This is a genomic window from Pseudoalteromonas sp. SCSIO 43210 (assembly GCF_054133285.1).
On record NZ_CP087225.1, the window covers coordinates 2,768,232 to 2,825,902 of the forward strand.

Consider the following 57,671-nt stretch of genomic DNA (forward strand, 5'->3'; position numbering starts at 1 on the left):
ACGCGAGAGTGAGAAGGTTTAGCGTCATCACCACCAAGGCGAATATTACCGTAAGGAGAAACAATAAGTGCTAAACAAAAGAGTACAAAGAAGTTAGCAGCCCACATAAATAGGGCATCAAAATTATTAATAATATCGGTCTTGATACTATCAAGCGCTGTTTTTGCAGTTTGTGGGTCGGTAACAAGTATGGCGATTAAAAAGATGACAATCAGGCCCGCACTAGTTCCAAAAACAGGGTTGTGTATATCAAAACCCCACTTTTGTACGTTGTCCTGACCTACGGTGTAATCCGTGTTGTCAATACTATATTTGTCATGATTTTCCTTCATGCAATACCTCTTTAGTTGTCCTAACAAGCCAAAATAAATTCGGCGTCATATCGAATTACATTAGTCTTTAAATATTAAGTAAAAAGTAATACCGTAATTATTTGAAGACTAACTAATTTGAATAGTGATCATACAGCTAGTAGTGTATGAGTTAAATATTAAATGTAAATGAATTTGTATTTAAAACGCTGTTTATATGGCCAAATTCATGATTCTTTCATTTAAAAGCCCTAAATTTAAAAATTCAGTGAACGTTAAAATTTAGTTTGCTATTAAAAGTATTAATTTACTTGGTTAAGTAAAAAAAGATCATTTTTAAGTATCTTAATTAATGCTTAAATATTAGGGCTTGTTAGTCTTTTAGGATTGAAATTTGTTTAATTTAGGCGCAATTTAATCGCTCCTAGATTTATAGCTTAGCGGTTCGGTAACAGCTTATGCGTTATTTCTCATGCTTGCATGCACGTAAAAATAATCAAAAGCCGGCTAGCAAGGAGCAAATTTTTCTTCAAGGCTATTATAAATTTATAAGCTGATAAGCATCTTTAATCAAGTTGTAATATGAATATGATTTAACACAACATTAGGGTATGTTGAATTTTGGCGATTGAATTTTGGCGATTGAATTTTGGCGATTGAATTTTGGCGATTGAATTTTGGCGATTGAATTTTGGCGATTGAATTTTGGCGATTGAATTTGCAGTAGTGTGTTTGGTTTTTAGGCAAGGCAGAGGCTATGTAGTGTGGTCATTCCCCATAAATAGGCGATAACGCTGCATAAATACCAAACATACACTGCCCTTTGGGTTCTTTCTAGGGACGATTAACTCTTTGTTACTCGGTTTTTACTTAGCCCACTAGGTTACAAACCTCGTGCCGCGATTTAATCGCCCCTAGATTGAACAAATTTCAATCCAAAAAGCTCAGCATGCCCTAAGCTATATTTTATAAATAGATAGGCAAAGGATTATTACTATTATGCGTGAAAGCGTTACAAACGATACCAATCAAAACGAACTTGTTAAACGCTTTTGCAGCGTTAGAGACGAAAGCCTAGCTATTATCGAACCACTCACTGTAGAAGATTGTCAATTACAAGCTATGGCAGATGCTAGTCCTACTAAATGGCATTTAGCGCATACCACGTGGTTTTTTGAAACGTTTTTACTTAGTGTTCATTGTAAACAGTACGCAGTGTTTAACCCTCACTATAAAATGCTTTTTAATTCTTACTACAATGGGATTGGAGAGCAATTTAAACGGGCAAACAGAGGAAGCTTATCTAGGCCAGGTTTAGAGGAGGTGCTAGCTTACAGAGAACATGTAGATAGCCGCGTGATTGAATTACTTAAGACTGACGTTAACCCGCACATTAAAGATATTATTCAACTTGGGTTACACCACGAGCAACAGCATCAAGAGCTAATGCTTATGGATATTAAATATAACTTTTCAGTAAATCCATTGTTTCCTCAATATAAAACATCGCTTTTAAATAGCCAAAAAAAATCAGCTGATATTAAACCCCTTAATTTTATCAATTTTGAACAAGCCATTATTAATATTGGCACAAATGCCGACGATGAATTTGCATATGATAACGAGTGCCCCAAACACCAAGTACTAATTCATCCATTCAGTTTTGCTAATAGATTGGTCACTAATGGTGAATATTTAGACTTAATAAATGCCGGTGGATATAGCAATCCACAATATTGGTTAAGCGACGGTTGGGCGCATATTCAAAACACTCGTTTAACGCATCCATTATATTGGCATTGCATAAATAACGAATGGTTTGAGTTTACACACTACGGATTGCAGCCTTTAAATTTAAGTGCACCCATCAGCCATGTTAGTTATTTTGAGGCCAGCGCCTATGCTAATTTTGTAAAGGCTCGCTTGCCTACAGAGTTCGAATGGGAATATGCAGCTAAAAATACATCTTTAACAGACACTAATAATAACTACTTAACACCACAACAAGCAAAAGATGATACCGAAATAAACCAGTTAACGGATTCATGTTGGCAATGGACAAACAGTGCATATTTACCATACCCCGGTTTTAAACCTATTGAAGGAGTAGCAGGGGAATACAATGGTAAATTTATGAATAACCAAATGGTGTTACGTGGTGGGTGTGTGTTTACCCCTCAAAACCATTTACGACAAACATACCGAAATTTTTATTACCCACATCAAGCGTGGATGTGCAGCGGGATAAGACTAGCTAAGGATATAGTATGAGCCAAGTAACAGCGATTAAAAAAAGTAACATAACCGACACTGAATTTTTAAACGACGTGATAAGCGGATTAACTCAACAACAAAAAACGCTGCCGTGTAAGTATTTTTACGATGATAAAGGTGCTGCATTATTCGAGCAAATAACATCCTTACAAGAGTATTATGTTACACGTATTGAGCTGTCTATTTTAGAGCAATACTCGCAGTCGATTGCTCAAATGCTACCTGAAAACCTCTCTATTATTGAGCCTGGGTGTGGTTCGGGTAAAAAGGTTGCGTATTTATTAGCGCATATGGCAAACGTAAAAACCTTCGTACCGTTTGAAATTTCTGAGGAGATGCTCAGTTATTCACTTGCACATTTGTCGCCATTATTTCCAGATTTGGCAATTTCGCCATTACTAGGAGACTTTACACATAATCAAATGGTTAAACAGCTAACCAAAGACACCGCTTTAGATAGTCAAACCAATTTGGTGTACTTTCCGGGCTCGACTATTGGCAATTTTTCTCCAGTTAAAGCCATCGAGATTATGAATAATTTCCATCGCTTATGCGGTGTAAACGGTTATGTATTAATTGGGGTTGATTTAGTTAAAGAGCGCCAAGTGTTACTTGATGCATATAACGATAAAGCGGGAGTTACCGCCGCATTTAATAAAAATTTACTACAACGTATTAATAACGAGCTAAACGGCACATTTAATATAGATAACTTTAGCCACGAGTCACGCTTTAACGAGCAACATAGCCGTATTGAAATGCATTTAGTAAGTAATTGCACTCAAAGCGTGATTATAAATGATCAGCAAATAGACTTTATAGAAGGTGAAAGTATCCATACAGAAAACTCTCACAAGTACACGCTCGAGTCGTTTAAGCAGCTAGCAGCGCAAGCTAATTTAAAGTTAGATCAAACATGGCAAGACGATAGTAACTATTTTGCATTGTGCTTGTTAAGACCGCTATAAACGTTTACTTAATATGTTTAGGGCGTGTTGATCTTTGATAGTTGAATTTGCAGCAATATGTTTGGTTTTTAGGCAAGGCAGAGCCTATGAAGTGTGGTTATTCCACATAAATAGGCGATAACGCAGCATAAATGCCAAACATGTGCTGCCCTTCGGGTTCTGCCTAGGGGCGATAAACTCTTTGTTGCTCGATTTTTACTTAGCCCACTAGGTTACAAACCTCGCGCCGCGATTTAATCGCCCCTAGATTGAACAAATTTCAATTCGCAAAGGTCAACACGCCCTAGTAAATGACAACTTTAGCATTGTTAAACTCATAATTTAGCAATGCGCCATTATTTGATTGCTGTATAAGCTTAACTTTATTTAAACCATGTAGTCTAAATAGCAGAGGGGCAATAACAGTTATTGCTGAGCCCGTTGCACTGTCCTCATTTACTCCAAACTGGGGTGCAAAGTATCTAAAATGCGCTATGGCATTTTTCTTGTCTTTATTTTTTATACTAAGGGCAATTACTGCATTTTTGTGGAGTTTACTCAAAGCTTTAAAATCAACGTGTAAGCTTTTAAAATCGTCTTTTTCAACGTCTTTACTAAATTCTTTATTAAATAATACAACCGTATAACCGTTTTTATCGCCGGTACTGTAGGCTGCTTTTATTGCTGATGAAAACACACTTTTTAACTCACCTGCAGCTAATTCGCTTTTTTTAGGCTCTATGCTTTTTAGTAATAACTGGGCGCGTTGTTTTTTTACTTTTATAGTAAAACGCTCATGACTCATTGATGTAAGTACTTCTGGGCAATAACCAAAATGCTTTATTAAAAAATTAGCGGCCGCTAAAGTGCCATGTCCACAGCGTTTAATTTCACTTGTTTGGTTAAACCAGCGAATATTACAATGGCGTTTAGTTATCTCATTTTGATTTAAAAATACGGTAGCAGGGTGGTTTGATTGTGATGCAATATATTGCATTGTTTTTGATGTTAACCCATTTTTATAAATAACAATTAAAGCACTAGAGCCTTTTAAGTTATTTGCAGGGCTATAAAAAACAGATTCGGTGGAAGTGAGTTTTATAAAGCGAAGCGCAAGCCATTTGGGCTTACGCTTCGTTAAACAAAGAGTGTTAACCTTTGCTTGCATACGCGTCGTTATGAACGCCCGCAGCACGACCTGATGGATCTGCATTGTTTTGGAACGATGCGTCCCATGCAAGTGCTTCAGGAGTCGAACACGCTACCGATTTACCATGTGGTACACATTTAGCTGATGCATCACCAGGGAAATGCGATTCAAAAATAGTACGGTAGTAGTAAGCTTCTTTTGAATCTGGCGTATTAATAGGGTATTTAAATTTAGCATTTGCAAGCTCTTGATCGCTTACTTGCTCGTTTACAAACTCTTTTAACGTATCAATCCAGCTGTAACCAACACCGTCTGAAAATTGCTCTTTTTGGCGCCATAAAACTTCATCAGGCAAGTAGCCATCAAAGCCTTCACGTAAAATGTGTTTTTCAATTTTGCCATCTTTACACATTTTAGCTTCAGGGTTGATACGCATAGCAACATCAACAAATTCTTTATCAAGGAACGGTACACGTGCTTCTACGCCCCATGCTGCCATTGATTTATTAGCACGTAAACAGTCAAACATATGCAGTTTTGATACTTTACGGTTTAGCTCTTCATGAAACTCTTGTGCGTTAGGGGCTTTATGGAAGTATAAGTAACCACCAAATAGCTCATCAGCACCTTCGCCAGATAACACCATTTTAATGCCCATCGCTTTAATTTGGCGAGCCATTAAGTACATAGGTGTAGAGGCACGAATTGTTGTTACGTCGTAGGTTTCTATGTGGTAAATCACTTCACGTAATGCATCAATACCTTCTTGAATGGTAAAAATGATAGGGTGGTGAATAGTACCAATCATGTCAGCTACTTTTTGGGCCGCGGCTAAATCAGGTGAACCCTCAAGGCCTACTGAAAAAGAATGCAACTTAGGCCACCATGCATCGCTTTCATCGTTATCTTCAATACGTTTGGCAGCAAAACGCTGGGTAATAGCAGAGATAACTGATGAGTCTAAACCACCAGAAAGTAATACACCGTAAGGCACGTCACACATTAACTGGCGTTTAACGGCTGCTTCTAATGCATCTTTAACGTCTTGGGCTTGTGCGCTGTTATCTTTAACTGCATCAAACGTTTCCCAATCACGCTTGTAATAAGGCGTCATTTTACCATCTTTGCTGTACAGGTAATGCCCAGGTGGAAATTCTTCAATATGCTTACAAATTGGAGAAAGTGCTTTTAGCTCAGAAGCAACGTAAAAGTTACCGTGCTCGTCGTGACCCGTGTAAAGCGGGATAATACCAATATGGTCACGGCCAATTAAGTAGGCTTCATTTTCTTCGTCGTATAAACAAAATGCAAAAATGCCATTTAGATCATCTAAAAAGTCAGGCCCTTTTTGTTTATAAAGCGCTAAAATAACTTCACAGTCTGATTGAGTTTGAAAAGTAAAATCAACATCTAGCTCTGCTGCAAGTTCTTTATGATTATAAATCTCGCCGTTAACCGCTAAAATATTTGTTTTTTCAGGATTGTATAAAGGCTGTGCACCGCTTGATACACCAACAATAGCTAAACGCTCATGCACTAAAATAGCTTTTTCAGATGCGTATACACCAGACCAATCTGGACCCCGGTGTCTAAGCAGCTTTGACATTTCAATTGCTTGGGTACGCAATTGAGTGGGATCAGATTTTATATCTAATACCCCAAAAATTGAACACATAGTAACTCCTCATTCCTATTATGTGTGCAGCAAAGCCAATTTGCTGTGCTGCGAAACCTTGTTTTATCAGAAAAAATTACTCAAGTCACATAGCTTTTACAATTAATTAAGAATAATTTATGCACCAAGTTATATTTAACTGCACCAAAGTGGTTAATGTGTGGTGCCTGCTGCTATTTTTACGTCACTACTATTGTTCAAAGCTTGCGCAACCATCACTTTCAGAGCGTTAATAACGGTTTCCTCACTCATGCTTGGTGCGCCATTGTGGTGCACAGCTTGGCTTGGTAAATAAGGAATATGCACAAAGCCACCTTTCATTACAGCGCAGTGATCATTTATGTAATGCATAAGACCATACATAACGTGATTACACACATACGTGCCTGCCGTATTCGAAATGGCAGCTGGTATATTACTGTTGTGCAATGCTTGTAACATGCGCTTTATTGGTAAGTTTGTGAAATAGGCATCAGGGCCATTTTTTTCTATTGGTGTATCGACAGGTTGATTACCTGCATTGTCTTTAATACGTGCATCGTCAACGTTTATTGCTATTCGCTCTATTGATATTTCACTGCGCCCACCGGCTTGGCCTATACACAAAACAACCGCCGGATTGTGCGACTCAATGGCGTTTATAAGCTGACTGATAGACGTATTAAATTCACAGGCAAGTTCTAGTGTGCATATTTTGTGTTTCATGATGATAGTTTCATCAAGCTTTTGCACTGCTTGCCAAGAAGGATTTATAGCTTCGCCACCAAAAGGCGCAAAGCCGGTTATTAGTACACACGCCATTGAAGAAGTTGATTTAGTCATTAAACACCAAGCTATACATTAAAATAATATTAACGGCGAGTAAGGTAACTGCCGTCGGAATTTGAACCTTTATTACATGGTACTTATCTTTTAAGTCTAAAAGAGCGGCAGGAATAATATTAAAATTGGCTGCCATCGGCGTCATTAACGTACCGCAATAGCCGCTATACATACCTAGCGCCACTAAAGGTGCAGGGCTTGCGCCATGTCCTTCAATTAAAAATGGCATCGCAATACCAGCAGTCATCACCGGAAATGCAGCAAACGCGTTACCCATAATCATGGTAAAAAATGCCATACCTACACAATACAAAACAACCAGCATAAAACGGTTATCAGGGGCTATAAATAAAGTAACCAGTTCTTTAATGGAATCGCCTGTTTGCGCCACAATAAATACCCCACCAAGCATGGCTAGCATTTGCGGTAAAATGGCTGCCCAACCAATAGAATCTACTAAACGGCGTGATTCGCTCACGGCTTGAACAGGGCTACCACCGGTTATTTTCCAGCCAACAAGTAATGCAAAAATACATGCAATGGTTAAGGAGGCGAGCGTTAAGTGGCGTTGATCAAGTAAGTAAACATTATTTATAGCAACATTATCAAATAGTACAGTAAAGACTACGGTAACAATTGGGATCATTAAAGCGGGAATAAATAACTTATTACCTAGAGTCTTAGCGCTTTGGTTTTGAACCTGCTCGCTGGGAATAGAGTAACTTCCCATAGAAACTAAATTTAAGCCGGCTAATAAAGCAATGAGTAATACGCTAATGCCCACCATTAAATACGTTATTTGTGCACCAAAAGTTGCAATAGCAAAATCACCAAATAAAAAACTACTGCCAAATAAAAACCAAAATAGGGCGGTTGTAAGCCTTTTGGGATGATTTTTGTCTTGCAGGGTACGTACTACTAAAAACATTACCATGATGCCAATAAGCAGGTATATGTTTTCAATAGTCACGAGTGCAGTGCTTGAGTGCGATACATCGGCGTCAATTACTTTACTCATAGTATTGGCTCCGGTGCATTGTACTTTTGAACCGCTTTTGCAATTTTACTTTCGAGTCGAGCTAGTCTAAATAAATGTATAACTAAAGCGCATAGCGCGGTAGGGATTGCCCATAGACCAATATGCAGTGGTTCAATACCGGTTATACCGTTTTCTTTTAAAAATGCATCCATAAGTAAAACAGCACCAAAGGCTATAAATATGTCTTCACCAAAAAATACTGCAATGTTATCAACTGCCGCCGCATGGGCGCTGATCATGTCTTTTACGGGTTTAGGCAATTCGCCATATTTATTTGTAGCAGCTCCTAATGCCATAGGAGCAAGCAAAGGGCGAACAGTTTGTGCTTGCCCACCGAGTGAGAGTAAACCAAGTGCAGCCGAGCATTCTCTAACAATAAAATAAAGAGCGAGTATACGCGCACTGGTGGCTGTTTTAATTTGTGAAATCCAATCGCGTGCACGTTGTTGTAATCCATAACGTTCAAGCAGTGCAATAACAGGTAAAATTAAAATGAAGCTCGCTAATTGGCGCGAGTTCATAAACTTTTCGCCAAACGTTTGCAGCAAGCTGATAAAATCAAGATTGACTGCCCAGCCGGTCGCAAGTCCTGCAAAGGTAACCACTAGTAAAGGATTAAAGCGCAGTGCAAAACCGATAACTACAACAGGAATGCCAATAAGCGGCCAATAATTTAAATCGAACATAGTTTTCCTATTTATTTTTAGAATGTTTTTATAGGTTATTTTTAAGTGCAAGGCTCAATTGATGCAGGTGTCCGTAAAGTTTCTGCTTCGCCTTTGCTGCTTCTTCAAACGTTACATATTTAAACTCAACAGTATCTAAAGGTCTAAATTGTGCAAATTGATGTAAGTCGGCTTCAATAACAGTGCCTAAAAGCGGATAGCCACCTGTGGTTTGGCCATCATTTAGTAACACAATAGGCTCTCCATTTGGTGGTAGTTGAATACTCCCAGGACTCACCCCTAATGATGGCAAAGAGTGCGAATGTGCCAAATTATTTTTATGCTCAAGCCTTACGCCCATTCGGTTGCTGTTACTACTAACTTTAAATGCGGTAGATACAAAGTTGCTAAGTAAAGGCTGGCCTAATAAATTAGCATGAGGACTTCGATGTAGCCGTATAAGCTTGCGCTGGGCGGGAGCCATTGCGCCTACTTTTATAAACTCTCCATAATAAGGAGTAATAGGTATTTCATCACCAGTGGTGAGAACTCTACCTTCAATACCAGCAAAACACGCGTTTAAATCTGTAGATTTAGAGCCCATAACCTCAGTATTTTGTATACCGCCTTTCACTGCTAAATAAGCTCTTAAGCCTGCTCTACCAGTAGCAAAGCTCAGTACTTGTTTGTTTTTTACTGCATATGTCCAGCCAGGATAAATTGCATGTCCATCGAGGGTTGCTTGCAAATCGGCACCATGCAGTGCAATTACTGTGTCGCAGGTAAATTCAAGCTCGCACAAACCAACGGTTATTTCTAAAACGGCATCATTGTCGTTATTGTTAAGTAATCTATTAGCAATTATTTGTGCAATAGGGTCCAAGCTACCCGCTTTGCTTACACCTAAATGGCGGTAGCCTTCACGGCCAAAATCTTGAATTGTAAGCAATACACCACTTTTAAGTACTTTAATCATGATTTGCTCCTTTATTAACGAGCGGAACAAATTCAAGCGTATCGCCTGGTTGAATTAAACAAGGTTGCTCAGAGGTCGAATCAAACAAAGCAGTGTCTGTATGACCTATTATGTGCCAACCACCAGGGGTATCTGCGGGGTAAATTCCGGTTTGTGCAGCACCTATCGCAACAGAACCTTTAGGAACTTTAATGCGAGGCTCTTCACGCCTTGGCGTATGTAATTGCTCATCTAAGCCATGTAGGTAAGCAAAACCGGGCTGAAAGCCTAAAAATAAAACGTGGTACTTGGTTTTACTATGAATATTAATAACCTCATCGGCACTTAAATTATGATAGCGAGCCACGTAATTAATGTCCTCACCCTTGTAGGTTGTTTCGATTAAGTGATGCTGCCCCTTAAATGTACTCGTTTTAATATCATTCCACAGCGAAGGTAGCACTTGTAACCACTGTTTTAAGTGTTTATCTGATTTTAAATAAAGAGTGAGCGAGTTCATGGCGGGCACCAAATCGCTAAATTCATCAGTGCTTTTACAGTGGCTAGTTAAAGCCCAAATTTTCTTTTGAATAGAGAGTCTATCTGTAGCGTCTAAATGCGATGCATCAAACAGTAAGCTACTGTTTGTTAATGCATAAATATGAGGAGCTGGCTTCATTAAATAAACCTATTTGTACAACATAATTTAAACGTAACACAGTTTTATTAATTTATTTACACCATTGCGACTAAGTGGTTATTTTTATTTGCTCAGCTTAGTTTAAGAGTATTTTTATATTCAATTAATCGTATTTAACTTATTGAGGACTAAAACTTAATACGCTTCGTACTAAATAAGTAATTAGCTTGAAATGAAAATTAAGATAAGGAGGTCTTAATTAGCACGCACTTGTTTATGAGGTACTTTATGAAACACCAGCATTTATTATATTTATCAGGCGCTGCTATTATATTTAGCGCAGGCAGTTTTGCTTTATCTATGGAAAAGGTTGAGCACAGTAATGTCGAAGCAACCATGCATGTAGAAACTATTGTACTTGGATCCGGTTGTTTTTGGGGAGCCGAAAAACGCTACGAAGCGCTTAATGGCGTTATAGATGCTGAGTCGGGTTACGCTGACGGCAAAGGCTTTAAAGCAACGTACAGAAACATTACTGATCAGTCTCGTCGTTTTGACGAGAACAATTATGCTGAAGTTGTACAAGTTATGTATAACAGCAATATAATTTCAGCAGAAGATCTATTAAAAAACTATTTTGAAAGTCACGATCCTACGCAAAAAAATCGCCAAGGGAACGACATCGGTACGCAATATCGTTCAATCGTATTAACGACTACCGATGCGCAGGCTAAAGTTGCAGAGCAAGTTAAGTCGAAATATCAGCAACTTTTAACTGATGCGAGCTACGGCAAAATTGAAACAGTTATTAAACCGCTTCAAGGCTTTGTATCGGCAGAAGAGTATCATCAAAATTATTTAGAAAAGAACCCTAATGGCTATTGCCCAGATCATTCTACCGGTGTTGTTTTTAATAAAACACCCGTAGAAAAAGTAGATAACACTGCTTTATTAGCAGGAAAGCAAATCGTAGTCTTAGATTCACGTGAATACTGCCCATACTGTGAAAAATTCAAAAAAGCAGTCGCAAATGACTACAAAGGGACAATACCAATGTCGTTTCGCCATGCTGACCAACTTGATGATTTAACTATTAAGTCAGCCACGTGGGCAACACCGACCATTTTGTTTTTAGAAAATGGCGTTGAGGTATATGGCCGTCAAGGTTACGCAACGCCTGAAGAGTTTTATAAAGCATTAGGCGCTTTTAAATTAGGTAACAGCGATGCTTACAAAGTTGCATTTGATGCGCGAACAGATAGACCTTACTGTAAAGAGTACAAAGAGTTTAAAAATACACCTGACGGTACTTTTGTAGATAAATTAAGTGGTGAGCCACTATTTGATACAAGCGATAGGTTTAACTCAGGTACTGGTTGGTTGTCGTTTACTCATCCAGTAAAGAACAATGTAACACAGCATGACGACAGTAGTTGGGGTATGACTCGCATTGAGCTTCGCTCAAAAAGTACTGGTATACACTTAGGGCACTTGTTCCCAGGTGAAGGTCCAAGAGGGCGCGATCGCTATTGTATTAACGCAACCGTACTTGATTTTGTACCGCGAGATAAAAGTTAAATTAAAATTATTCCAGACATAATTTAATTTTCAAAAAAATATTAGGGCGTGTTGATCTTTGTGGATTGAAATTTGTTCAATCTAGGGGCGATTAAATCGCGGGGTGAGGTTTGTAACCTAGCGGGCTAAGTAAAAACCGAGCAAAGCTTCCGCGTCCTGCTCACGCCCCTTACCTACATCCATGTAGACAACAAAGAGTTAATCGCCCCTAGAAAGAACCCAAAGGGCAGCGCATGTTTGGTATTTATGCTGCGTTATCGCCTATTTATGGGGAATAACCACACTAAATAGGCTCTGCCTTGCCTAAAAAGCCTGCTGCAAATTCAACCACGAAAGGTCAACACGCCCTAGTAAGCTTTAACTTACTAGGGTTTTAATAGGAGCTGTTGAGCTTTTAGGATTAAATTCGTTCTATCTAGTGGGGGGAATCGCGGCGCAAGGTTTGGTATTTATACTTTGTGAACGGCTATGTATGGCTAATATCAACACATTATAAGTTTTGTTTTGCCTAAAAAAAACATGCCGTTGGAAATTAAACCTTTAGAGATAACAGTTCCTAAAGTATTTAACTTATATTCTATATATATTATGTAGTTGCAAGTAAATAAAAATAGCTCAAGCTAAGTCACCACCTAACTTGAACTATTTTTCACACTGACAATATCTTCACACACAATATAAAGATTCTGCTTGCTAAAATTTCGTAGTCTTGTATTACAAATCATGTGGTATGAACCAAGAATAAAAACAGTTCAAGCTAAGTCACCACCTAACTTGAACTGCTTTTCACACTGACAACATCTTACACACACAATATAAGATTCTTTTCACTGCAACATTTGAGAAACTAAAACCCAAAAAATTGCATTTATTACTTTTTATGAAACAGTTAAATTAAATTGTTTCGAGCTGATAATGTAACTTTAGTATTTAACCTTATTCTCGACAAACGATAAAAACGAAACCAATGAGTGAAAAAAATTAAACTATAGACTTTAGTCTAATGTGCGTTGCTAAGCTTATGTATTTAAATAAAAATTCAAAATTGCAGGGAGTTATACCAATCTGCTTATATATGGGGTCTATTTAACGTTAAGAAAATTACGCTAGAACTAGGCAAAAATTTTTGTATCTAGTTGTTCTCGGCAATTGCTCCCTGCATTGCTCTACCTCCTGCATCCATGCAGTCGTAAATAAAAAATTTTTAACGACGTAATAGTGCAATTTAATTCGTTAAATTGATCAAAGATTTATGCAGGTTGGTATTAGACGAGTTCAGTAATACAACACACAGTAGGTTGTATTACTGAACTCGTCTAATCGGGGGTTATTCTTGGATTTTTCTAAACGTATTTACAACCCACTTCGCAAATAAATCAAGTGGGTGATTAGGTATGTTGGATTCGTGTTGTACTAAGTAGTATTTATCTTTAGTTGTTAAAGGCTGTTCAAATAATTTATAGAGCCACTTCTCATCTAACCAACTTTGACTAATTGGCAGTGGAATAAGCGCAATGCCCATGCCTTGCTGCGCAGCACGTGCTACACCAAACATACTGTCTATTTGGATAATTTGCGAAGGAGAAAAGTCATCAATGCCTGCTTTTTCAGCCCATTGATGCCACGCCCAAGGACGCGCTTTATGTAGAATTAGCGGAACTTGGTTTAGTGCTTTACGATGATCATTTTTCCACTGATTGAGCAGTTTTTCATTACACGCAGGGATATATTCAAGATTAAATAATTCAGTTACTAAGCCTTCAGTAGGTTTACTAGAGGACAATACAATAGACAAATCGCTATGCCGTGTTATTTCTTTGCGTGTTTTAAGCGTATCCATTTGTAAATTAATATTAGGATGCTCTGTCGTCCACTCGCTTAATTTAGGCATAAGTAGTTCGCTTGCAAAAAACTCAGGCAAGGTAATTGTTAAATTAGTGTTTTGTTGCATCTGACTAAACTCGTTAATGGTACCTTCTAACATGGTAATGATAGGAGATACGGCATCAAAAAAGTTTTTACCAGCTGTTGTTAAACTTATTGAACGTGTTTTACGCTGAAAAAGTTCAATACCAAGCTGTTCTTCAAGTTGTTTTATTTGATGGCTTACTGCCGAAGGTGTTAAGTACAGCTCATTAGCTGCATGCTTAAAACTTAGGCTTCTTGCTGCAAAGCAAAAAGATCGAAGGCCACGAATAGGAGTTTGCATGTTTTCCAGTATTAAGTTGTTTATATAGCCTAGTATAGGCAAAAATCGAACCAGTTAGTAATGTTAGTAATTTCAACAAGTTAAAATTACTCATAGAGCAAGTTCACAAAAGTGGTGCATGATAACAACAAAGTAGTGCAAATGCTCTAGCTAACTAATCATCTATTTATGCAACTATTATAGATAAAAATTTACTACAGATGTATGAATTAGCCTAAAAAGAATGCAAAAGGACAAAAAAAATCCCTCTTGCGAGGGATTTTGGGTAACTCAGCGCCATTGGCACTGGGAATGAGGGCGGTACAGGGTAAAGCGTTATTTTTAAGCTAAAGCCTAAAAAACCATTTCTGGAACTTCACCGTCAACAAGTAATTTACCTGCTGTTTTACTAATGATTTCATCAACAGATACGCCCGGAGCACGTTCTAATAGATGAAATGCGCCGTCTTTAACTTCTAATACGGCTAAATCTGTTACTATTTTTTTTACGCAATTAACGCCAGTAAGCGGTAAAGAGCAGGCCTCTAATAGTTTAGAGTCACCATGCTTACTTGCATGGGTCATAGTTACAATAATATTTTTCGCGCCAGCGACTAAATCCATCGCGCCACCCATGCCTTTAATCAGCTTTTTAGGGATCATCCACGATGCGATGTTGCCGTTCTGGTCAACTTCAAATGCACCCAGAACGGTTAAGTCTACATGACCACCCCGTATCATGGCAAAACTATCTGCACTATTAAATATGGCTGCACCTTTGGCTGCTGTCACGGTTTCTTTACCCGCGTTAATCATATCGGCGTCTAGCTCTGCTTTTGTGGGGTACGGGCCCATGCCTAAAAGGCCATTTTCGGACTGTAACATAACTTCAATATCATCTGGTACATAGTTTGCAACGAGTGTCGGAATTCCTATGCCCAAATTTACGTAGTAACCATCTTGAAGTTCTTGTGCAACGCGCATTGCAACTTGTTCACGTGATAATGCCATAATTATGCTCCTGCTTAATCTCGTGTTGTTACACGTTCAATGCGTTTTTCAAAGCTGCCTTTAATAACGCGATTTACAAAAATACCTGGGGTATGAATTTGGCTTGGCTCAAGCTCACCCGGTTCTACAATTTCTTCTACTTCGGCAACGGTAATTTTGCCTGCTGTTGCAGCCATTGGATTAAAGTTCATGGCAGTGTGTCTAAACACTAAATTACCAAAGCGGTCGGCTTTCCACGCTTTAACAATAGCAAATTCACCCGTTATAGATTCTTCTAAAATATACGGGCGACCATTAAACTCTTTTACATCTTTACCCTCAGCCACAGGAGTACCGTAACCGGTGGCGGTGTAAAACGCAGGTATACCCGCGCCACCAGCTCGCATTTTTTCAGCAAGTGTGCCTTGAGGCGTAAGCTCTACATCAATTTCGCCACTTAATAACTGCTGCTCGAATAGGGCGTTTTCGCCAACGTACGAGGCAACTACTTTTTTAATTTGTTTGTCTTGTAATAAAATACCTAAACCAAAGTCATCAACACCACAGTTATTAGATACTACAGTTAAGTTTTTTGTTTGCATCTGCTTAATTTGTTTAATTAAGCCCTCAGGAATACCACATAAACCAAAACCACCGGCAATAATGGTATCGCCGTCTTTTAATCCTTCCATTGCAGCTTCGTAACTAGAAACTACCTTATCAAAACCGGCCATGAGTCTCTCCTCATTGTGTGCTATTTGTTGTTAATTATCTTTAATCATCATTTTATAAGATAGCCATTTAACCTGAACTCTGGTTAAGAGATTTACTAACATATTGAATTAGGGTGATATTTAAATTTATTTTCTTTAGCCAGAGATTTTCAGTGAAAACAAGGCGAATTTACGCGTCAATAGCTGGCCTATTGCAAGTAAATTCAACGCAGTTAGTGCTGAAAATAGCTGCTCGAGATAGATTTATTATCCAGAGCTCAGGTTATTTAGTGTGTAGTGCCACAGATACTTTGCTCACAGGTTGCTTACCAAGTGCTTTGGTTATTTCCCAGCCAGCGTCACTTAACCTTTGTAAATCAATTCCATGCTCAATGCCAAGCCCTTGTAGTAAGTAAACTACATCTTCGGTGGCAACATTTCCTGACGCACCCTTAGCATAAGGACAGCCACCAAGGCCCGCAACTGCCGCGTCAACCGTTGCAATACCTAGGCTTAAAGCTGCGTAAATATTTGTGAGCGCTTGGCCGTATGTATCATGAAAATGCACGGCCAACTTGGTTTTATCAATGTGCGTTAAAAGTAACTCTATTAACTGCGTTACTTTTTTAGCGGTGCCAACACCTATGGTATCGCCAAGGCTTACTTCGTAACATCCTAAATCTAACAGCTTTTGCGATACCTTGAGTACTGCTTGCGGGTCAATTTCACCCTCATAGGGGCAACCTAGCACACAGCTTACATAACCACGAACGCGGATATTATTCGTTTTAGCAAACGCCATGACTTCGCTAAAGCGTTCAATACTTTGCTCTATTGAGCAGTTTATGTTTTTTTGACAAAACGACTCACTCGCAGCGGTAAATATAGCAAACTCTTTAATGCCAACAGCATGCGCTGCTTGTGCACCTTTTAAGTTAGGTGTAAGGGCGCTTAAATTTACATCGGGTAAATTAAGGGCTGATATTACATCCGCTGAGTCTGCCATTTGTGGCACCCATTTTGGGGATACAAACGCGCCAGCTTCAATATCTTTCAAACCTGCAGCACTTAGGGCGTTAATAAGCGCTACTTTATCGGCTGTGCTTACTGTTTTTTCGTTTTGTAGGCCGTCTCGCGCACCTACTTCAACAATACGTACTTTATTTGCAAAGGCACTCATTATGCACCTTCCTCTGTTGTATCTTCGACAATAGCAAGTAAGGCTCCGTGCGTTACTAATTCGCCTTCACCAAAACAGTAGCTTTTTAAAATGCCGTCGTGTGGTGCGTTAAGCGTGTATTCCATTTTCATGGCTTCAATAATTACAACCGCATCGCCTTTGGTAATTGTGCTACCAATGTCAATTAAGTGCTTAACTACCGTGCCATTGAGTGGGGCGGCAAGTGGCAGTGCTTCGCTTTCATGCGAACTAATATAATGTTTATCAACTAGTTCAAGCTTAGTTTGCAGTGCTTTATTCATAACAGTGACAATATTGCCAACAGTATTATTACCTACAGTAGTTACGTGCGCGCTATGTTTTTCACCGTTAATAAATACACTGCAAAGATTATTATTTAATGTGCCTTGTAAACTAAATACATCCTCGTTATGCGTAATATTATAGCCCGCTGTGGTTTTTATAGCGCTTAGCTGTAAATCGGCAAAAGGGACTTTAATTACTTGTGGTGCATTGAGTGTAAAACCATTCAGCTGTTGCCACGGGCTTGCACTGCTTTGCGCATTTTTGGTATTAGTTAACGATTCTAAATACGCAAAAGCACCAATAAGCTGACTTGCTTGTAATAACGATTTGTCAACCGCAACTAACGAATCACCTTGCTCAGCAATAAAGTGTGTACTTGGCGCACCTTGTTTAAACTTAGGGTGGCTTGCTAAATTATGTAAAAAGCCAATGTTAGTGCTAAAACCCGCTAAATGAAATTGCTCAAGAGCGTGTTGTAAACGGCTCAGTGCTTGTTCGCGATTGTCATCGTGCACAATAAGTTTTGCAATCATCGGATCGTAAAACGGGCTGATTTCGTCGCCTTGTGCAATGCCTGTATCAATGCGTACAAATTCGCTGTTAAGCGGTGTGTGTAGTGCTTCAATAGTGCCCGAGCACGGGATAAAGTCGTTAGCTGGATCTTCTGCGTATATACGCGCTTCAAAGCTATGACCCTGCAATTGAATATCGCTTTGTGTCAGTGGCAATGTTTGCCCACCCGCAATATTAATTTGCCAATTGACTAAATCTACGCCCGTTACCATTTCGGTCACAGGGTGTTCTACTTGTAGGCGCGTATTCATTTCCATAAAGAAAAATTCATCGCCACACAGTAAAAATTCAACCGTACCTGCGCCTCTATAATTTATAGCTAGTGCACAACGTACAGCTGCTTCGCCCATTTCTTTGCGTAGTTCGTCAGATAAACCCGGAGCAGGGGCTTCTTCAATTACTTTTTGGTGACGACGTTGCAAAGAACAATCACGATCACCTAAATAAACACAGTTGCCATGGTTATCTGCAAATACTTGCACTTCAACATGGCGAGGCTGGTTAACGTAGCGCTCAAGTAATACTAAATCGTTACCAAAACCGGCAATGGCTTCACGTTGCGCACCTTGTAATGCGCTCATAAAGTCTTGTGCTTTTTCAACCACACGCATGCCTTTACCGCCGCCGCCAAAGGCCGCTTTGATGAGTACAGGGTAGCCAATTTTTTCAGCTTCACTTTGTAAAAAAGCAGGGTCTTGTTTATCACCATAATAACCTGGTACTAATGGCACATTAGCAGCTGCCATTATTTCTTTAGCGCGGGTTTTAGACCCCATTGCTTCAATGCTACTTGCTGGTGGTCCTACAAAAGCAATGTTATTAGCTTCGCAGGCTTTAGCAAATTCGCTGTTCTCAGATAAAAAACCATAGCCTGGGTGAATACAATCAGCGCCGCAGTCTTTGGCAACTTGTAAAATTTTGTCTGCTACTAAATACGAATCTTTACTTGGCGCAGCACCAATATGGTAAGCCTCGTCAGCCATTTTTACATGCTGGGCATGTTTGTCTACATCAGAATAAACCGCGACCGTGGTTAAGCCCATTTGTTTTGCAGTGCGCATTACTCGGCACGCAATTTCTCCACGATTGGCAATCAGTATTTTTTGTAATCGTTGTGTGTTCATAATCAATCCTACAGTTGCCAAGCGGGTGGGCGTTTATCAAAAAAAGCACTTAGCCCTTCTTGACCTTCTTCAGATACGCGAATTTTTGCAATACGCTCTGCGGTAAGCTCAATGAGTTCATCGGTAATTTCTTTATTTGCTACATCGTTAATTAATGCTTTTGCGGCTTTTACTGCAACAGGTCCGTTATCAATCAGTGTTTGCAGCATATTATCGAGTGCACAGTCTAAATTACCGGTTACTTGATGAATTAAACCAAGTTGCTTAGCAGTATGTGCATCAAACACTTCAGCCGTTAAAAAGTACCTGCGAGCAGCGCGCTCACCAATCGCTTTAATTACATACGGGCTAATAACCGCAGGAATAAGACCCAGCTTTACTTCGCTTAAACAAAATTGTGCATCGTCTTTACTAAGGGCTATGTCGCAACAGGCTATTAAACCCAGAGCACCACCAAAAGCAGCACCTTGCACAGCGCAAATTGTAGGATGAAGGGATCTTGCCAAGACCTGCATTAATTTAGCTAATTGCATTGAATCAGCTAGGTTATCGGCGTAGTTGTTATCCGCCATCGACTTCATCCAGGCTAAATCAGCACCGGCTGAAAAGTGTTTACCTTCTGTTTTTAAAACCAAAGCACGAATATCAAGCGTATTTGCATGTTCAATACACTGAATCAGCTCGTGTATTACTTCACTGTTAAATGCGTTTCTTTTTTCTGGGCGGCTTAACACAAGTACAGCCACATTAGATTTTGTTATTTGTAGTGTTACTGACATTTTGCGCTCCGGTTACATTCTAAATACGCCAAATTTCGAATCACGTTTTGGTGCGTTATTCGCAGCCGTTAACGCAAGCCCTAATACATTACGCGTATCGGCAGGGTCTATAATGCCGTCGTCCCACAAGCGTGCGCTTGCGTAATACGGATGACCTTGCTCTTCGTACTGATCAATAATTGGCTTTTTAAAGTCACTAATTTCTTGCTCGCTCATGCTCTGGCCTTTGCGTGCTAAACCATCTTGTTTAACTTGCGCCATTACACCCGCTGCTTGCTCGCCGCCCATGACAGAAATACGGGCATTAGGCCACATCCACATCATGGTTGGTTCAAATGCACGGCCACACATTCCGTAGTTACCTGCGCCGTAAGAGCCGCCAATAAGTACAGTGAATTTAGGCACATCAGCACACGAAACCGCCATCACCATTTTAGCGCCGTGCTTAGCAATACCTTCGGCTTCGTATTTTTTACCCACCATAAAGCCGGTAATATTTTGTAAAAACACTAAAGGAATATTGCGCTGAGCGCACAGTTGAATAAAGTGCGCGCCTTTTTGCGCCGACTCACTAAATAAAATACCGTTATTAGCCACTATGCCAACAGGATTGCCGTAAATACTGGCAAAACCGGTGACCAGCGTTTCACCAAAGTAACGTTTAAATTCATCAAATGATGAGTCGTCCACTGTGCGAGCTATTACTTCGCGTACATCAAACGGCTTTTTAAGGTCGGTGCCTACAATGCCGTAAAGCTCGTTTATATCGTAACGGGGTGGTTTTACATCATCTAGAAGAGGGGCTGTAGGGCGTGTGTAATTAATACGCTCAATACATTGGCGCGCAATAGACAGCGCATGAGCATCGTTTTCAGCGTAGTGATCGGCAACACCCGAAATTTTACAGTGCACATCGGCGCCGCCTAGTTCTTCGGCTGTTACTTCCTCGCCGGTTGCTGCTTTTACAAGGGGCGGACCTGCTAAAAATATAGTGCCTTGATCTTTTACAATAATGCTTTCATCGGCCATTGCAGGTACGTACGCACCACCTGCGGTACATAATCCCATTACCACGGCAATTTGTGGAATGCCTTTACCCGACATACGGGCTTGATTGTAAAAAATACGACCAAAATGCAACTTGTCCGGAAATACATCGTCTTGCTCAGGCAGGTTAGCACCGCCCGAATCCACCAAATAAATACATGGTAAGTGGCAGCGCTCTGCAATGTCTTGTGCGCGTAAGTGTTTTTTAACGGTAAGCGGAAAATATGTACCGCCTTTAACCGTGGCATCGTTTGCAATAATCATGCATTCAACGCCTTTAACACGGCCAATACCGGCTACAACGCCTGCACAAGGTATTGCTTGTTCGTACACACCAAAGGCTGCAAATTGCGAAATTTCTAAAAACGGTGAGCCTTCGTCAATTAATGTATTTATGCGGTCGCGTACAAATAATTTACCACGGCCTTCGTGGCGCTCTTTTAATGCAGCGCCTCCGCCTTGGCTAATTGTTGCTACTTTATCGCGTAAATCATCCACCAGCGCTGACATATTTTTATGGTTTTGCACAAACGTTGGGTCGTGAGGATTAACGCTCGATTTTAAAATAGTCATGGTTTAATCCTTAACGGCTTTCTGTGAAAAGTTCGCGGCCAATAAGCATGCGGCGTATTTCTGATGTACCTGCACCAATTTCGTATAATTTAGCGTCACGAAGTAGGCGACCTGTTGCGTATTCGTTTATGTAGCCATTGCCACCTAAAATTTGAATCGCATCTAGTGCCATTTTAGTTGCAAGCTCTGCTGCGTATAAAATTGCTCCGGCTGCATCTTTACGGGTTGTTTCGCCTCGGTCACACGCTTTAGCTACTGTGTATACGTATGAACGCGCAGCATTCATTTGTGTATACATGTCGGCTACTTTGCCCTGAATTAACTGAAATTGACCAATCGGGGTATCAAACTGTTTACGCTCATGAATGTATGGCACCACTATGTCCATACACGCTTGCATTATGCCAAGCGGGCCCGCTGCAAGTACTACGCGTTCGTAATCAAGGCCACTCATAAGTACTTTAACGCCTTCGTTTAAGTTACCTAAAATATTCTCTTCTGGCACTTCGCAGTTTTCAAATACTAGCTCACAGGTGTTTGAGCCGCGCATGCCCAGTTTGTCGAGCTTTTGCGCTGTTGAAAAACCAGGAAAGTCACTTTCAACAATAAATGCGGTAATGCCTTTAGCGCCGGCGTTTAAATCTGTCTTAGCGTAAATTACTAACGTGTGCGCGTCTGGGCCATTGGTGATCCACATTTTATTACCGTTTAAAATGTACTTATCGCCTTTTTTTTCGGCTTTGAGTTTCATCGATACAACGTCAGAGCCCGCATTAGGCTCGCTCATTGCAAGGGCACCAATGTGCTCGCCACTAATAAGCTTAGGTAAGTATTTTTCTTTTTGAGCTTGTGTGCCGTTACGGTTAATTTGATTAACGCACAGGTTTGAATGTGCTCCATAGCTTAACCCTATAGAGGCACTGGCACGGCTAATTTCTTCCATAGCAATAACATGTTCTAAGTAACCTAAACCGGCGCCGCCAAGTTCTTCAGATACGGTCATACCTAGTACGCCCATTTCGCCCATTTGAGACCAAAGTTGATTTGGAAAAGCGTTATCTAAGTCCGTTTTTTCAGCAAGCGGGGCAATCTCCTGACTCGCAAAACTGTTTACGTGGTCGCGGATCATATCGGCGGTTTCGCCAAGGCCAAAGTTCATTTCTTTATATAGTGAAATAGTGCTCATGATTCATTCCTGTGTGACGTGTGTGTTGTCAGTGTGTTTTTATTTTAAAAATAAACTTACTTGTCTATTTTATTAAGCGTGTCTCTACAGCGGCGCTCGGCCGTCACCAACTCCATAAGAACAACTTTAATGTCGTCCATTTGTTGAGATAGGTCTGCTTTTTTTTCTGAAATAAGGTCAAGCATAGTAACCAACTGCTTAGCGCTTGATTTATCTGCGTCGTACAGTTCAAACAAACGACCGGTTTCGGCCAATGTAAAGCCAAGGCGCTTACCACGTAATATTAGTTTTAAACGCACTTTATCGCGTTTTGAATAAATACGGGTTTGACCATTACGTTCTGGCGTTATTAACCCTTGGTCTTCGTAAAAGCGAATAGAGCGGGTTGTAATGTCAAATTCTTTAGCGAGTTCGCTAATGCTAAATGTTTGTTCATTACTGGCCGGCATTTTGGCTGAGCTTGCAAAGTTTGTTTGATTATCTGGTTTCATAATTGTATTTACCTCATTCGAATAACTCCAATATAAGTGAAGTTTACGTAAAGGTAAAGCTTGGTGTGATTTGAAACTATTTATAAAGGGATGTTTAAGCGAGGTATTGATTTATATTATTAATATTCAATGGGTTAATTTTATTTTATCAGTTTAGTCTAACCGATGGAAAATAATCCTTACACTTATAAAACTAAAAATTAAGCTGTTTTTAGTTGACGTTGGCGTAAACGTTAGTATTGTGTAAGGGTAATAAATAATAAATGAATACTAAATTAATAGAGCAAATATACTAACAACTATTTGCATATAAATACAATGGAGTTAGTTATGACTTTAGAATCAGTGGTAATTGTAGCAGCAAAACGCACCCCAATGGGTGGTTTTATGGGAGCGTTAAGTGATGCGCAGTCTACCGAGCTTGGCGCAACCGCCATTGCCAGCGCACTTGCACAAACTGGTTTAGCTAATGATGCAATAGACGAAGTAATTATGGGCTGCGTATTACCAGCAGGCCTTGGACAAGCACCCGCACGCCAAGCAATGTTAAAAGCAGGCCTTGCACTTAGCACTGGCGCTACAACAATAAACAAAGTATGTGGCTCTGGTTTAAAAGCGGCCATGCTTGCAAACGATTTAATTAAAGCAGGCTCTATTCAATCTGCTATTGCCGGTGGCATGGAGAGCATGACAAACGCACCGTACTTTATTCCAAAAGCGCGTGGCGGAATGCGTATGGGACATGGCGAAATAAAAGATCACATGATGAGCGATGGCCTTGAAGATGCTTACGACAACAAAGCAATGGGGTGTTTTGCACAAGACACCGCCGACGAATACGGCATTGGTCGTGAGCAAATGGATGCGTTTGCATTAGGCTCATTAAGTAAAGCTAAAGCCGCGATACAAAATGGTAGCTTTGATAACGAAGTTGCACCCCATACAATGCAAACACGCAAAGGCGATGTAACAGTATCGATTGATGAGCAACCAGGTAACGCCCGCCCAGAAAAAATTCCTACCTTACGTGCTGCTTTTAAAAAAGACGGCACTATTACAGCGGCTAATTCATCGTCAATTTCAGACGGTGGCGCAGCGCTTATATTAATGAGCGAATCAAAAGCAAAAGAGCAAGGCTTAACACCGCTTTGTAAAATTGTAGCGCACAGCACGCACTCTCAAAAACCAAGTGAATTTACAGTAGCGCCAGTAGGGGCTATGAACAGCGTGCTTGAAAAAGCAGGTTGGGCTGTAAACGATGTTGACCTTTGGGAAATTAACGAAGCATTTGCCATGGTAACCATGCTGGCTATTAACGAGTTAAAACTTGATGAAAGCAAAGTAAACGTTAATGGCGGTGCATGTGCACTTGGCCACCCAATTGGTGCAAGCGGCGCGCGTATTTTAGTAACGCTTATTCATGCCCTTAAAAACCGAGGCCTTAAAAAAGGCATTGCGTCTTTATGTATTGGTGGCGGTGAAGCGGTTGCTATGGCCGTAGAAGCATATTAACTAGGTATTTAATAGTTATAAGAAAGCTGTACGAATAACTATAAAAGCGCTGCACTAATAATACTAACAAAGCGGCGCTACCAATTTTAAAAGAGAACACACAACTCACACACTAGGATTTAATCATGCACCAAGTACCACTACTTATTAATGGCGAATTTATTCAATCAGCATCAAAAGAGCTTATCGATGTTATAAACCCAGCAACTCAAGAAGTACTTGCACAAGTGCCATGTACCACAGAATCAGAAATGGACGCGGCAATAGCCTCAGCTTCTGAGATGTTTAAAACATGGAAAGACGTACCTATTACTGAACGTGCTCGCATTATGATGAAGTACGCTGCGCTATTAAAAGAACATCATGATGAGCTTGCTACCATTATTTGCCACGAATTGGGTAAAACGTTTGAAGATGCAAAAGGCGATGTTTGGCGCGGTATTGAAGTAGTAGAACAAGCAGCGAACGCACCATCATTAATGATGGGTGAAACAATGGAGAACGTAGCGCGTAAAATCGATACGTATTCTTACATGCAGCCACTTGGCGTATGCGCGGGCGTAACCCCGTTTAACTTCCCAGCAATGATCCCTCTTTGGATGTTCCCGCTGGCTATTGTGTGTGGTAACACCTTTATTTTAAAACCGTCTGAGCAAGACCCACTTACACCTATGCGCTTAGCAGAGCTATTTATTGAAGCCGGTGCACCAAAAGGCGTATTACAGGTTGTTCATGGTACAAAACCACAAGTAGACCGCTTACTAGAAGATAAAGCAGTGCGTGCTATTTCGTTTGTTGGCTCGTGTGGTGTAGGTGCTTATATTTATTCTAAAGGCACACAAAATCTTAAACGCGTGCAAGCGTGTGTTGGCGCTAAAAACCACATGGTCATTATGCCTGATGCAAGTAAATCGCACGTTGTAAACAACCTAGTAGGCGCATCAGTAGGTGCTGCTGGCCAGCGTTGTATGGGTATTTCGGTTGCTGTATTTGTAGGTCAAGCAAGTCAGTGGGTAGATGAAATTAAAGCAGGCTTTAAAAATGTACGCCCAGGCGTGTGGGATGATGCAAACGCGGCATACGGTCCACAAACATCAAAAGCAGCAAAAGCACGTATTTTATCACTCATTGCTGGTGGTAAAGAGCAAGGCGCTACTTGTTTAATTGATGGTTCTGACTTTACGGTTGAAGGGTATGAGCAAGGTAACTGGGTTGGCCCAACGTTATTTACCGATGTAACCAAAGAGATGGATTTATACAAAGAAGAAATATTTGGTCCAGTACTGGCGTGTATGTTTGTAGACACGCTTGATGAGGCAATCGCACTTATTAACGACAGCCCTTACGGTAACGGCACCTCGTTATTTACCTCAAGCGGCGCAGTGGCTCGTAAATTCCAACACGAAATTGAAGTAGGCCAAGTAGGTATTAATGTGCCAATTCCGGTGCCACTTCCGTTCTTTTCGTTCACTGGTTGGAAAGGCTCATTTTATGGCGATACTCACACGTACGGTAAACAAGGTATTCGTTTTTATACAGAAACTAAAACGATTACATCACGTTGGTTTGAAGACGACATTGCGTCGGGTCCAAACATGAGTATTAACTTAAAATAATCGTAATTAAAAAATGAGTAAATAAAAGAATAATTAATAAAAAAGATGGGCGCGAAGGCTACTTCACACACAACACACACATAAGCCTTCGCCGCTCGTCACAAACTATCCCTGTGACGGGAAACACTAACAACACAACTAACACAATTAAAGAGGTCTACCATGGACTTTAACTTATCAGAAGATCAACAAGCCTTTGCTCAAACAGCACGCCAATTTGCCGAGTCAGAACTTGCGCCCCATGCCGCAAAATGGGATCGCGAACATATTTTTCCTAAAGACACGATTAAAGCAGCGGGCGAGCTTGGTTTTTGTGGTTTATACACGCCAGAGGAAGCAGGCGGCCTTGGTTTATCTCGTTTAGATTCGAGCATTATTTTTGAACAACTTGCTATGGGCTGTACCGCAACAACGGCTATGTTAACCATTCATAATATGGCTACCTGGATGGTAGCAAGTTTTGGTACCGATGCCGTTAAAGACAAATACGTAGAGCAATTAGTAATGGGCGAGCTACTTGCCTCTTACTGTTTAACAGAGCCTGGATCGGGCTCAGACGCCGCATCACTTAAAACAAAAGCCGTGCTTGAGGGCGATGAGTACGTTATTAACGGCTCAAAAATGTTTATATCGGGCGCTGGCGAAACCGAAGTGCTAGTTGTAATGGCACGTACAGGCGGCGAAGGCGCTGCGGGTATTTCGGCATTTGTAGTGCCTGCCGACGCAAAAGGCGTTGAATACGGCAAAGCTGAGGAAAAAATGGGTTGGAACGCACAACCAACACGCCTAATTAGCTTTGAAGATGTACGCATTCCTGCGCATAACTTGTTAGGCGCAGAGGGCGAAGGCTTTAAATTTGCGATGCAAGGCCTTGATGGCGGCCGAATTAACATTGCCACATGTTCAATTGGTACAGCGCAAGCGGCGCTTAATACCGCCCGTGAATATTTAAAAGAACGTACACAATTTGGTAAACCATTGGCTGCGTTTCAAGCATTGCAATTTAAAATTGCCGATATGAACACCGAACTTGTAGCTGCGCGCCAAATGGTTAGGCTTGCTGCATTTAAACTTGATAATAACGACGTTGAAAAAACCACTTACTGCGCCATGGCTAAACGTTTTGCTACCGATGTTGGCTTTACTGTGTGTAACGACGCACTGCAAATTCATGGTGGTTACGGTTACATAAAAGAATACCCGCTTGAGCGCCATGTACGTGATGTACGCGTTCATCAAATTTTAGAGGGCACTAACGAAATTATGCGTGTAATTATTGCGCGCCGTATTTTGGCTGAGTCTGCAAGCGACGTTTTATAAGGAGCAATGTATGTCAGAATCTAAATCTAATCCGAGTATTGAACTTACAACCGAAGGTCATGTTGCTATTTTAACTATGTCTAACCCGCCAGCAAACACCTGGACAAAAGACACCCTAGTTGATTTAAAAAATACCGTTAATGAGCTTAATAATAATAAAAATATTTATGCATTAGTACTGACTGGTGAAGGCGAGAAGTTTTTTAGCGCGGGTGCCGACCTAAATGTATTTGCTGGTGGCGATAAAGGCGTAGCCGCCGATATGTCGCGTGTATTTGGTGAAGCATTTGAAGCACTGACTAATTTTAGAGGCGTGTCGGTTGCAGCCATTAATGGCTATGCAATGGGCGGCGGGCTAGAAGTTGCCCTAGCGTGCGATATACGTATAGCTGAAGAGCAAGCACAAATGGCGCTCCCTGAAGCTAAAGTTGGGTTATTACCCTGTGCGGGGGGCACACAAAATTTAGCTTGGCTGGTAGGCGAAGGCTGGGCAAAACGAATGATTTTATGCGGCGAGCGCTTAAAAGCTGATAAAGCCTTGCAAATTGGCTTAGTAGAAGAAGTAGTACCACAAGGTGAAAGCTTTGCGGCAGCACTAAAACTTGCCAACCAAGTGGCCGATCAAAGCCCCACCTCAGTTGCAGCATGTAAAACATTGATTCAAAAAGGGCGCCATCAACCAATGGCAAGTGTATTACCTCTTGAACGCGAGTTATTTGTTGGTTTATTTGATACCGAAGATCAACAAGAAGGCGTAAACGCCTTTTTAGAAAAACGCCGCGCTAACTGGGTAAATGGCTAATGAGTGCTTTAACATTATTAAATAGCGCCGATGAGCCCGTGGTATTTGAAACCGCAACCGCAGAAAATGGCAGTTTAATTGGGCTTATTACACTCAATGCGCCAAAAGCGTTAAATGCACTTAATTTTGAGATGATCAAATTACTTGAACCGCAATTGCGAGCTTGGCAAGACGATGATGCTATTGCGATGGTCTTGTTAAAAGGCGCAGGCGATAAAGCATTTTGTGCTGGTGGCGATGTTGTAAGCCTTTATCATGCAATGGCGCAAGGTAAACCAACAAGCTTAGTTGAAGAGTTTTTTACGCTTGAGTACAAGCTTGATTACCTTATTCATACCTTTGATAAACCAATCCTTGTTTGGGGTAACGGCATAGTGATGGGCGGCGGTTTAGGGCTAATGGCCGGTGCTAGCCACCGCGTTGTTACTGAAACATCACGCATTGCCATGCCAGAGCAAACCATAGGTTTATACCCTGATGTAGGCGGCAGTTACTTTTTACATAAAATGCCACAAAGTGTGGGGCTTTTTTTAGGGCTAACGTCGGCATCAATTAACTGCGACGACGCGCGTTTTGTATCACTTAGTGATCACTTTATCGACAGCACTAAATATGATTCCATGCTTGAGCAAATTTTAGCAGCTAAATGGGGCAAAACCGCAAGCTTAAATCATGAGCGTTTAACTAAGTTATTAACCGATTTAGACAACCAATCTGCGCGTATGCCAAAAGGCAATATAAAAGCTAATTTAAAAACGATTCAAAAGCTGGGTGAATTTACAACCTTGCAGGAGCAAGTTGATTATATTTTAGGGTTAGCTACTGACGATAAATGGCTACAACGCGCCCAAAAGTCACTAAAACACGGATGCCCACTAAGCTGCGCACTCGTTAGTGAGCAATTAAAAACAAGTAAAGGCAAAAGCTTATTAGCGTGTTTTAAAATGGAGCTGGGTATGTCGGTTCGCGCTGGCGAAGTAGGTGAGTTTCAAGAAGGCGTAAGAGCGCTATTAATAGATAAAGACGGCGCGCCTAATTGGCAGTACAAAACACTTAGTGATGTACCACAAACAATAATCGACAGCTTTTTTGCTAATCGCTTTGGCGAAAACCATCCACTCAATGGCTTAGACACGCCGATACACAAATAAAGGAAAGACGATGACTAAACTCAATATCGGTTTTATCGGCTTAGGCAATATGGGCGGCCCAATGGCGGCTAACTTAATTAAAGCTGGACATACTGTGAGTGCGTTCGATTTAAACCAGTCGGTCGTAAATGAACTTGCAAGCAAAGGCGCAAAAGCCGCAGTTGATGCAAAGCAGTGCGCAACTAACGCTGATGTACTTATTAGTATGTTACCTGCAGGCAAGCATGTTAAATCGCTGTATTTAGGAAATAACGACGACAGCGGCTTAATTAATGTGCTGAGCAAAAATACATTAGTAATTGATTGCTCAACAATAGATGCAGGATCAGCACGCACTGTAGGCAGCGTACTTGGTAAACAAGGAATAAGCTTTGTAGATGCACCGGTATCGGGCGGCGTTGCAGGCGCAACCGCAGGCACACTTACTTTTATTGTAGGCGGCGAAAAAGCCGCGTTTGATAAAGCACATATAGTGCTGAGTGATATGGGTAAAAACATATTTCATGCAGGCGATATTGGCGCAGGCCAAGTAGCAAAAATATGTAATAACATGCTACTTAGCATTTTAATGGCAGGCACCAGCGAAGCACTGCAAATGGGTATTAATAACGGCCTCGATCCTAAAGTACTTAGCGACATAATGACCGCAAGTTCTGGCCGTAACTGGACGCTTGAACTTTACAACCCTTGCCCAGGTGTAATGGATACAGCCCCTGCTAGTAACGATTACAAACCAGGCTTTATGGTTGATTTAATGGCTAAAGATTTAGGCCTTGCCATGGAAGCCGCGCAGCAAAGTAATTCATCAACCCCTATGGGTTCAATGGCTAAAAATTTATACACTATGCTACAGCACCAAGGTGCGGGTAGTGATGACTTTAGTGCCATTTTTAAACTGTTTTCTAAGTAGGAGCAACGCGTGGAAATTAAAAATAACACGGTAGTAATAACCGGAGGCGCACAAGGTTTAGGCTTTGCAATGGCGCAAAAGTTTGCACTTATGGGTGCCAACATTGCTTTAATAGATATGGCACAAGACTTATTAAACACCGCATGCGAGCAACTTATGCAATTAATGCAGCTTGAAGGTGTAACCAGCAATATTAAAGGTTATGCCGCAAACGTAACAAATGAGAGCGAAGTAGAAAACGTATTTAATACCATTAACAGCGATTTTGGCCACATTGGTGTGCTTATAAACAACGCCGGTATTTTACGCGACGGCATGTTTATAAAGGCTAAAGACGGCAAAGTCGTTAAAAAAATGTCTCTTGAGCAATTTCAATCAGTTATTGATGTAAACCTGACCGGTGTGTTTTTAGCAGGGCGGGAAGCTGCAAGCCACATGATTGAATCTGGTAAAGGCGGCGTTATAGTTAATATGTCGAGCGTAGCGCGAGCAGGTAACATAGGCCAAACAAATTACGCAGCATCAAAAGCAGGCGTAGTGGCACTTACCACCACATGGGCTAAAGAACTAGGTCGTTTTGGTATACGTGTAGGCGCTATTGCACCAGGTGTAATAAGTACCGCCATGACCGACGCCATGAAGCCCGAAGCCAAACAACGTATGCTCGCAGTAACGCCAGTAGGGCGCTTAGGCGAAAGCGACGAAATTGCCCATACTGCACAATACATAATCGAAAACGACTTTTTTACCGGCCGCGTGGTTGAAATAGACGGCGGCATTCGTTTGTAAACCGAACTGGATTAAGGTTGATTAAAAGCATAGCTCTTTGGGTTATGCTTTTTTGTTTTAAATCGGGGAGTTTATAATCTTGAAAAAGGGCTGATAACTCCTTTTATAAATTTGTTGTAAACCGCTTGCTATACATAAGCTCTTTAAACCTGCACTGTTTGCATAGACAGTTGTTTGTGTTTTGTCTAATAACATTATTAAAAGTCGTTTTGGCGTATTTTAACAATGGTAATTTTATAACATACGTAATTACTTGTTTACATTAAAGTTGTTTGGTGGAATTATTGAGTTATGTAATATACACCGTTTTGGGGTGTTCAATAAGCTGTTATATTTCATGGTGTTATATAGGAGGCTTGGTGAAGACTTATAAATATCTAGGAAAAATAGCATCTGAATGTTTTCTTAAAGAGCAGACAATTAGGCTATCTCAACCGAAAGCTTTTAATGACCCATTTGAACTCCAGCCAGAATTTCATGTGACAGATGTGAATTTTAATGAAGGAGAAGAACGGCCCTGTAAGTTTGTTATACATGGACACGAATCCTTCTTTGAAAAATATATAATTACAGAACCTTCGATAGCTACCCAATTGAAAAAGTTAAATGGTAAGGAAATCTTTTCGCAACTTAATGATCAGATAGGGATCTTATGCCTTACCCAGGCGGATACTATAATTCCTAGCAACTTTTTAATGTGGTCGCACTACGCTGAATCCCATCAGGGGTTAGTAATTGAATTTAAGCCTGAGAGTAAATACATCCTTAAATCAAGACCAGTACATTATTATCCGCGAAGGCCAATTATTGATGCTAAGCTATTGATTGAGAACGAATATGTAGCTATCGATGACTTATATTTCAAATCCGATGTATGGGATTATGAAAATGAGATCAGAATAACTAAAAGCCTTTCTGAGTGTAACAACATAGGTGTAAAAGATGCGATGAATAACGATATTTACGTATCTGACGTCCCATTAGATAGCATTAAGTGTATATATCTTGGTTGCAATTCAAACGATGAGTTAAAGTCGTTAGCTTTTAAATTTAATAAAGAATTGGGTATTAATATTGTTTTTCTAAGAGTTCATGATGAGGAATATAAATTAATACCCTATGTAAATTTCGGTTGTTCTTATTCTGAAATGTTTAGAATTAATGAACAATTGTTATTTAGTCGAGAAAAAATGTAAAAAGCGCTTTAAAACGGAAATAAAACAGTGGGTTAGGTTTCGCTTCGCCAAGGAAATTAGGATGACACCCATCCTAATTAATGTGAAAAATGTCAACAAAAACAGTATGAAGAGTGCATTATTATAAATAATGAATCACCCAAAAAGCTGAGCTATGTAGACAAAAATAAAAGTAATAATAGACAGCCCAATCGAGCTACGATAGCTGTTTGACGTGGTTTAATGGATTCGACTACCCCAGTTAAGAGATAATCAACTTAACTGGAGATCGATAATGACAAAACGTAAAAAGTATTCCAAAGAATTTAAACTTGATGCTATCGCATTAGTTGTTGAGCAAAACTACTCACAAGCAGAAGCCTCTAGAAATTTAGGGGTAAATCCCAACATGCTTGGTCGCTGGATAAAAGAAGCTGAAAATGATGATGGGCATGCTTTTAGAGGGAACGGTAATTTAACCCCTGAGCAAGAAGAGATCAGAGAGCTAAAAGCGCAAGTGAAACGCCTAGAAATGGAGCGTGAAATATTAAAAAAAGCGACGGTCTTCTTTGCCAAAGAAACGAAGTGAAATATTCGTTCATAACCCAATACAAGAAGACCTGGCCTGTGGCGACAATGTGCCGAATACTGGGTGTAAAAAGTAACAATTACTATAGTTATCAAAAGCGATTCTCAACTAAATCAGAGGATCCAACACATCAAGAAATGATTGATTGTGTCAAGGACATAGCGCACTTCAGTGATAATACTTACGGTGAAAGGCGTATTCAGAAAGTCTTAAATGCACTCGGTTTTCCGGTGAGTCGTTACAAAACAGCACAGCTAATGAAAGAGGCAAATGTCTGGGTGCGTTATAAAAAGAGATACAAAGTGACAACGAATAGTGAGCATAATAAGCCTATTTATCCCAATGTACTTGAGCAAAACTTCAACGTTGAAGCAGCTGATCAAGCCTGGGTACAAGATATCACTTATGTTTGGACTGCAGAAGGTTGGTTGTATCTGGCGGTAGTGATTGATTTATATTCGCGCAAAGTCGTTGGTTGGAGCATGGGCTCACGAATGAAAGGGCAGCTTGTCTGTGACGCACTGACTATGGCGATGTGGCAACGCCAGCCCAAAACAGGGTTAATTATCCATTCAGATCAAGGGGTTCAATATGCAAGCCACCAATATCGTAAATTGCTCAAGTCAAATGACTTCATTGGTAGCATGAGTAAGAAAGGCTGTTGCTGGGATAATGCTGTTGCAGAAAGCTTCTTCGGTAGTTTGAAGCAAGAGCGCGTGCATTGGAAAAACTACCCAACGCGTTATGAGGCTCAACAGGATGTAATGAATTACATCTGTATGTGGTACAACAGTCGTCGCTTACATTCGTACTTAAATTATCAAAGCCCAAATGACTTTGAAGAACGAATCGAAACATTAGATATGGTTTCTTAACTAGGGTGACTGAATTTAGTTGACCACGTCAGTTTATTAAAGAATGGCAAACGACTTGGCTGTATCAAACCGGCTCTCCTTTAAATATAAAGCGGAATATTACGGTGAATAAAGGCATGAATAAATTGACCTTACGGGGTCAAACAAAAGTGAATGCCTTTACTTTACACTGCGGCAACTGTATTGCCTTGTTCATAATATAGAAAAGCTGCAAAACACGATGCACTAAAAAGGGGAAGCCCTTTTAAGCCAAAATAAAGCCACTGAGACACCCGTAAATCCTTCCAAAACGCCAGTTAAAACAATACCAAACCAGCTTTTATATTCTATGAAAAATACAGTAATCAATTGAATCAAAATAGGAACTCAGCTATGGTCTATTTATCAATAAAAATAAATTTAAAAACGAGTTAATCTACAGGCTCGTTATAGCGCAATCAGAATTGGTCGTATCATCATAAAGGGAAGTAGTATCAGTGAATGTCGAAGAAGTATTTGGAGTTAGTGGTAAGCAAGTTGAAAGTCACGTTGAAAGGGAACAAGTTGACGATAAATTTAAAGATGCACTTCGTACCGATAAGCAAATTATTGTTTATGGTGCTTCCAAACAAGGGAAGACAGCTTTAGTCAAAAAATACATTAAGTATGAAGAAAATATACTTATTAGTTTATCACCCAAAACAACCCTTAAAGACATTTACCAATCTATACTACGAAAATCTGATGTGGTTCTAAAAACTTCTTTCTCAGAAGGAACTGGTGACTCCACCAAAATAAAGTCGAAAGCCTCTATTCAAGGTGCAGTTGCTATGGTTTTAAAAGGCAAGGTGGAAGTAGGATTAGATAAAGCTAAAAATACGAAACTTGAAGATCAATTCGATGAAATAGAATTTAATTTGGAGCTGCCTGATGATGTTGCTGATTTAATTCATAGAGTTGGGCATAAAAAAGTTATCATTTTAGAAAACTTTCATTACCTCCCTGAAGAACTGCAAAGGACATTTGCATATGATTTAAGGACATTCCAAGATTTAAAGGTACGGTTCATAATTTTGGGTGTTTGGAAAGAAGCGAATAGGTTAGCGCAATTTAATAATGAACTTCAAGATAGGATTTTTGAGATTCCAGTTGAACCATGGCTTGAAGACGATTTTAAAGCAATTGCAACTAAAGGTTCAGAGGTTCTGAATATTACATTTTCAACAGTGATTTTGATGAGTTGCATTGAAAATGCATTCGGGAGTGTAGGTGTATTCCAAGAGCTTTTAAAAAACACATGCATAAAAAGCGGTGTTATCAATAAACAATTAGAAAACAAGTTTATTGATAACATTGAGTTTTACGACCAAGCAATTCAATCAAAAACAGAAGAGTACTCAGGCCGACATTTAAGAAATTTAGAATCTATGGCATGTGGCAATGGCGTCGCTATCTCTGTAGATAAACCAATGCCATACTTTTTACATTATTATATTGTCATGCATATTTTGGAGCTAGGTTTTCATGGTGTTAACGGAGGTATAAGCAAAGAAGCACTTTTGCATGCATTGAAGCAAATACACCATAGAAAAGACACTTTAAATGGTGCTTTATTGACTAGAGCTCTCAAAGGGTTGACTGAATTGCAATCTAGCAAAGGTATCCGTCCGCCGGTAATCGCATACGATTCAAACTCTAGGCAGTTAAAAATAGTCGACTCTACATTTTATTTTTTTCTGAAAAATGCGAACCTTGAAAATATTAAAGATGAAATATTGTGCCCAATGGATGGCTTGGATATATAGCGCTATAATCGGGTAGCCGGAGGTCTCTAACCTCCAGCCCCCACACCACCCATCATGCGGGTCCGCAATGGGCGGTTCATCTCCCGTAATGAATATTGATCCAAATATCTCTCAATGACACTAAACCTTGTGACGCTAAGTAGTCATTGCCTAGCGCAATGTTAATTCCTTTTGTTTTTGAGCTTCTACAAGGGCCTTTACTGGTGATACCACAGGCTATGGCGAGTCGTTCGCTAACACCCAATTTCATTAAACTGCGTACTTTGGTGCGAGGTTTACGCCATTGCCGCCAGTAGCACATTCTTATCCTGCGGCGGATCCAGTGATCTAAATCCACCGTTAGCTGATAAGCGTTGGCTATTAGGTAGTAGTGTCCCCAGCCGCGTAAATACTGCGTGAGTTTATGAATTTGTAGGGTCATTGAGATCCCCCAGTTGCGGTTAGTGAGTTCTCTTACATTTGCTTTAAATTTCTTTAGCGGAATATTACAATGAACAAAGGCATGAATAAATTGACCTTACGGGGTCAAGCGAAAGTGAATGCCTTTAGTTTATGCTGCGGCAACTGTATTGCCTTGTTCATAATATAGAAAAGCTGCAAAACACGATGCATTAAGAAGGGTAAGCGCTTTTACCCTAAATAAAAGCCACTCAAGTACCCGTAATCCCGTCCAAAACGCCAATTAAAACAACACCAAACTCCCACTTTATATTCTGCATAAAATACAGTAATCGATTGAACCAAAATAGGAACTCAGCTATGGTTTGTTTATCAATAAAACAAATAAAAAAACGAGTTAATCTACAGGCTCGTTATGTGTTTTTCAAACTATGAGTAAATTTAAAGTTTTATTAATCCCTGTAGCTACTTTACTAGGAGCGCTATTAGGTTATTTTCTAGCACCGCCACAACCACTTTATCCCTTTGCAGGTGAAAAGCATGAACTTGAACTCATTTACTATATTGAGCTTCATATAATCATTTATTTAGGTTTCTTTTCAGCATGCATTACATTTTTATTTTCTAAGCTCCTCAATACTTCCATAAGTTTAGCCATCGGTTCATTAATTTCAGTTGGTTTATTTATTGGCGCAATAGGTGATTTAAGGAGCGGAGCTATACCTTATTACAGTTTTCGCGAAATAGTTGTATATGTTGTTGGTTGTATTTCTTGGTATGGTATAGTTTATTTGTTCAGTCACTTTTCTAATAAAAACAAAGTGGTATAAACACATAACAAGCCAACTAAGCTGGACTATAGCTAGGGAAAGTATGCAGAAAATTTTAGTTTTAGCGGTTATTTTAGTTTCTGGTTTTGTGAAAGCAGAATCTGATCCTTGTGAGTCAACCCAATACCCAGTTAAATGGGAATCTGAATTAGTGCATCCCGAATCTTATGAGCTTCCAGCCATTTTCTACAAAACTAATTATTCAAAGGTAATTTTACCTGTATCAAAAGCGATAGACTTTGTTAAAAATAATATGGCAAACCATAAGGCATATTTAAAAGACGCTAAAGCTTACATACTTGAAAGCTTATCTAAAATGCCAAAAAACAAACTTATAGACCACTCAAACCTCTTAATTCCAACAGATGGCTTGCAAGGACGAGAGTTGAGTAAAGCCATTCATGTTATGGCTGGATATCAAGGGCTATTCGAGGGATTACTATTAAAAAATGAGGCGTCAGTTAGTATTAATGGTAATTGGGTAAATTCATCAAGCGTTACTTACATGGTAGGCAATGATCCTGCTCTCTTGGATGACTTGAGTTTTGTTCATAAGTTAATTGTTTCTAACTCAAACCAAGTAGTGTTTGAAAAATGCTGGTTAGATAGAAAATAGCCATATAACAAAACGCGCTGAGGTGGGCGACTAGTAAAATTTGGCTATTAATTGTGGGAAGCTGAAAATAGTAAGTAAGATTTTAAAAACTTTATAGCAAGGAACGTATATGAATTTATCTGAAGGCAAAACTGTAATTGAGTTTGAAATATCAGAAACAGGCCACCAAATTGTTGAAGCTAAAATTAACGGTAAATTGTTACGTTTTATTTTAGATACTGGCGCTGGAACATCTGTTTTAGACAGGGGATGCCTAAGTAAGTTAGGCATTGAAGAAGCACTCAATATTGAGAATGCAGCAGGCTTGGGCACTTCGGATCACGCTATGGGGGATATAGAAGTTCATTCAATTGAGTTTGGAAATGCCCTGTTTGAAAGTCCAGGCTTTGTGTCACTTAATCTTGACCATGTTCAGGTAGCGGGTGGTGAAAAGGGAGTACATGGCTTGTTAGGCTCTCCCTTTTTTACTCAATACCAAGCAGTTATCGATTTTTCAAAAAATAGGTTGGAGCTTTTTAATAAAAAAATTAAATAACTAACCTAAACTTTGTGCTTTAAATTTTATCTAACGCACCATGTTTATGGATTTTAATATGACATGGTGCGACAGCTGTTATTGTTTACAATTTGTATTTCAAAGCTACTTTTTTAGTTCTTTTTTAATAACTCTTTTCTTATAATTTCAGCTCCAGCGCTCAAGGCATTTAACTTGCCGTTAGCTATATGGTGAGGTAGTGGAGCCATGCCGCAGTTTGTACACGGGTAAAGTTTGTCGGCATCTACAAATTGCAGTGCTTTACGTAGCGTATTAGCTACTTCCTCTGGCGTTTCGATAGTGTGATTTGCTACATCAATTGCACCTACCATTACTTTTTTACCGCGAATAAGTTCTAGTAAATCCATTGGTACATGGGAGTTATGGCACTCTAATGAAATAATATCGATATTAGATTGCTGAAGCTTAGGGAATGCTTCTTCGTACTGTCGCCATTCGCTTCCTAGTGTTTTTTTCCAATCTGTATTGGCTTTAATGCCGTAGCCATAGCAAATATGCACTGCGGTTTCGCATTTAAGCCCTTCAATTGCGCGCTCTAAACAGGCGATTCCCCAGTCGTTCACTTCATCAAAAAATACGTTAAACGCGGGCTCATCAAATTGGATGATATCAACGCCTGCGGCTTCTAATTCTTTTGCTTCTTGATTGAGAATTATGGCAAATTCCCACGCTAGTTTTTCGCGGCTTTTATAATGATCGTCGTAAAGCGTGTCAATCATTGTCATTGGGCCTGGCAATGCCCATTTAATAGGTTGTTTGGTTTGGTTGCGTAAAAATTTAGCGTCTTCAACAAACACAGACTTTTGACGGCTAACAGGGCCAACAACTGTAGGTACGCTTGCGTCGTATCGGTCACGAATTTTTACTGTTTTACGTTTTTCAAAGTCAACACCGTTTAGGTGCTCTATAAATGTAGTTACAAAATGCTGCCTTGTTTGCTCACCATCGCTAACAATATCAATACCTGCTTGTTGTTGGTCGAATAATGACAAGCGTAGGGCGTCGTGTTTTCCTTGGGTTAATTCGTTACCTTGTAATTTCCAAGGTGACCAAAGTGTTTCTGGCTCTGCAAGCCATATAGGCTTAGGTAAACTGCCAGCGGTAGATGTAGGTAGTAATTTTTTCATAATAAATAATGCCGTATATTTTAGTTAATTATTAAACGTATCGTTAAGCGCGTTATTACTGGATGTTACTATTAGTTGTTATGACAGATAGCTAGTAGAGAATTGCTCAAGAACCGTTTGATACGGCTTGATAAAATGCTCTTGTGCAAACTTGCCTTGCTCATTTGCTAACTTGCCACGCTCTTCTCGGTCATACACAATTTGCGTTAGTGAATGATCCAAGTTTTTTAAGTTTGGTTTATATGATTTTCCCGCTGTTGCGTTGGCGTTATAAATCTCTGGTCTGTAGATTTTTTGAAACGTTTCCATCGTACTAATGGTGCTTATAAGCTCAAGATTGCTGTAATCATTAAGTAAATCACCAAAGAAAAACAGTGCTAAAGGCGCTGCACTATTTGGCGGCATAAAGTAACGTACCTGCAAGCCCATTTTTTTGAAGTATTGCTCAGTTAAAGACGATTCATTTGGTTCGTATTCAACGCCAAGTACCGGGTGTTGGTTTTCAGTGCGGTTGTAGGTTTTGTTATCTGACACACTTAGGCATATAACCGGTGGTTTTTTAAAGTTTTGTTTGTATGTATCCGAATTTACGAATGACTGAAATAGCTTGCCATGTAAAACCCCAAAGTCATCAGGAATACTAAATTGAGGCTTGCCTTTATTGTGCTCTTGTAGGAGTACGCTAAAGTCGTAGTCGCGCACATACGATGAAAAGTTGTTTCCTACAATGCCTTCAATGCGCTTATTAGTTTTATGATCAACAATGTTTGTTTTTAATATTTCGATTGATGGGAAGCTTTCGCCGCCATCTTCAATACCTATTTCAACAGAGATAATTTCAAGCTCAACAGCATAACGCTCACCTTTGGTGTTATCCCAATGGGCTAGGGCATTAAAACGGTTGTTAATCATGTTTAAGGCGTTACGCAAGTTTGCTTTGCGGTATTCACCTCTGGCTAAATTAGCAAAGTTGGTTGTGATACGCGTATTAGTTGATGGATGATAATTTTCGTCGAGTGAAACGCTCTTTATATTAAATGTAAAATCTTTTTTCATCGTGTTATATCCAATTTTATAATTTAAACCTGATTGATGCTCTGCGCTCTATTAGCCTTGCAACTTACTTAGCTGGCTTAGCTGGTTTAGGTATTCAGCAGCTTTAAGTTGTTAAATAGTGTTTAGCGCTAAGGGATGAGTAATTTATACGTTGATTGCTATATGAAGAAAAACGGTTTAATTTCACATAAAACATGAGTCATATTCATTAATCATTATTGTTAAATTCGATTACGTAGTAATTGACGAAAAAAAGGCATAAATCGATAAAAACGAAGGATAGATGTTTAGCCGTTTAGACTTCCCTTATTTGAGTGTGCACTTTATTCATGTTGAACATGAGGAATATTCAAAGGGGTTTTTTATAGCTATAACAGTACATTAGCCAAGTTTTTAGCATGTTGCGTCGTTGTTTATACTAAAATTCATCACTGGATAAGTTTTAATTAGCTATAAAGGCAGATACTTCAGCTCATCTAACCTAAATGATAAACCGACTTTTTTGAGTACGTATAAATGCTTGTAAATTAATAAAAGCGTTATTAGCCATATTAGTAGCAATGGTAGTACGTTAACTAAGTTATACTCGTTTTTCATCACCTCACCTATTGAGTATTCGTGGATATCAAAGGCACTTGTATTGCATCAACTATTGATGAGCATGGCCCTGTTTATGTATATCAAACAAAAAAGAATCTAATTCTCAGCTTTGACGGAAAAATTTATCAAAGCTGTATTAAATTAAATAATATTAACGGGTTAAGTTTAGCTTATACGCAAGCGATGATGGCTGCGCTTTTTTTTATACCCAATTTAAAAACCGCGATGATAATGGGACTTGGGGCGGGCTCTATAGCAAAAAGTCTTTATCATGCGTTTCCTGCACTAACTATACATACCGTTGAATACCGTAAAGCCGTTGCTGATATGGCTATAAAATATTTTAAAGTTCCTGTGTCAGAACGTTTGTTTATTCATATTGATGATGCGGCAAACTACATGAAAAACACGCAGATAAAAACGGATGTTATTTTTTCTGATTTATATAGCTCAGAAGGGATGGAATCAGATCAAGTGCAATCATCCTACTTACGCGATTGTAAAAATGCGCTCACTTTTGATGGTGTTTTAGTACTTAATATTTGCCATACCAAAGTTGGACAGAGGGAAGCGTTCGATCAACTTCTTGCGAAAGAATTTGCAGGACAGATTTTTAGTTTTATTATTGAAGGCGGCAATAAAATTGTTTTTGCTTTTAACAATAAAATGCCTGTACTTAGTGAGGATGAATTACTTGCTAAGGCTCACGCGTTACAAAAATTAATAAACGTACCAATGACGCGCTATGCCGAGCTTTTATTTAATTAAAAATGGTTAGTTTGATGTTCTGTTAAATGGCGCGTTTAAATCCATCCGTCTATCTGTTGTTCATTTAAACTTGGTTAAACTAATCATACTCTGAATAAAAATAATAAAGTACGTACCCGTACGGAAACACTCATACATGGATTACTGTAAAAATATAATCGCTAAATTTATAAGCGCGATGCAAAAGCGACCTGGATTGTTGGCTGTGTTGGCATTTTTGTCGGGCGTTGCTAGCTTTGCACTTGTAGATAGAAAAGAGTCTTTTTCGCAAGTTATTGCGATATTTTTGCTTATTAGTTGGTTGTGGCTAATTATTGATAATTGGTTACGTGAGAAAGTAGAAGAAAAGTTTGGTGTGGCTGTATCTCCTAATGTAATGCGTTTTGCTCTGCAAATGGTGCAACAAGAAAGTCTATTTTTTGCTTTGCCGTTTTTTTTAGTGGTTACACAGTGGGATCATCCTCAAGCATTTTTTACCTCCCTCATTGTGTTATGTGCGGTTATATCGGTAATAGACCCCTTTTATTACAAAAAACTTGCTAGAAACCGTACGTTATTTAGTGTGTTTCATAACTTTGCTTTATTCGTTGTTTTACTCGTTACATTACCTATTTTGTTAAACCTTACAACAAGCCAAAGTTTAGCCGCAGCCCTTGTAACGTCTGTAGTGGTTACTCTACCGAGTTTAAACAATTTAATGCCTAATGCACGCTGGTGGCGTTTTCCTATTCTTGTATTTATTTTATGTGCTTTGAGCACTGCTGTGTGGCAATTAAGAAGCTATGTGCCTCCTGCAGCGCTGCGATTAACCGATATTACGTTAGCTCATGAAGTTGATTTACAGCATAAAAAGCCAGTAGGGAGTATCAAACAGTTAGACTCTTATACACTGCATCATCAAGGTTTATATAGTTGGACCGCTGTTAAAGCGCCAAGAGGCTTAAATGAAAAAATATTTCATGTGTGGCTTCATAATAAAGAAGAAGTTGATCGGATCACGTTAAATATAAACGGCGGGAGAGAGCTTGGTTACAGAGCATGGACCCACAAGGTAAATTTTCCTAGCGACTCTGTTGGTAAGTGGCAGGTAAAAGTAGTCACCGAATCAGGACAGTTAATAGGTTTAACGAAATTTACTGTTACACCTTAATTAACTAATCCGGCTGTATTTTAAACACATAGCTGATATAGTTTTTCTATTACAAACTAATGGACATAGTTAATGAGTATTGCATTTGATATTTTTATTTGGCTAATAGTTGATACTGGCTTGAGCTTTTTATTTTACTCGACCGGTTGGCTGTTATTAAAAGTGGTTACGTTTGGGCTGTATAAAAGCGAGTTTAAAGATTTTGCATCTTATAAAGCGAGTAAAGCTAGAAGAGTCGACTTAACCTTCTTAGTAGGTTTTGGTTTTTATGTTGCACTGATTACCCTTATGGCTTACTTGACTCACTAGCTAGTTTTAATCCACAAAGATCAACAGACCAATGGTTACTAAAGCTCAGTTTTAAATTTAATTATTATTATGCTTTGAATCAATAAACAATGCGTATGTGTAATACACAATAACTAAAAAATGTTAGTGTTTAGCTATCGTTTAAAAAAAGTTGAGAATTACATATGAAGTTTTTAGTATTTTTAGGCACAGTACGCGATAGCACTCCACCAAAACCAGCTCGCTTAGGCTTAAGGGTTTCTAGGGCTTGTATAGAATGCTTAACAGAGCATTTTGGCAGTCATGAGTTTGAGCTAATTGATGCGTTGGACTTTCCTAGCGAAAACGTATTTAAACCGCACTTTGCATATGCTAAAAGTAATGCACCTACAGAGCTCACTCTATTAGCTGATAAAATTAAAGCCGCGGATGGATATATAATGATTAGCCCTGAGTACAATCACAGCATGAGTCCAGCCCTCGCTGACTTACTTAATCATTTTGGTAGCTCACTATTTTCGTATAAACCAAGTGCAATAGTTACTTACTCAGCAGGACAGTGGGGTGGTGTAAGAGCGGCCATTAGTATGCGCACGTTTTTATCTGAACTTGGCTGTTTGCCGGTATCGGCTATGATCCACGTGCCAAAAGCGCAAGATGTGTTTAGTGAGGATGGCAAACCTGTTGCAGGAGAGAGTCAATCATCGTGGTTTAATTATTTCTCACGCACGTTTGGCCAACTAATATGGTGGGCGCAGGCTGCTAGAGAGCATACAGAGGTGGTTGACCCACAAAGTTTGCTAAAAAGCTTTAAAACAGATCCTTCTCAGCGCAATGCGCCTTAATATCCGCTAACTAATTGTGTCTTGAAATTTCTAGCCTTACTAAGTGTGCTAACGCTTAGTGCATGTAGTTCTGTTCCCCATAAAATTGAAATGAGCCAAAGTACAGCTGCAAATATGAACCTTATCGCTTTAACTGAGCAAAGTGCACCAAAGGGTGTTGCTGGTACTTACCAGTTTCATATTAAAGCGGCGGGTGCTCAGGGGAGTTGGTTGTATTTAAATACAGAAACTGATTATCGCGACAGGCGTTCTATTACGGTATCAATACAGCCTAATGTGGTAGCAGAGCTTCAAAGTAAATACGGACAACCAGCAGACACCTTTTTATTGATAAAACAATAGAAGTAACAGGCGAAGCTAAACGAGTAACTATCGATTTTATGAGCCGTGGTAGAGCCACTAATAAATATTATTATCAAACGCACATCACTGTGTCATCAATTAAGCAGCTTAGTGTTATTGAAAGTTAGCAAAAAGCAATGCACTGTATTTATATACAGTGCATTGTGAAAGCTTACTTTGAGCTTTAACGTTTACACTTAAATTTACTGCTATGGCGCTACTTTAGCGCTGTTTTATTCCACTATTTCAAAACTCCTATTTAACCTATTGTAATTTCATTACATAAAACTAATAATTAGGGCGTGTTGATCTTTGGTGGGTGAATTTGCAGCAGTATGTTTGGTTTTTAGGCAAGGCGGAGCCTATGTAGTGTGGTTATTCCCCATGAATAGGCGATAACGCAGCATAAATACCAAACATGCGCTGCCCTTTGGGTTCTTTCTAGGGACAATTAACTCTTTGTTGCTCGGTTTTTACTTAGCCCACTAGGTTACAAACCTCGCGCCGCGATTAAATCGCCCCTAGATTGAACAAATTTCAATCCACAAAGATCAACACGCCCTAGTTAGTTTTATAAATTTGAGTACCTGTATTGAAAGCCAAAGAAATCCGCAATTTTTATATCAACGAAGAGCAATCTGTTTATTTGCTTTCGCACCGCGATGCTAAAAAACACCGCCAGTGGCTTAATATTTGTATTAAGCAGCTAACACTGCTTGGCTACAAAAACGTTGAAATGATTGGCTCGGGTGCTTTTGGTTTTGTGTTTGCAGGTGATGACGATAACGGTTTACCTTGGGTATTTAAGTTTTCGCGTATTACACTTGCCCAAAGTGTACGCGACCGCCTAGAAGACGAAGCGTATATGCTTTCGCAAATTAATAACCCCTTAGTCCCTACCTTTTATGCATTTGAGCGAATTAAAAAACAAGGGATTTTAATGATGGCGCGCGCCATTGGAGAGGACCTTGAAAAAGTATCGCTTAAAACAGGGCGCTTTAGTGCCGCGCAAATAATGGCGTTAGCTGTTAGGTTACGTAATGTATTAATTGATTTACGCAACCACAAAAATGGCATTAGCCCACAACCTATAGTGCATGGCGATATAAAACCTTCAAACCTTGTTTGGGATGCAAACACTGACGCGCTTTCGTTAGTTGATTGGGGCAGCTCTGTGTATGCACAGCTCGATAGTGATGGTAACCCTGTTGCGAGTAACTTTATGGATTTAATGTCGGGTGATTTAAGCACAACGAATGCTCGTATGGGCGATGTATATTTTATTGGTGAAGCGCAAATGTCGGGGGAGCAATCATCACCACGATTCGACGAGCAAGGTGTAGCCGCTACGTTGTATGCGCTAGCGTCGGCGCAGTCGTGCCGCTTTGGTGCACAAGCCATCCCTGCAAGCAGCTTAGGGCTCCCAAAAGAGCTGGCTAAGGTGATTGATGGTATGCTGTCAAAAAGTAAGGCCATACGTGATGGTGCTGGTGATTACTTTATGCGTAACATTACAACTATGGCCAAAATGTATTTACCTGAGCTTGATAAAAAACAAAAAAAAGCAGATATCCCTTTTTGGTATGGCAACGACGAGCAGCCCGACACGGTGGTATATAGTTCACGAAAACAGTTTTTACGCCAAGCCGATCATAACCAGCAATTACTTGATATAAACGACGCGCAACTTGACCGCTATTATAAAGAGTTTTTGTTTGATACAGGCGATACCGAAAAAGCATTTTTAGCATCAATAAGCCGATTAGCTAAGTACCCTGTAGTAGGTGGGCTTAGTTTTCATTGGAAGGATGAGTCGATGTTTGTTGAATCGTCTTTAATTATGCATGACGAATCATTGGGTGATGCCTTTAGTGATGCTATAAATAACACGGTAATGCTAGCCCAAGCGATTAATCAAAAAGGGTTATTTAAGTGTTGTTTGTTTGATGCCCGTAAAACCATTCAACTAGAGCGAGATGGCACCGGTGCATTTAAGTTTGATAGCCTACCAGAGCTTGAATACGAAGTTGTAAGCATGAAAGCAAACGACATAACCCGCCCGCATTCATACTTTGAAGACGGCAAAGACCCTGATGAGCAACTACAGCTACCTAAAAAAGTTATTAAGTGCGTATTTGAGCTTAACCAAATTCATCATACAGGGTGTATTATTTTTGAAGCACTGCCCGACAGAATGAAGATTCACCATTACTACCGCTTACTCGATTCGAGCAAAGAGATTGAGTTTAAACGTTTGCTAAATAAACTTATGCAATACGCGGTAAATATTACGGACGTGGGTGTTGCGGGCTTCATGAAACTCCCATATAAAAACACCCGTGAGTTTAGTTTATGTGAGCAGCAACAAGAGCATTACTTTCCTAAAAATCCCAAGCTTGTATCTTTATAGAAAGAACCCTTCACTAAAGAGTGTTAAATAAGAAGACAAAGATAAAAAGAGCACAAATTGGTTTAACTTGTACTCTTTGCCACTTAATTATTTAGGTAAGTATTACTAATTATTAAACACCTTGCTAAAGGGCGACGTTGGTGATAGCTCAAATTGGTGAGTTAGCTTTTGCGTTTTATTAGTCGCTGTAATTTGATAGTGCTGCTTGTGCTCATTGTTACTAAATAGCTTAACGTTAAAGTTAATTTTGGTTAGTTTACTAGGCAAAGAGTAGCGCCCAGTAATAGTTACTTGGTCTATATTGTCGCTTTTATGTTTATGCGACGCTTCTGGGTTTAGCAAAAGTCCGTCAATAGTAAATTTATACTGATGATCCGCTAAATAGACGTTCTTTTTAACTCGCTTAGTTATTAGTTTTTTATGAGCGTTAAACTCAATTATTGACACTTTGCCATCCTTGTTTTCATCAACCCCTTTAAAAGCCGACATAGGGATTGAAAGCACAATAAACACCTTATTATCAACAAAATTCAGCGTACCGTGCTCTGCAACCATTAAATGCGCGTTTGCTAATGTTGATGTACTCAATAAGCCCAATGTGGACACACTTAACAGATAATTTTTCATATAAGGCATAACTTACTCCTAATTAAACTTCGCCTTTAACGCAGCGTTGAAAAAACGGATAAGTGTCTGTTGCGTAGTAGTGGTATATCCCTTGAGGAAACTCAGGTGTTACGCCAACGCGGCCATTACATTCATCTAAATCACCAGAGCCTGCTACGTATTCCCAATCTTGTGCAAATGTACCTAATGGGTATATATCGGTAGAAGGGCGGTTTGCGCTTACAGATGTTATGTGTTGGTAGCTACCGGTCATTACGGTTAGCGCTGAAGTTGCATCATTTGAGTCTGAATAGCCGTAACGTGCATAAATAGGAAAGCCGTCTGCTGCCCAGCCTATTAGAGTCATAGTGGAGCTATTGCCACCTCGCAGTGTTACAAAGCCTTCAGGCATTCCATGATAATGATATGTGCCATCGGGTTGTACGTGTGCATTGTTGTCGTCTGTTCCAAAACTAAACGTGTCTTGGCTTAAGGCTTCTATATTCCAATTACCGCTGTTGTCGCCTAAATCGCAATCGGTGCCTGAATCATCGCAACTTCCGCCTGTGCCGGCGTCTATTTTAATGCCGTTAAGTACAACGCCTATCATTCCGCGAGGGCCACCAAGCATGGTTGCTTGTGTTGTCTCTACAGGCTCAAGTGTGTAGCTTTCATTTACTGATTGTTCAGAAATAGTATTTGGGTTATCGGCATTAGGGAATGTACCTACTTCGTGATCAGGTATGCCATTAGCGACTAAGTCGCGTGTAGTTCCTGTGCATGACCAATCTGCAGCGCTGGTGGCTTGTACTGATTCTGACTCGTTATATTCACTGTAGCTATATTCACAAAGCACGCCTTGGGTTGAGCTACTCGTACCTGTACCGTTATCTGAGGTGGTTGGTGATGAATCTGTAGTTGTTGAGGTATCAACTATGCCTTCTCCACCTCCACAAGCAACTAACGATGAAACAACTAGAGCCAAGGTGCTTAGCTTTATAGCATTTACCCGATTTGAGTTTTTAATATTAACTGCGTGTAGTTTCATTGCTGCATACCTGATCAATTAAGTTACTCAAACAATAATCAGCAATTGTGCAAATAGTGTGTAAACAATGATGACAAATTAGCAATGATGTAAATAGGCGAAGTATTAAAGCTAAGTTGAGATTTAACTTTATTGGATTGTGTTTTATTTTAAAATTTCAAAAAGTTAAACTAATGCAAAAATAGCTAATATAAAAGGTTACCTTAATGGCTAAAACAAAACCTGAAGTGACGTTACAAAGTCACGGTATTTACTCTAAGTGGGACAGCGAAAGTAAAGCATTGCCACAAATAGAGCAATTTACAACAAATGTAATAGCTGAGGTAGATGTTGAGTTTGGCTTAATCGTAAATATTAAAAAGGGTAAAGGCGAAAAGCTTCACTATTGTATATACCATCCAGATATTCCAGACAGTGAAGGTGATGTAATGGACCCCTTTGAAGGCGATGTATACGTTAAAAACAGTGATTGGCACTTTTATTTAGGCGACACGCTTTGGTTGCCAATAGAGAATAAATTGGGTGATTGGCGTATGACTATTGAGCTAAATGGGAAAATTATTGCTGATAAAACTTTTAAGGTGGCATTAGAGGTAGAGCGTACTGAAACAGATTTTTGGAAAAACCGAGGGTATTGATTTCTATTTGTTAGCTATATGGTGTGGATGTAATAAAAATTAATAAAAGAGAATTGTAGAGCCATTTAAAATAGCTCTACAAAATTAAATTAGCGTGTTTAGTTACCCCAAGGGTTACTAGAATTAGAGCGTTGTTTACGATCGCGAGCACGTTGCTTTGATGCTTTTTTTTCTATAATACGTTTAGCATCAACAAAACTAAGTTCACACGGCTCCCCCGGTTTATGATCAGCTGGGATCACGCGATCGCGTGGCGGTAATTCGTATTGAACATCATCAGGCTTAGGTAAGTTTTTAAGGCGATAAAGGTAAAAGTTATCTACTTTTTCTTGTGCCCATTGTGTTTTACGTAAAAATTTAACCGCTGACTTTATATCAGGATTGTTTTTAAAGCAGTTAAGTTGTAAATAAGCGTGTAGGAGCTCCCACCCGTATTGTTCAACCAGCTCTTCAACCACTTGTTCTAATTTAACGCCTTGCAGTGGGTTATTACTGAAAAGTTCTTGGTTGCTCATAGGTGTTGCCTCGTTATTAAAATACAAATTGCATTATAAATTTAATAACGGGGCTTTAACAGTGTAAATAGCTTAACTTTGACAATTAACTACAACACGACCGCGAATTTTGCCTTGCATAAGTAGCTCTGCGTTATCAATGGCGTGTTCTAGTGATATTTCAGTTGAAATTTTATCTAAATAATCGGCGCTTACTAATTTAGCTAAACGATCCCACGCTTCAATTCTGTCGGCTTTAGGACGCATTACGCTATCAATGCCTATTAGTGACACACCACGTAATATAAATGGGGCAACTGAGGCAGGTAAATCCATACCTTGGGCAAGTCCGCAGGCGGTTACTACACCCCCATATTTTAATGATGCACAAATATTGGCAAGTGTATGGCTACCTACAGAATCTATTGCCGCTGCAAAGCGCTCTTTTTGTAAAGGCTTACCAGGGTTTGAAAGCTCATTTCTGTCAATTACCTGTTTAGCACCTAACTCTTTTAAATACTCACTTTGATCTAATCGACCTGTTGCTGCTGTTACGTTGTAACCAAGCTGGTTCAATAAATAAATAGCAAAGCTGCCTACGCCACCATTGGCACCGGTTACCAGTATTTCGCCAGATTCAGGCGTAATACCTTGTTTTTCAAGTGCTATAACACTTAGCATAGCGGTATAACCCGCAGTGCCTATTTGCATTGCTTGTTTTGGTGAAATACCTGCAGGCAAGGGGATTAACCAATCGCTATTAAGTGCCGCTTTTTGAGCAAGCCCGCCCCAATTTTTTTCACCTACACCAAAGCCATTTAATATTACGTTATCGCCGTTTTTAAATTCATCGCTGGTGGAATTTGTAACCGTACCCACTAAATCAATACCTGGCACCATAGGAAAACTGCGTACAACGGGGCCTTTACCAGTAATTGCTAAACCATCTTTATAGTTAAGTGTGCTGAATAGCACGTCGATAGAGACGTTTTCGTTTGGTAAATCACTATTTTCGATAGTTGATAATGAAGCGCTATAGTTATTATCTTCTTTATTAATAACAATGGCTTTAATTGGGTTACTCATAGGATATCCTTTTAGACCGATCGTCTTTTAATTGGTAAGTAAAAACGCATTAGGTTAATAATGCGCGTAAAAACATTTCTGTATACAAAGTAAGTGGAGTATTTGATTTTGTGAGCTTGGCGCGCATAACAGCACCTTCCCAACCAATCCAAAAGTACTCACTCATCAATTTTGTATTTACATGGCTTGCAATAGTGCCTTGTTGCTTAGCTTGGTTTAAGCAAACCTCTACCTGGTTTTGCCAAGCAGTGTAGCTTTGCATTAATCTGGTTTTAAACTCTTCACTTAAATGGTTAAGTTCTTGATTTAAGTTACCGACTAAACAGCCACGTTTGTAATCGTATTTTTTCATCCCTTTAATTGCGCTTTGGGTAAAATTAACGATTCGTTCAAGTGGGGGAACATCTTCTTGCTGTAGGTAATGGGTAAGCTTGGCAATAAAATAACTGTCGTATGCATCAACTAACGCAATGCCGTAGGCTTCTTTACTTTTAAAGTAATGATAAAAAGAGCCTTTAGGTACAGCCGCTTTTTTTAAAATAGTATCGAGTCCCGTGGCGCTAAAGCCAAATTCAGTTAAGGTTTCTAGGCCCGTGCGAATAAGTAACGCTTTGGTATCGGCGTTCTCTCTGGCTATTTTAGGTGGGCGACCACGGCGTATTGGTGTTGATGTATTTTTGTTCATGAGCTTATATTAGACCGATCGACTTTAAATAATCAAGTATAAATTCAAATTGTTTAAAAATACTTCAAGTTAGGGGCGGGCTACTAATTTAAGATTAATGAAATAAAAGTGTCACGATTACATTTTTGTTTGGAACTTAGTCAATATTAGTCGGTCACAATTAAAGCACATAAGTGCTTTTTAGCGATTATTGAGTCGCATTTTATTTAGCATAAAACCGGTCAAATTAAATGTTGTATGACCACTTACTTTTTTAAATGTTAATTCATTTTTGCATCAGCAGCTTAGTTAAAGTCAAACAATTTAATTGCTTTTACGATTTGAATTTTACATTTTTATTAACTATTCATTAAATGTAGATTTCACTAATGCTACACAATATATAAATAAAAAGGTGAGGATATTACCGATGAAGAGACAGAAAAGAGATCGTTTAGAAAGAGCTCATTCTCAAGGTTTTAAAGCAGGTTTAGCAGGTCGCTCAAAAGAGCTATGCCCTTATCAACAAGTAGATCCAAAATCAGAGTGGTTAGGAGGTTGGCGTGAAGCGATTGAAAACCGCAACATGTACAAAACCTAAAATCAATAATCGAATTTAAGCAAAAAGGCCTCCATGTTGGAGGCCTTTTTGTACGCATTTAAAAATTAAAACGCGCTAGTGTCTTGGAACAAGCCCACTTTTAAATCTTTTGCTTCGTAAATTACTCGACCATCTACTTCTACAGTGCCATCTGCAACGCCCATGAACAATTTACGTTTAATTACGCGTTTCATTACAAGGCGGTAAGTTACTTTTTTATTAGTTGGTAAAATTTGGCCAGTAAATTTAACTTCACCCACACCTAGCGCACGGCCAAGACCAGGGCCACCAGACCAACCTAAGTAAAAACCAACTAGTTGCCACATAGCATCTAAGCCTAAACAACCTGGCATTACTGGGTCGCCTTTAAAATGACAATCGAAAAACCACAGGCTAGGGTCAATATCAAGCTCAGCAACAATTTCGCCTTTCCCATGAATACCGCCATCAGCAGTAATAGAGGTAATGCGGTCCATCATTAACATGTTGTCACTTGGTAAGCGGCAGTTGCCTTCACCAAACATTTCACCTTGACCACACAGGATCAACTCTTCTTTTGTATAGCTATTTTTAGGTTCCATAACACTTATCTTCGCTTAGAAATTGCCAAGTACTTTAGCGTACACTTGTACGCTAAACAACTCGGAGCAGTTAAAAAATCAAAATATTGCATATTAAATCATCAATCAATCAACGCGATTGGTTTTTGCACTATAAAACCGCGCAATTACAATCAGAAATCATTATAATTAACGCTGTCTTATAACCAGTCTAAAGGAAGTTTATGATCCTTTTTGTTAACTCACTAACTGTGATTGATTTTTCTTACTTATGTAACAAACGCGGCGCCGTTGGCGAGAGCTGGATTGTTGATTTAACTTTGCACGGTAAACTTAACGAAGAGTCTATGGTTTTAGACTTTGGTTTAGTTAAAAAGCAAATTAAAGGCATTATAGATGAGTGTATTGATCACCGATTAGCAATTCCTACGGGCCTTAATGGCACTGTATCTGAATTTGACGAGCATAAAACACTCGACTGTACATTTGGTGAAAATAATCACTTAGCTATGAGCGCTCCTCATCAAGCTTATTGCATGATTAACGCAGACGAAGTAACTGTTGAATCGGTTACCGAATTTTTAATTGCGACTATTTTACCGAAGCTACCAGATAACATTGAAAAAATTGAGCTGTCTCTTAAGCCTGAACACAGCCAAAGTTTTTACTATCATTACAGCCATGGCCTTAAAAAACATGACGGTAATTGCCAGCGTATTATTCATGGGCATCGTTCTCAAATTGGTATTAGCCTAGATGGTATCTCTATGCCGCGCTTGCAAAAAGAATGGTCTCAAAAGTGGGAAGATATTTACTTAGCCACCAGTGAAGATCAAATTAATGCAGCTGATTTAAAACACATAACAGCCAAAGCGGGTGACGTATGTTTTGCTTATACATCGGCACAAGGCTATTTTGAAATGGCTATTAGCGAGTCTCGTTGCGACATTTTGCCAGTAGATACTACTGTAGAATGTATTGCAGAACATGTAGCTGGCCAAATTAAAGTCCAATACCCAGAAAAAGCAGTGAAAGTAACCGCTTATGAAGGTGTTGGAAAAGGATCGATTAGTTATGTTTAAAACACTTTTAGCAACAGCGCTTGTTGCCTCTGCTAGCTTTAGTGCTATGGCGCTTGAGTTAAAAGGGCACTTAACACAAGGCGGTTTAGTTACTGGAAAGCTAGAAAACGCTAAATCAGTAAGCTTAGATGGCAAAAGCTTAAAACTTTCACCAAAGGGTGATTTTGTATTTGGTTTTGGTCGTGACGCTGAAACGACTCATACTTTAAAATGGGTAGATAACAATGGTAAATCGCATTCACAGCCAATAGCTATCACTAAGCGCGAATATAAAATTGATAAAATTACCGGCGTAGCTAAAAAATATGTCTCTCCGCCAAAAGAAGTTAGTGCGCGTATAAGCCGCGAAGCAGTTGCGGTACGAAAAGCCAGAGAAGTAGAGTCTGATTTATTGTACTTTTTAGACCCTGTTTTAAAGCCTGCAGAAGGGCGCATATCGGGTGTTTACGGTAGTCAGCGCTATTTTAATGGCGAACCACGTCGTCCGCATTTTGGCTTAGACATTGCCAATAAAACAGGCTCTCCTGTTTACGCGCCTATTAGTGGTACCGTGGTATTTGCTGAACCTGATTTATACTACTCTGGCGGTACATTAATTATTGATCATGGCCATGGTATTACCTCAACTTACATTCACTTAAGTAAGCTTGATGTAAAAGTGGGTGATAAAATTGAGCAAGGTAACAAAGTGGCTGAAATTGGTGCAACAGGGCGTGTAACGGGTCCTCACCTAGATTGGCGCTTTAACTGGAAAGGCGAACGCCTTGATCCTGCATTACTAATGCAAGATATATTAGCAAACAAAAAGTAGAGATTATGACTGACGTAAATCGCGATGCAATAATTGCTCAGCGTATTGAAGACTCAACCACATCGGTAACTAAAACTGTGTTTCCAGGGCGTACCAATCATCACAATACTTTATTTGGTGGTGATGCACTGGCGTGGATGGATGAAGTGGCATTTATAGCAGCTACGCGTTTTTGTCGTAAACCTTTGGTTACCATATCTTCAGATAGAGTCGACTTTAAAGAAGCGATACCAGCAGGTACTTTTGCAGAGTTAATCGCTAAAGTAGTTCATGTAGGTAACACCAGCTTAAAAGTTGATGTAGATATATTATTAGAAACCATGCACAAAGACGATAAACATTCAGCCATTAGTGGCAGCTTTACGTTTGTTGCAGTTGATGATAACCACAGACCGACTCCGGTAGTATGCGACAAAATGATTTATGGTTTTGATTAACTTAAAGCTTTAAAGACGCGCTAAAATAAATTTATATAAGCACCAATTAAGGTGCTTATATAAAACCAGCAAAAGAACACATCATACTAAACATTCATTAAATATAACCTCAACAGCTCAGTTAATATTAACTAAAAAGAGTAATCAAACTGGGGGAAATTGATAGGGGTGAGAGTTGTTGGTTTTGGATACTAAAAAGGTATGCTTTAAACATACCTTTTTAGTTACATTTAGCTTTTAATTAAATTTACGAATACTTACATGCATACATACTACTTAAAGCACCATTGCTGCAATCCAGCCAAATATAAGTAGTGGAATGTTAAAGTGAATAAACGTTGGAATAACAGAGTCTCTAATATGGTCGTGCTGGCCATCTGCATTTAAACCTGATGTTGGGCCAAGCGTTGAGTCTGAAGCAGGGGAGCCTGCATCACCTAAGGCGCCCGCAGTACCAACAAGTGCAGCGGTAGCCATAACAGAAAACCCGAGGTCTAAACACAAAGGAACAAACAAAGTTGCAATAATAGGCACTGTTGAAAACGAGCTACCAATTCCCATTGTAATTAATAACCCGACTAACAAAATAACACCGGCGGCCAAAGGTTTATTACCATCAAAAAGTGCGGCTGAGCTGTGTACTAAGCTCGCTACGTCGCCAGTAGCCTGCATAACCGATGCAAAGCCTTGTGCCGATATCATAATAAAACCAATCATGGCCATCATCGCAACGCCTTTACTAAATACGTCGCCGTTTTCTTCCCACTTAACTACACCAAAAACACTAAATATCATTACACCTACTAAGCCACCTAAAATCATTGAGCCACTTAGGTTTTGTGCAACAAGTGAGGCAAGTACTGCAAAAAGCCCGACAATCATTACTTTTCTAGGGTTTTCTACTTCAGCTGATTTACTCACAGTTGTTAATGGGAGCTCGGTGTATTCGCGACGTTTTCTGTAGGTAATAAATACCGCAATAAGTAATCCAATAAACATACCTAATGCAGGAATTATCATCGCCATAGGAACTTGTGTATTTACAATCTCTAAGCCGTTATCGACCAGGTTTTTGTGCAAAATAGAGTATAAATAAATACCGCCAAAACCATAAGGTAGCACCATGTAAGACGTTGCTAACCCAAATGTTAAAATACACGCTATAGCACGCCTGTCTAATCTTAACTGATTAAAAACAACGAGTAACGGCGGGATTAAAATAGGAATAAACGCTATGTGTACGGGTACTAAGTTTTGCGAAGAAATCGCACAACCTAAAATAATTAATAAAATGAAGTAACTTAAAAACGTTTCATTCCCGCTGCCTTTAGTATTTACTTTAGCAAGTAACTTATCAGCGAGAATGCGTGTTAAACCCGACTTAGAAATCGCAACGGCAAATGCACCGAGCATGGCATAACTTAGTGCAATTTCAGCTCCGGCAGAAAGGCCAGAGTTAAATGCATCAACACTTTCTTTTATACCCAAGCCTGCAGTAAGACCTGCAACTAACGCGCTTATTATCATGGCAACAATGACGTTAACGCGAGCCAGAGATAGCCCGAGCATTAAAATAACGCCTATAACAACAGCATTCATAGTATTCTCTATTTGGAAATTTTAATTAATTTTATCAGATCTTTAGCCTGAGTTTTACGCTCTTTCGTAAAAGGTTTTTTACCATAGCGTACTTGGTTAAATAACTGCCTAAAAGTGTTTATAGATTGTGCAGAATGAGGAAGTTGATCAGCAAAAAAATGTAACTGCTGACTCGGTGTTAAATTATCGGGTGTGTTTATTTTTTGTTTTTTCGCCCATGCTTTTACTTCATAAAACTCTTTAACCATAGGCGCTAATTTAGACGGGCGTTTTGGCAAGTTTAAATAAATAAAATAAGATATAAAACAAAAACCAACTGTTAGTAAAACCATTAATGGTACAAGCCAAATATTTTTACTACCAAAAATTGATTTTAAAAAATCATTTTGTTTTTCTTCGTCAAAACCAAGTACCCAGCTAGACCATTGATAATCGAGATTTTCAAGTTCCAACCTTAACCAATTAATAGCAGGGAAATTACTTAAACTCACTAAACCAAAATCAAGGTTACTTTTAAATTCGTCATTCAGCTCTTCGTTTTGCGAAAGTGAGCCATTTAAACGCTCTGGTGCGACAACAGCAGTTGCATCAAAAATAACCCAACCTTCGTTTTGTAAATATACTTCTACCCATGCATGTGCGTCGTACTGGCGAACAGTGAGCGTATTATTATCTTGGTTTAATTCACCGCCTAAATAGCCACTTACTAGTCGAGCGGGTATACCTGCGGTTCTAAAAATGTACGCGGCGGCACTGGCATAGTGGCCACAAAAGCCACGTTGGTTTTCAAATAAAAATTGGTCAATTGTATTATCACCGCTCATAGGAGTGGGTGTTAATGTGTAAGTAAATCCCGTACCTGCAAAGTATTGTAATAATCGGTTATAAAAATCGCGATCAGAGTGTGTATTTTGCTTTAAGGTTTTAGCAAGTGATGATGTTTTTACATTCTTTTTATAAGCGAGGTATTTGTAGCGTTTTTCTTCAAATTCGCCAAGCGGTAAAGTTGTGAAGTTAAAGCTATTTACATCGTATTGTAAGTTTTTAGCTTGGCGACTTTTTTTACGTAATAAACCTAGCGAATTACCTTCAACATTTTGTGAGTTACTACTGGAATAGGCTAAACCATAGAGCCATTTTTGTGTAGCAGGCTCTGTAATAACTGAGTAGCTTGCAATAAGTTGCTCATCACTTTCGCTCTGTGTATTTGTTTTTACATTATTGTATTTTAAAAAGTCAGACGTAAGCCACGCATTACCATTAAACTCATCATGGACTATTGCTCGCCAATAATAAGGCGCTACAGGTTTTTCTTCGTTAAATTTAACT

54 protein-coding genes and 3 pseudogenes (2 of these 57 cut by a window edge) are annotated in these 57,671 nt (G+C 39.4%); 29 read left to right on the forward strand and 28 right to left on the reverse strand.

The features are described from left to right. Positions 1-332, reverse strand: partial view of a BCCT family transporter gene (locus LOS73_RS11820; protein ID WP_007376589.1) — the 5' portion only. The gene continues 1,249 nt to the left of window position 1, outside the view; 332 of the gene's 1,581 nt are visible here — the first part of the coding sequence; its start codon is at positions 330-332; its stop codon lies beyond the left edge, outside the window. Positions 333-1,310: 978 nt separating this feature from the next. Between LOS73_RS11820 and egtB the strand changes: the two genes are divergently transcribed. Both egtB and egtD read left to right on the forward strand, forming a co-directional pair. Further along, entirely contained in the window at positions 1,311-2,582 is a 1,272-nt protein-coding gene (gene egtB, locus LOS73_RS11825; RefSeq protein WP_457933699.1) for an ergothioneine biosynthesis protein EgtB, read from the forward strand. Next, complete coding sequence (gene egtD / locus LOS73_RS11830) at positions 2,579-3,553, forward strand: L-histidine N(alpha)-methyltransferase (RefSeq protein ID WP_457933700.1); 975 nt, start codon at positions 2,579-2,581, stop codon at positions 3,551-3,553. The genes egtB and egtD overlap by 4 nt, the downstream gene beginning before the upstream one ends. A gap of 283 nt (positions 3,554-3,836) precedes the next feature. Here egtD and LOS73_RS11835 read toward each other — a convergent pair whose 3' ends face one another. The 7 genes from LOS73_RS11835 to pxpB all read right to left on the reverse strand — a co-directional run bounded on the left by LOS73_RS11835 (position 3,837) and on the right by pxpB (position 10,517). After that, the gene (locus LOS73_RS11835; protein WP_457933701.1) at positions 3,837-4,700 is read right to left on the reverse strand and encodes a PhzF family phenazine biosynthesis protein; all 864 of its coding nucleotides are present in this window, start codon (positions 4,698-4,700) and stop codon (positions 3,837-3,839) included. Beyond that, complete coding sequence (asnB, locus tag LOS73_RS11840; protein WP_457933702.1) at positions 4,684-6,357, reverse strand: asparagine synthase B; 1,674 nt, start codon at positions 6,355-6,357, stop codon at positions 4,684-4,686. The genes LOS73_RS11835 and asnB overlap by 17 nt, the downstream gene beginning before the upstream one ends. Positions 6,358-6,510: 153 nt before the next feature. After that, positions 6,511-7,179, reverse strand: a complete 669-nt coding sequence (pcp, locus tag LOS73_RS11845) for a pyroglutamyl-peptidase I (RefSeq protein ID WP_457933703.1) — start codon at positions 7,177-7,179, stop codon at positions 6,511-6,513. Further along, the gene (locus LOS73_RS11850) at positions 7,172-8,197 is read right to left on the reverse strand and encodes a DUF979 domain-containing protein (RefSeq protein WP_457933704.1); all 1,026 of its coding nucleotides are present in this window, start codon (positions 8,195-8,197) and stop codon (positions 7,172-7,174) included. The genes pcp and LOS73_RS11850 overlap by 8 nt, the downstream gene beginning before the upstream one ends. After that, on the reverse strand, positions 8,194-8,904 hold the full coding sequence (locus LOS73_RS11855) for a DUF969 domain-containing protein (RefSeq protein ID WP_007376582.1): 711 nt from the start codon (positions 8,902-8,904) through the stop codon (positions 8,194-8,196). Before LOS73_RS11855 ends, LOS73_RS11850 begins: the two co-directional genes overlap by 4 nt. Before the next feature lie 28 nt (positions 8,905-8,932). Continuing rightward, a complete protein-coding gene (locus LOS73_RS11860) occupies positions 8,933-9,859 on the reverse strand; it encodes a 5-oxoprolinase subunit C family protein (RefSeq protein WP_457933705.1) in 927 nt (308 codons plus the stop codon). Beyond that, a complete protein-coding gene (pxpB, locus tag LOS73_RS11865) occupies positions 9,852-10,517 on the reverse strand; it encodes a 5-oxoprolinase subunit PxpB (RefSeq protein ID WP_457933706.1) in 666 nt (221 codons plus the stop codon). The genes LOS73_RS11860 and pxpB overlap by 8 nt, the downstream gene beginning before the upstream one ends. Before the next feature lie 249 nt (positions 10,518-10,766). Between pxpB and msrA the strand changes: the two genes are divergently transcribed. Beyond that, on the forward strand, positions 10,767-12,056 hold the full coding sequence (msrA, locus tag LOS73_RS11870; RefSeq protein WP_007376579.1) for a peptide-methionine (S)-S-oxide reductase MsrA: 1,290 nt from the start codon (positions 10,767-10,769) through the stop codon (positions 12,054-12,056). A 1,327-nt stretch (positions 12,057-13,383) separates the two neighbouring features. On the opposite strand, the gene LOS73_RS11875 is transcribed toward msrA, so the two are convergent. The 9 genes from LOS73_RS11875 to LOS73_RS11915 all read right to left on the reverse strand — a co-directional run bounded on the left by LOS73_RS11875 (position 13,384) and on the right by LOS73_RS11915 (position 23,206). Beyond that, positions 13,384-14,265, reverse strand: coding sequence for a LysR family transcriptional regulator (locus LOS73_RS11875; protein ID WP_007376578.1), 882 nt, complete (start codon positions 14,263-14,265; stop codon positions 13,384-13,386). A gap of 333 nt (positions 14,266-14,598) precedes the next feature. Beyond that, entirely contained in the window at positions 14,599-15,255 is a 657-nt protein-coding gene (locus LOS73_RS11880) for a CoA transferase subunit B (protein WP_007376577.1), read from the reverse strand. Positions 15,256-15,269: 14 nt separating this feature from the next. After that, positions 15,270-15,968 (reverse strand): CoA transferase subunit A, encoded by a 699-nt coding sequence (locus LOS73_RS11885; RefSeq protein ID WP_007376576.1) that lies wholly within the window; start codon positions 15,966-15,968, stop codon positions 15,270-15,272. 262 nt (positions 15,969-16,230) lie between these two features. Beyond that, on the reverse strand, positions 16,231-17,127 hold the full coding sequence (locus LOS73_RS11890) for a hydroxymethylglutaryl-CoA lyase (RefSeq protein ID WP_457933707.1): 897 nt from the start codon (positions 17,125-17,127) through the stop codon (positions 16,231-16,233). Next, positions 17,127-19,130 carry an acetyl/propionyl/methylcrotonyl-CoA carboxylase subunit alpha gene (locus LOS73_RS11895; protein WP_007376574.1) on the reverse strand — a complete coding sequence of 668 codons (2,004 nt, stop codon included), beginning with the start codon at positions 19,128-19,130 and terminating at the stop codon, positions 17,127-17,129. Before LOS73_RS11895 ends, LOS73_RS11890 begins: the two co-directional genes overlap by 1 nt. 8 nt (positions 19,131-19,138) lie before the next feature. Continuing rightward, positions 19,139-19,909 carry an enoyl-CoA hydratase/isomerase family protein gene (locus LOS73_RS11900; protein WP_033041145.1) on the reverse strand — a complete coding sequence of 257 codons (771 nt, stop codon included), beginning with the start codon at positions 19,907-19,909 and terminating at the stop codon, positions 19,139-19,141. A 12-nt stretch (positions 19,910-19,921) separates the two neighbouring features. After that, complete coding sequence (locus tag LOS73_RS11905; RefSeq protein ID WP_457933708.1) at positions 19,922-21,529, reverse strand: carboxyl transferase domain-containing protein; 1,608 nt, start codon at positions 21,527-21,529, stop codon at positions 19,922-19,924. 10 nt (positions 21,530-21,539) lie between these two features. After that, on the reverse strand, positions 21,540-22,715 hold the full coding sequence (locus tag LOS73_RS11910; RefSeq protein ID WP_341604040.1) for an isovaleryl-CoA dehydrogenase: 1,176 nt from the start codon (positions 22,713-22,715) through the stop codon (positions 21,540-21,542). 56 nt (positions 22,716-22,771) lie between these two features. Beyond that, on the reverse strand, positions 22,772-23,206 hold the full coding sequence (locus LOS73_RS11915; protein ID WP_457933709.1) for a MerR family transcriptional regulator: 435 nt from the start codon (positions 23,204-23,206) through the stop codon (positions 22,772-22,774). A gap of 330 nt (positions 23,207-23,536) precedes the next feature. Here LOS73_RS11915 and LOS73_RS11920 point away from each other — a divergent pair, with 330 nt between their 5' ends. The 11 genes and pseudogenes from LOS73_RS11920 (at position 23,537) to LOS73_RS11970 (ending at position 35,729) form a co-directional block, all read left to right on the forward strand. Beyond that, positions 23,537-24,718, forward strand: coding sequence for a thiolase family protein (locus LOS73_RS11920; RefSeq protein WP_008135263.1), 1,182 nt, complete (start codon positions 23,537-23,539; stop codon positions 24,716-24,718). Positions 24,719-24,843: 125 nt separating this feature from the next. Beyond that, positions 24,844-26,334 (forward strand): CoA-acylating methylmalonate-semialdehyde dehydrogenase, encoded by a 1,491-nt coding sequence (locus tag LOS73_RS11925; RefSeq protein WP_457933710.1) that lies wholly within the window; start codon positions 24,844-24,846, stop codon positions 26,332-26,334. A gap of 162 nt (positions 26,335-26,496) precedes the next feature. Further along, a complete protein-coding gene (locus tag LOS73_RS11930; protein ID WP_002961869.1) occupies positions 26,497-27,654 on the forward strand; it encodes an acyl-CoA dehydrogenase family protein in 1,158 nt (385 codons plus the stop codon). A 10-nt stretch (positions 27,655-27,664) separates the two neighbouring features. Next, positions 27,665-28,456: an enoyl-CoA hydratase gene (locus LOS73_RS11935; RefSeq protein WP_024590175.1), complete on the forward strand. Its 792-nt coding sequence runs from the start codon at positions 27,665-27,667 to the stop codon at positions 28,454-28,456. Further along, positions 28,456-29,607 carry an enoyl-CoA hydratase/isomerase family protein gene (locus LOS73_RS11940; protein ID WP_457933711.1) on the forward strand — a complete coding sequence of 384 codons (1,152 nt, stop codon included), beginning with the start codon at positions 28,456-28,458 and terminating at the stop codon, positions 29,605-29,607. Before LOS73_RS11935 ends, LOS73_RS11940 begins: the two co-directional genes overlap by 1 nt. 10 nt (positions 29,608-29,617) lie before the next feature. Beyond that, on the forward strand, positions 29,618-30,517 hold the full coding sequence (mmsB, locus tag LOS73_RS11945; RefSeq protein ID WP_457933712.1) for a 3-hydroxyisobutyrate dehydrogenase: 900 nt from the start codon (positions 29,618-29,620) through the stop codon (positions 30,515-30,517). Between the two features lie 9 nt (positions 30,518-30,526). Continuing rightward, entirely contained in the window at positions 30,527-31,306 is a 780-nt protein-coding gene (locus LOS73_RS11950; RefSeq protein WP_024592410.1) for an SDR family oxidoreductase, read from the forward strand. Positions 31,307-31,665: 359 nt separating this feature from the next. Continuing rightward, positions 31,666-32,502, forward strand: a complete 837-nt coding sequence (locus LOS73_RS11955; RefSeq protein WP_193226389.1) for a DUF2971 domain-containing protein — start codon at positions 31,666-31,668, stop codon at positions 32,500-32,502. A 274-nt stretch (positions 32,503-32,776) separates the two neighbouring features. Then, positions 32,777-33,945, forward strand: a protein-coding gene (locus LOS73_RS11960) for an IS3 family transposase (RefSeq protein WP_457933713.1) whose coding sequence is annotated in 2 segments (ribosomal slippage) — positions 32,777-33,023 and positions 33,023-33,945 — 1,170 coding nt in all. Because the reading frame shifts where the segments join, the coding sequence is not laid out codon by codon here. A gap of 48 nt (positions 33,946-33,993) precedes the next feature. Beyond that, positions 33,994-34,174, forward strand: a pseudogene (locus LOS73_RS11965) (hypothetical protein); the annotation flags it as partial. A gap of 247 nt (positions 34,175-34,421) precedes the next feature. Further along, on the forward strand, positions 34,422-35,729 hold the full coding sequence (locus tag LOS73_RS11970) for an AAA family ATPase (protein WP_033031553.1): 1,308 nt from the start codon (positions 34,422-34,424) through the stop codon (positions 35,727-35,729). Positions 35,730-35,805: 76 nt separating this feature from the next. On the opposite strand, the pseudogene LOS73_RS11975 reads toward LOS73_RS11970, so the two are convergent. Next, positions 35,806-36,207, reverse strand: a pseudogene (locus tag LOS73_RS11975) (group II intron maturase-specific domain-containing protein); the annotation flags it as partial. Positions 36,208-36,210: 3 nt separating this feature from the next. Between LOS73_RS11975 and LOS73_RS11980 the strand changes: the two are divergent. From LOS73_RS11980 to LOS73_RS11995, 4 genes and pseudogenes are all read left to right on the forward strand, one after another. After that, positions 36,211-36,344 (forward strand): annotated as a pseudogene (locus tag LOS73_RS11980) (transposase); the annotation flags it as partial. A gap of 215 nt (positions 36,345-36,559) precedes the next feature. Continuing rightward, a complete protein-coding gene (locus tag LOS73_RS11985; protein ID WP_457933714.1) occupies positions 36,560-36,958 on the forward strand; it encodes a hypothetical protein in 399 nt (132 codons plus the stop codon). Between the two features lie 43 nt (positions 36,959-37,001). Continuing rightward, the gene (locus LOS73_RS11990) at positions 37,002-37,574 is read left to right on the forward strand and encodes a hypothetical protein (protein WP_007377128.1); all 573 of its coding nucleotides are present in this window, start codon (positions 37,002-37,004) and stop codon (positions 37,572-37,574) included. 109 nt (positions 37,575-37,683) lie between these two features. Beyond that, complete coding sequence (locus tag LOS73_RS11995) at positions 37,684-38,109, forward strand: aspartyl protease family protein (protein WP_457933715.1); 426 nt, start codon at positions 37,684-37,686, stop codon at positions 38,107-38,109. Positions 38,110-38,222: 113 nt separating this feature from the next. Here the strand turns inward: LOS73_RS11995 and LOS73_RS12000 are convergent, their stop codons facing one another. Then, positions 38,223-39,257, reverse strand: coding sequence for a methionine synthase (locus tag LOS73_RS12000; RefSeq protein ID WP_457933716.1), 1,035 nt, complete (start codon positions 39,255-39,257; stop codon positions 38,223-38,225). 78 nt (positions 39,258-39,335) lie between these two features. Continuing rightward, the gene (locus tag LOS73_RS12005; RefSeq protein WP_008136414.1) at positions 39,336-40,313 is read right to left on the reverse strand and encodes a DUF1852 domain-containing protein; all 978 of its coding nucleotides are present in this window, start codon (positions 40,311-40,313) and stop codon (positions 39,336-39,338) included. A gap of 618 nt (positions 40,314-40,931) precedes the next feature. Between LOS73_RS12005 and LOS73_RS12010 the strand changes: the two genes are divergently transcribed. The 6 genes from LOS73_RS12010 (at position 40,932) to LOS73_RS12035 (ending at position 46,716) form a co-directional block, all read left to right on the forward strand. Continuing rightward, positions 40,932-41,681: a spermidine synthase gene (locus LOS73_RS12010; protein WP_457933717.1), complete on the forward strand. Its 750-nt coding sequence runs from the start codon at positions 40,932-40,934 to the stop codon at positions 41,679-41,681. 136 nt (positions 41,682-41,817) lie between these two features. Beyond that, positions 41,818-42,831, forward strand: a complete 1,014-nt coding sequence (locus tag LOS73_RS12015; protein WP_457933718.1) for a DUF5924 family protein — start codon at positions 41,818-41,820, stop codon at positions 42,829-42,831. A gap of 72 nt (positions 42,832-42,903) precedes the next feature. After that, positions 42,904-43,140 carry a hypothetical protein gene (locus LOS73_RS12020; RefSeq protein WP_457933719.1) on the forward strand — a complete coding sequence of 79 codons (237 nt, stop codon included), beginning with the start codon at positions 42,904-42,906 and terminating at the stop codon, positions 43,138-43,140. A gap of 164 nt (positions 43,141-43,304) precedes the next feature. Then, a complete protein-coding gene (locus LOS73_RS12025; protein ID WP_457933720.1) occupies positions 43,305-43,964 on the forward strand; it encodes an NADPH-dependent FMN reductase in 660 nt (219 codons plus the stop codon). Positions 43,965-43,985: 21 nt separating this feature from the next. Then, positions 43,986-44,306, forward strand: coding sequence for a hypothetical protein (locus LOS73_RS12030; RefSeq protein ID WP_232224825.1), 321 nt, complete (start codon positions 43,986-43,988; stop codon positions 44,304-44,306). A gap of 592 nt (positions 44,307-44,898) precedes the next feature. Next, the gene (locus LOS73_RS12035; RefSeq protein ID WP_457933721.1) at positions 44,899-46,716 is read left to right on the forward strand and encodes a protein kinase domain-containing protein; all 1,818 of its coding nucleotides are present in this window, start codon (positions 44,899-44,901) and stop codon (positions 46,714-46,716) included. Positions 46,717-46,821: 105 nt separating this feature from the next. On the opposite strand, the gene LOS73_RS12040 is transcribed toward LOS73_RS12035, so the two are convergent. Further along, entirely contained in the window at positions 46,822-47,352 is a 531-nt protein-coding gene (locus LOS73_RS12040; protein WP_457933722.1) for a hypothetical protein, read from the reverse strand. A gap of 13 nt (positions 47,353-47,365) precedes the next feature. Then, positions 47,366-48,370, reverse strand: a complete 1,005-nt coding sequence (locus tag LOS73_RS12045) for a YHYH protein (RefSeq protein WP_457933723.1) — start codon at positions 48,368-48,370, stop codon at positions 47,366-47,368. Positions 48,371-48,576: 206 nt separating this feature from the next. Here LOS73_RS12045 and LOS73_RS12050 point away from each other — a divergent pair, with 206 nt between their 5' ends. Continuing rightward, a complete protein-coding gene (locus tag LOS73_RS12050; RefSeq protein ID WP_457933724.1) occupies positions 48,577-49,008 on the forward strand; it encodes a DUF3859 domain-containing protein in 432 nt (143 codons plus the stop codon). A gap of 98 nt (positions 49,009-49,106) precedes the next feature. Here LOS73_RS12050 and LOS73_RS12055 read toward each other — a convergent pair whose 3' ends face one another. The 3 genes from LOS73_RS12055 to acuR all read right to left on the reverse strand — a co-directional run bounded on the left by LOS73_RS12055 (position 49,107) and on the right by acuR (position 51,273). Next, entirely contained in the window at positions 49,107-49,523 is a 417-nt protein-coding gene (locus LOS73_RS12055) for a VF530 family protein (RefSeq protein WP_007377141.1), read from the reverse strand. 72 nt (positions 49,524-49,595) lie between these two features. Further along, complete coding sequence (gene acuI, locus LOS73_RS12060; protein WP_457933725.1) at positions 49,596-50,588, reverse strand: acrylyl-CoA reductase (NADPH); 993 nt, start codon at positions 50,586-50,588, stop codon at positions 49,596-49,598. Between the two features lie 49 nt (positions 50,589-50,637). Continuing rightward, entirely contained in the window at positions 50,638-51,273 is a 636-nt protein-coding gene (acuR, locus tag LOS73_RS12065) for an acrylate utilization transcriptional regulator AcuR (protein ID WP_342863893.1), read from the reverse strand. 409 nt (positions 51,274-51,682) lie between these two features. Between acuR and rmf the strand changes: the two genes are divergently transcribed. Then, on the forward strand, positions 51,683-51,853 hold the full coding sequence (gene rmf, locus LOS73_RS12070) for a ribosome modulation factor (protein WP_002960897.1): 171 nt from the start codon (positions 51,683-51,685) through the stop codon (positions 51,851-51,853). Between the two features lie 65 nt (positions 51,854-51,918). On the opposite strand, the gene fabA is transcribed toward rmf, so the two are convergent. Next, positions 51,919-52,434 (reverse strand): bifunctional 3-hydroxydecanoyl-ACP dehydratase/trans-2-decenoyl-ACP isomerase, encoded by a 516-nt coding sequence (gene fabA / locus LOS73_RS12075; protein ID WP_002960896.1) that lies wholly within the window; start codon positions 52,432-52,434, stop codon positions 51,919-51,921. A gap of 203 nt (positions 52,435-52,637) precedes the next feature. Here fabA and LOS73_RS12080 point away from each other — a divergent pair, with 203 nt between their 5' ends. The 3 genes from LOS73_RS12080 to LOS73_RS12090 are packed head-to-tail and all read left to right on the forward strand — an operon-like array spanning position 52,638 to position 54,743. Beyond that, complete coding sequence (locus LOS73_RS12080) at positions 52,638-53,495, forward strand: 6-carboxytetrahydropterin synthase (protein WP_457933726.1); 858 nt, start codon at positions 52,638-52,640, stop codon at positions 53,493-53,495. Next, entirely contained in the window at positions 53,488-54,306 is an 819-nt protein-coding gene (locus LOS73_RS12085) for a M23 family metallopeptidase (protein ID WP_457933727.1), read from the forward strand. Before LOS73_RS12080 ends, LOS73_RS12085 begins: the two co-directional genes overlap by 8 nt. Before the next feature lie 5 nt (positions 54,307-54,311). Beyond that, entirely contained in the window at positions 54,312-54,743 is a 432-nt protein-coding gene (locus tag LOS73_RS12090) for an acyl-CoA thioesterase (RefSeq protein WP_002960891.1), read from the forward strand. A 276-nt stretch (positions 54,744-55,019) separates the two neighbouring features. On the opposite strand, the gene LOS73_RS12095 is transcribed toward LOS73_RS12090, so the two are convergent. Together LOS73_RS12095 and LOS73_RS12100 are read right to left on the reverse strand one after the other, a co-directional pair. After that, positions 55,020-56,342 (reverse strand): Na+/H+ antiporter family protein, encoded by a 1,323-nt coding sequence (locus LOS73_RS12095; protein WP_457933728.1) that lies wholly within the window; start codon positions 56,340-56,342, stop codon positions 55,020-55,022. Positions 56,343-56,350: 8 nt separating this feature from the next. Further along, positions 56,351-57,671, reverse strand: the 3' portion of a protein-coding gene (locus tag LOS73_RS12100; RefSeq protein WP_457933729.1) for a transglutaminase family protein. It continues 650 nt past the right edge of the window; only the last 1,321 of its 1,971 coding nucleotides appear in the window; its start codon lies off the right edge, out of view — the gene reads right to left on this strand; its stop codon occupies positions 56,351-56,353.

What these genes read in the sequence shown, in the direction of transcription:
- acuI (WP_457933725.1), bottom strand. Translation starts at nt 50,588, where the DNA reads ATGAGTAACCCAATTAAAGCCATTGTTATTAATAAAGAAGATAATAAC.
- LOS73_RS12095 (WP_457933728.1), bottom strand. Translation starts at nt 56,342, where the DNA reads ATGAATGCTGTTGTTATAGGCGTTATTTTAATGCTCGGGCTATCTCTG.
- LOS73_RS11880 (WP_007376577.1), bottom strand. Translation starts at nt 15,255, where the DNA reads ATGGCATTATCACGTGAACAAGTTGCAATGCGCGTTGCACAAGAACTT.
- LOS73_RS11850 (WP_457933704.1), bottom strand. Translation starts at nt 8,197, where the DNA reads ATGAGTAAAGTAATTGACGCCGATGTATCGCACTCAAGCACTGCACTC.
- asnB (WP_457933702.1), bottom strand. Translation starts at nt 6,357, where the DNA reads ATGTGTTCAATTTTTGGGGTATTAGATATAAAATCTGATCCCACTCAA.
- egtD (WP_457933700.1), top strand. Translation starts at nt 2,579, where the DNA reads ATGAGCCAAGTAACAGCGATTAAAAAAAGTAACATAACCGACACTGAA.
- LOS73_RS12040 (WP_457933722.1), bottom strand. Translation starts at nt 47,352, where the DNA reads ATGCCTTATATGAAAAATTATCTGTTAAGTGTGTCCACATTGGGCTTA.
- LOS73_RS11860 (WP_457933705.1), bottom strand. Translation starts at nt 9,859, where the DNA reads ATGATTAAAGTACTTAAAAGTGGTGTATTGCTTACAATTCAAGATTTT.
- LOS73_RS12015 (WP_457933718.1), top strand. Translation starts at nt 41,818, where the DNA reads ATGGATTACTGTAAAAATATAATCGCTAAATTTATAAGCGCGATGCAA.
- LOS73_RS11985 (WP_457933714.1), top strand. Translation starts at nt 36,560, where the DNA reads ATGAGTAAATTTAAAGTTTTATTAATCCCTGTAGCTACTTTACTAGGA.
- LOS73_RS12050 (WP_457933724.1), top strand. Translation starts at nt 48,577, where the DNA reads ATGGCTAAAACAAAACCTGAAGTGACGTTACAAAGTCACGGTATTTAC.
- LOS73_RS11890 (WP_457933707.1), bottom strand. Translation starts at nt 17,127, where the DNA reads ATGAGTGCCTTTGCAAATAAAGTACGTATTGTTGAAGTAGGTGCGCGA.
- acuR (WP_342863893.1), bottom strand. Translation starts at nt 51,273, where the DNA reads ATGAACAAAAATACATCAACACCAATACGCCGTGGTCGCCCACCTAAA.
- egtB (WP_457933699.1), top strand. Translation starts at nt 1,311, where the DNA reads ATGCGTGAAAGCGTTACAAACGATACCAATCAAAACGAACTTGTTAAA.
- LOS73_RS11940 (WP_457933711.1), top strand. Translation starts at nt 28,456, where the DNA reads ATGAGTGCTTTAACATTATTAAATAGCGCCGATGAGCCCGTGGTATTT.
- LOS73_RS11915 (WP_457933709.1), bottom strand. Translation starts at nt 23,206, where the DNA reads ATGAAACCAGATAATCAAACAAACTTTGCAAGCTCAGCCAAAATGCCG.
- LOS73_RS11885 (WP_007376576.1), bottom strand. Translation starts at nt 15,968, where the DNA reads ATGGCCGGTTTTGATAAGGTAGTTTCTAGTTACGAAGCTGCAATGGAA.
- mmsB (WP_457933712.1), top strand. Translation starts at nt 29,618, where the DNA reads ATGACTAAACTCAATATCGGTTTTATCGGCTTAGGCAATATGGGCGGC.
- LOS73_RS11910 (WP_341604040.1), bottom strand. Translation starts at nt 22,715, where the DNA reads ATGAGCACTATTTCACTATATAAAGAAATGAACTTTGGCCTTGGCGAA.
- LOS73_RS11905 (WP_457933708.1), bottom strand. Translation starts at nt 21,529, where the DNA reads ATGACTATTTTAAAATCGAGCGTTAATCCTCACGACCCAACGTTTGTG.
- LOS73_RS12080 (WP_457933726.1), top strand. Translation starts at nt 52,638, where the DNA reads ATGATCCTTTTTGTTAACTCACTAACTGTGATTGATTTTTCTTACTTA.
- pxpB (WP_457933706.1), bottom strand. Translation starts at nt 10,517, where the DNA reads ATGAAGCCAGCTCCTCATATTTATGCATTAACAAACAGTAGCTTACTG.
- LOS73_RS11855 (WP_007376582.1), bottom strand. Translation starts at nt 8,904, where the DNA reads ATGTTCGATTTAAATTATTGGCCGCTTATTGGCATTCCTGTTGTAGTT.
- LOS73_RS12090 (WP_002960891.1), top strand. Translation starts at nt 54,312, where the DNA reads ATGACTGACGTAAATCGCGATGCAATAATTGCTCAGCGTATTGAAGAC.
- LOS73_RS11835 (WP_457933701.1), bottom strand. Translation starts at nt 4,700, where the DNA reads ATGCAAGCAAAGGTTAACACTCTTTGTTTAACGAAGCGTAAGCCCAAA.
- LOS73_RS11900 (WP_033041145.1), bottom strand. Translation starts at nt 19,909, where the DNA reads ATGTCAGTAACACTACAAATAACAAAATCTAATGTGGCTGTACTTGTG.
- LOS73_RS11930 (WP_002961869.1), top strand. Translation starts at nt 26,497, where the DNA reads ATGGACTTTAACTTATCAGAAGATCAACAAGCCTTTGCTCAAACAGCA.
- LOS73_RS12000 (WP_457933716.1), bottom strand. Translation starts at nt 39,257, where the DNA reads ATGAAAAAATTACTACCTACATCTACCGCTGGCAGTTTACCTAAGCCT.
- fabA (WP_002960896.1), bottom strand. Translation starts at nt 52,434, where the DNA reads ATGGAACCTAAAAATAGCTATACAAAAGAAGAGTTGATCCTGTGTGGT.
- LOS73_RS11995 (WP_457933715.1), top strand. Translation starts at nt 37,684, where the DNA reads ATGAATTTATCTGAAGGCAAAACTGTAATTGAGTTTGAAATATCAGAA.
- LOS73_RS11920 (WP_008135263.1), top strand. Translation starts at nt 23,537, where the DNA reads ATGACTTTAGAATCAGTGGTAATTGTAGCAGCAAAACGCACCCCAATG.
- LOS73_RS12025 (WP_457933720.1), top strand. Translation starts at nt 43,305, where the DNA reads ATGAAGTTTTTAGTATTTTTAGGCACAGTACGCGATAGCACTCCACCA.
- LOS73_RS11895 (WP_007376574.1), bottom strand. Translation starts at nt 19,130, where the DNA reads ATGAACACACAACGATTACAAAAAATACTGATTGCCAATCGTGGAGAA.
- LOS73_RS12055 (WP_007377141.1), bottom strand. Translation starts at nt 49,523, where the DNA reads ATGAGCAACCAAGAACTTTTCAGTAATAACCCACTGCAAGGCGTTAAA.
- pcp (WP_457933703.1), bottom strand. Translation starts at nt 7,179, where the DNA reads ATGACTAAATCAACTTCTTCAATGGCGTGTGTACTAATAACCGGCTTT.
- LOS73_RS12045 (WP_457933723.1), bottom strand. Translation starts at nt 48,370, where the DNA reads ATGAAACTACACGCAGTTAATATTAAAAACTCAAATCGGGTAAATGCT.
- LOS73_RS11935 (WP_024590175.1), top strand. Translation starts at nt 27,665, where the DNA reads ATGTCAGAATCTAAATCTAATCCGAGTATTGAACTTACAACCGAAGGT.
- LOS73_RS11925 (WP_457933710.1), top strand. Translation starts at nt 24,844, where the DNA reads ATGCACCAAGTACCACTACTTATTAATGGCGAATTTATTCAATCAGCA.
- LOS73_RS11875 (WP_007376578.1), bottom strand. Translation starts at nt 14,265, where the DNA reads ATGCAAACTCCTATTCGTGGCCTTCGATCTTTTTGCTTTGCAGCAAGA.
- LOS73_RS12085 (WP_457933727.1), top strand. Translation starts at nt 53,488, where the DNA reads ATGTTTAAAACACTTTTAGCAACAGCGCTTGTTGCCTCTGCTAGCTTT.
- rmf (WP_002960897.1), top strand. Translation starts at nt 51,683, where the DNA reads ATGAAGAGACAGAAAAGAGATCGTTTAGAAAGAGCTCATTCTCAAGGT.
- msrA (WP_007376579.1), top strand. Translation starts at nt 10,767, where the DNA reads ATGAAACACCAGCATTTATTATATTTATCAGGCGCTGCTATTATATTT.
- LOS73_RS12020 (WP_457933719.1), top strand. Translation starts at nt 42,904, where the DNA reads ATGAGTATTGCATTTGATATTTTTATTTGGCTAATAGTTGATACTGGC.
- LOS73_RS11990 (WP_007377128.1), top strand. Translation starts at nt 37,002, where the DNA reads ATGCAGAAAATTTTAGTTTTAGCGGTTATTTTAGTTTCTGGTTTTGTG.
- LOS73_RS12005 (WP_008136414.1), bottom strand. Translation starts at nt 40,313, where the DNA reads ATGAAAAAAGATTTTACATTTAATATAAAGAGCGTTTCACTCGACGAA.